The following is a 57671-nucleotide window of genomic DNA, read 5'->3' as shown; positions in this document are numbered from 1 at the left end:
ATTGATCCAAAAAGAGAATCCTATAATATTTTGGGAATTTTAAGAATTTTCCTCTTCAACAGTTCAATTCCATAGTGAGAATAAATAATATATTATATCCTCAATTTTTATCAGGAAAAATTTTCAAACCCAGAATTTTTCCGGGAGACGAACAGGAATTGACTGAGCAGGAAAAAGCTCTCACCGTAGCATGTATAGCTCTTGCAGTCATCATTATAATTTTTTCAGCACTTATTTTTCTTTGCGGTGAAATACCGGTTTTTGCACCGGACTCCCAGAACCCCGGCAACTATGAAATAACCGGAAATTTCAGCGCCAACCCGGGCATAGCATGCGATATCACAGGGTACACTAACGTGATAGAAGAACGATACAATACCTCACTTCCAATTCCCGGCTACATCACTGAAAAATACGGTGAAATCTACATCCCTTACGGTGTTACAACCTGTGACCTTGTTGAGTTCAAAGATTTCGGGCTTAAAGAGGACAACAGCACAGTCCTTCCTGTGCGGATTAAAGATAAAAAATACAGCGTTAATCTGATATTCAACGGCAATGAAATCAGAAATGAAACAAAAAGGAGTCTGGACTACTATTCCGGTTTAATTGACGACGACAGTTATCCCGGGGAAAAAATTCTGTCTTTAGGTTATTCCAGAGACCTTACAAATGAAAATTTTGATTATTTTATTTTTTCAGTTAACTTTCAGTCGGAATCAGCAAATAACTACGGGATATACATAAAGCCGGTTCAGTCAACAAAGGCCGCAAAAAATTCATCCGGCATTTTGTATGCAGTGTACTCATCTGATGACATCTACTATGACCCCATGCTCCCGGTACCGTGAAAATAAAACAGACGGCATGAAAAGCCGTCAGGATACCGGCAAACCGGCAGAATGAAGGATTGAAAATAAAATGAATTTCTTAGAATACCACAATACGTATGTTAAAGGATTTTTTGTCCGGAACAGAGATTAAATATTTTATATATTTGCCTTTTTAAGTCCTATGCGGGGAAAACAACAGCAAAATATATACTTCAGGCATGTGTGTTGCAACCAAAGCTGCTTTTTACCCTGTTTATATTTAATTATGGATAGAATACGGTCCTTTAACGTGAAATGGCATACCTCCGGAAAAATTAATTTATTTTGATCTTTTCTCCAGGAATTTCAGGACTGTGGGCAGAATCTCTGCTATTGGCCCGAAGTTCATCGAATCGGCAGTACCAAGGAATACACCCGGGTCAAGGTTTTCCTCAAGGTGCTTTATCCCTACCCTGTTCATGTAGGCGTTGACCTGCTCAAGCGACTCCTTTGCCATCATCTGGCTGAACCCTGCCGGTGCCCCGAGAATGTTCATGACAGCGTCACGATAGGCCAGAAGACCTGCATATGTTATTGCCGTAAGTGCGGCACACATGTCGCAGACCGGCCCGAGAAGTTCTGCAGGCAGCTTGAACGCATTGCCGCGGGCCTTCTTTCCAAGTTCGTACATCGTGTCAATAGCTTCTTTGGAGGCATAGCCTTCTGCAATATACACCTGACCCTTGTTCTCCGGAACAGAACCGGGATGATATGATGTTACTTCAACCTTGTCGGCAATACCAAGGTCTTCAAATATCTTGTAGAACAGAGTCGTCGGGATTGTGCATGCATGTGTAATTATAGCCCCCTGTTTGATATCCCCGGCAAACTTCTCGATGATTCCTTTTTGCATGTCCCCCTTCGGAAGCCAGGTGATTATGAGGTCAGCGTCCTTTACCGCCTCCCTGTCGTCCGTCGTTACCTTCAGGCCGAGCTCTTCAGGGTGTACGAAATGGATTGCACCTTTCGGAGGTTTCGGAACGGTTTTTGCAAGTTCGTTGACCTTTTCCCTTATCTTCGGCATTATCTTTTCGGGATCGTCCTTGTGCGCCTTTATCACTTCATTATAGTCAAAGTCTTTGACTACAGTGAATTCCCCCCCAAATGAAGGATCAGAGATAACTATGTTGTCTATTCCGGCCAGATACTTAAGCTCGGCGCCCATAATCACCGTGGAGTGCGCCATTGCTATCTCCGGCTTTCCGACCTTTTCTGCAACTTCACAGGCTCTTGCAAAGTTGGTTATACCTGTTGCCGCGTGCGTCCTGTAGCAGCCGGCACCTAAAATCGCAACTTTCTTAATACTCATCTTATGCACCTATATCTATCATAGTCTGTAAAAAATTTAATTTCTTTACATTCTATGATATTTCTTTTTATTATTTAAGTAAGTAGTAATATTTTTTTATACAATTTACTTAAACAATATGAAAAAATTGGCTTTATTTATTATAAACTTTATTATTTGATCCTATAGAAAAACAAATGAAAAAAACTTAAAAAAACGTATTCTAATCAGATTTTTTCATGATTTTTGCAAAAAAAGTATATTTGCCATTATTTCCTGCATATCCTGAATATAATACGTAAATAAACAGCGGGACAAACTTCCTGAAAAAGATTATTTTCAGGGAAATAAGGTTCCGCTTAAACCAGCTTTATGGAATTTTTCAGACCGCATGAAATTTTTTCCGAAAGGAAAGGTATCGTAGAGCAGATTATCGTACTGTCGCTTTGATCATATGCGGCTTTGTCATCCGAGTATGCGCGGCATACTTCTGATTTCAGCCCGCAACTGAGATTGTCGACAGTCACCTGCTCCACCCATGAGTCGGCATCGCTTATCCTTATCCGGTCAACCCTGCCGTCAAGCTCCTTTGCAATAACCCAGGAGACAAACCGTCCCCCGAGAAGAGCCACACTTTCTCCTATAATACCCTCATCAGCCATTTTGACAATATCAGAAACAGTGTTTTTGACGGAAACCCTTTCATATAAAGGCGTTGAAGGAAGAGACACCCAGTGAGCATCTCCGACATAAGTATATCCTATCTTTTCAGGGTAAACGTTCGACTGACCCGCGGCTTTCACAGCACGTGCAAGAGATTCCAGTTCTCCTTTCCCTATAGGTGCATGCGTCAGGCCCTCCTTAACCTCTTCACGTATAATCTGCATAACTCTCGGAAGTCCGAACCTGCCCCTTTTCGCCGTTCCGGGTGAATAGCCGCACATATAACCGTGATGGTTCTTCGGAAATCCGGTAATTATACCGTTCAGACCGGAACGAAGACCAATACGGCATTCATCCTCGTAGGCACCGTTTGTAACCACTATTTTTCCGGGTGCAAGAATCCTTGCCACAGCAACCGCCCTTGAAAAGGCGTCGAGACGGTTTTCTGCACGGTTAAAAGGGCCTCCCTCTATTACAAATATGTCCGCACCAATATCAAGAGCCGAAGAAAAGCCTTTGATGAGATCTTCATAACCGTCCCCGGCGAACATAATCGCTTCAACGGGTTTGCCATACTTTTTCGCGAGTCCTGCAACGTCCACGGCTTCTTTAAGCGGTGCAGCGTGCCCCTCCGCTCCCTGGACGCATGTAAGATTAACCGCAACCGACGATGAAACTTTTACCCATTCATCCCTGTCGCAGAGGTCCTCCTTTTCCTTATCGACAAGTCTTACATGAATCCTGTCCCGCGGGCAGCCTTCAAACGGAGGGCCCTGGTTATAGCACCACCCTGAACAACCAGTAATTTCTTTAGGAAACCTCATCGGTCCGTAGCTTCCGAAATGGTCCAAATCCAGCGGGACCTCGGTGTTCTCCCTTATTTCCTTAAAAAGATCTATTCCCTTCATCCCGTTCGCTTCGGCGATATCTGCAAATGCATAGGCGCATACGTGAACAGACGCACCAATGGAATCGGAAAGAAAAGAATTTCCCATTATATCGATTTTGTCCAGGTCCGAGGCGCAGGTCCCTACAAGGACCTCCGTTAAATCGCAACCTATAGGAAACCTCTTAAAATTCATCCCCAGTTTCATCGTTTCGTTTCTGTCAAGACGCGATACGCATTCGACAATCTCTGCCGGGTCTTTCTTTGTTTTTGAAAGCTCCCATGCGGCCATTGGGTCCGATACAGCTCTTCTGATTACATCTTCCATATGTCATCCTGCCAAAAGGCAATGTATGTTATTATTCTAAAATAATACTTATTAATTCATACTAATTTTATTAGATTTAATAAAAAGAGCCTACAGCCTAAAAGATGCCTATTATACAAAAGTTTTAAAATACGGATACGGACCTGATTACTGCAAAAACAGAAATTAAAAGGAATTGAATTTTAAAGACTCTCTCAAAATCAAAAGCCGGACAAAACTTCAGAAATAAAGGATTTCGCTTTTATCAGCTTTTATTTCTCCTTTCAAAACGTTTTCAAGGAGAAGGAGAGCCTTTTTCACACCATAATCCTCCCTTTTCATAATCTGGTGCACATCAGAAGACCTCAAATCCGCATACATACCTGAAGAGGCTACAACCTTTAAGTCATTGGTCAAAACGGCGATCGCACCTTTTCCGATGCCGGCCGTAGTGCCTATGCCTATATCCGCACCGGTCTTTGACCTGACGGCTTCGGCCATTTTTACCGCCATTAAATTATCCTTCTCCTGATCATACACCTTTATGTCGTCTATCGTTTCCTCAGGTTTAAGGGGTTCAAAACCAAGAATACTCCTGACACCTGTAAGCGTCGGAATGAACAGGGACGCCACAAGCGACAACCTGTACACCTCAGGGTCAAGGTCAATAACGTAATCATTAAAGTACCCGCGTGAAAAAGCGTGGATTTCCATACCTATTCTGCCGTGGGTGAAACACTCGGCGGTAGCTATTTTTATCATTTTTTCACTTTCTGCGGTTTAGAATTTTCAGTATTTCAGAACTTATCCTGCACGCCACCCTGTCAAGGACCCATGGAGTCACCGGCTCCCAGTCACGTATCAGTTTTCCGGTGCCTACCATCACGTGGTTCTTTGTAATTCCATAACTCTGAAGACCGGTAATTATCGGATTGTCGGGACTGCCTTCGCTTATGTCAATGACCTTCACCTCCTCGTCACCAACTCCACCTACACCCATCGTGCTTATTGTTGAGCCGCCGTAGCTTTTGACATGCCTGATTATTTCAGCCGTTAAGGGGAGAGTGTCCCCTCCTGCAACTTCAATGCATACAACATCGCCTTTAATAAAATCAAGGTTGTTTTCACAGGCATTTTCAGGGATTCCGGTTACTTTTTTCGTGCCGGTGTCACCGAGAATCCTTTCAATGAAACGGACCTTGAAATCACCATTCTTTGCTCCGAGCAGTTTAAACGGCTGATCGTCGGAAGAAATTTTCTGACCGTCAATAAGAGTAAGCCTTTCAGGGCCGCCGCCATGGACACCGTAAAGGTTGATGGCTGTGCGCAGTCCAAGCCTTCCTGCACCCACAAGGGTAACTTCTCCAAAAGGGACTTTCTTTTTTTCCAAATCTTCGATGGACATTATATCACTACATAATCCGGTTCCAAACGGATTGTCAGGCAGAACATCAATCCGCTTTGTCTGGTTTTTGGTTATTATTACTAAAATAATTTTCTTTATGAATAAATATTAAAGATCCGTGTTGGAGGATCAGATATTGAAATCATATATCTGCAAAAAAAGACTTTGGAAAATACAAAAAGGCGCCGAAAAGATAAAAAATTTAGATCCTAAAATATTAAAAAAGATATATTCCGGTTATATCAGTGGATGACTGTCCACGGAATTTTTGTATCGATTACATTGGCTTTTACGCCGAGTCCTTCTATCACTCTGCCAAGTTTGTACAGGCCGGGAAGTTCGGTTGCATAATGTGATGCGTCCAAAAGAACAAAGCCGGAATTTTTTGCGGCAACTGCGCATGAATGAACCAGATCACCTGAAAGGAAAAGGTCTGCTCCTTTTTGCTGTGCTTTTTCTATGAGACCCGGATTTTTGAGACCAAAACCGGACACCAGGCTGATTCTTTCAATCATCACGTCACCCCGGTAGTTTACCGTTCTGATAAAGTTTATACCAAGTTTTTCCATTACATCTCTGCAGAATTCAGAGAGTGGAACCGGCCCGCATTTTAAAGTCCCGATTCTCCCAAGCCCGGTATTCTCATCAAGAACTTCCTCGGAAATGACATTAAGGCAGTCGGCAAGTGCGTCGCAGGCTCCGCCTCTGACGATATCCCAGTTGGAATGAATAACGTATGCAGGAAGAGGAGGTTTTTCCGCCGGGGGATGATGAAGGATTAGAAGGTCATAACTGTCGTAGTCTGTAAAGTCCCCGGCCCCGGGAGATAGGTAGTCCATAAGGACCAAAACTTTTTCCACTTCAAAATCGCAATCACCCGTCCTGTCTGTAAGACCGATTTTATCGTTGTCCAAAGCCAGATTTGGAGGTATTTTCTCTTCAATTCTTTTAAAAAGATAAGACGCCTTTATTTTTCCCACCCCCAAAATCAATGACCTCTGATTTTAGTCTTCCAAGGTTATTTGTGATAATATCGTTGCAGTCCACAGAGTTTACGGATGAAACAGTAAAGGCATTTTTCTTCAGGCTTTTCACAAATTTTTCCGGGTTCTTTTCTTTGAAAAGAATCCGTTCGTAAAATTCCATCGATGCCGCAGCATATAATACCCCGTCCATTGAGAGTGCATCCTCCATAGACCTGCGCAGAATTTCGATTGCAATGGTCATTGTACCTGAAGTTTTTGAATTCAGACCACCGGAATGCAAAAGTCCACCCGCTGGTGCGTTCATTGTTTCAAGCAGTTTTCTGCTGTGATTGATTTTTTTCAAAGCATCTCCGCTGCCATCAGAACACGGGTTTTCAACAATAAAAACATCCGGAGTCCGTAACTTCAGAAGACTTTTTGGGTCCGTTCCTCCGAAACCCGTCGTATCAACAATCATGTCCCATCTCTCATCCGAAACCTCTTCAATGCAGCCTGCAACCCTAACCCGGTCACCGAGAAGAAAATGCGTCTGGGGGTTGATATCGACAACCGTCACACGGGACTTTTCAGACAGGCAGTCTGCAAGCTTTGCACCCGTAAGATATGAACCCATAATAAGACATTTCCCGGGAGAGATGCGTTTTTTCATCATCCATTCAAGTACTGAGAGGACTTTTACTCCTGCAACAGCGTCAATAAGGTCGTATACTGTACAGTCCGAAAAAAAAGTCATAACAGTTGGAGTGATTCCCGTTTCGCAGGTTATGCTATCCGTCATATTAATCGTCTCATGAAATTATTCCGTCAACAAACCCGATTCTTTCCAGAGCAGTTTTAATTTCGTCTTTTACGGCTTCATAGACTGTTTTTCCGTGGGCATGATGCGGGGGGGAAATTGCTGCCGAAAGAATTCTTCCCCTGCAGTCCATTATTATAAGCATTGACCCTGAGCCAGGAACTCCAAGCCTTCCCCTTGCAATCACGAGGTCGGCCCCTGTAATGTCGAGTGCAAGACAGGCTTTTTCCACGGCCGGCATCCTTGAGGCATCGCAGCAGTTTGTATATACATTAAGATGAGAGGCCAAAGAAAGCCCGAACTTTTTTAATACTTCGTTTATAGCCTCCACTTTCTGGTCATTGCAGTTCGGGACGACAATTTTCTTTGAATCTTTGATATATTCCCTTATCATTTCGGTTTCACCGGGAGTGTCCCCCCTCCTTTCACCGTTCATCGACTCCAGAAAAGCGTTTTTGATTATATCTTCGAAACTCATGTCTTCTTCCTGAAAATCAAAAAATTCTACTCATGCCGTATTACCTGACCGACAGGAACTATTCTTCTCTGCGACTTTTTGGAAAACCGGATCTGCGGACTTAATTCCATTTCTTCTACGACTTTCAGGACGCCGTCAAGCGTTCCGCAGACAGGAGAGCCGACACCTTTCACTTCAAGAGGATAATTTACAGGGATTACTGTGGCAAGATTATCAGCACCGGCCATCAGGGAATACCTGACGTTTTCAGGCCCTATGGTAGGTGTCGGGACGGTAATCCTGATTTCAGGGAACAATATCCTGGTTACCGCTATTGTAAGCATCTGCTCCCTTAACGGACACGGAGGGCAGTTTTCCATAGGTGTACCCCTGTAAGGATTGAAGCCCATTATAGGAATTTCTCCGAGACCTGAAAATTCCCCCAGGAAATTCAGGTGATTGAAACGGTCTTCATAAGATTCGCCTATTCCTATAAGAAGTCCTGACGAGAGCTCTATGCCGCTGTCGCATATCTTTCTGCACACATCTATCCGGCCTCTAAGTGACTCACCCGGCTTTAAGTAACTGAATATCGCTTCATTTGTCGTCTCAAGATTGCAGCATACCGTATCCGTTCCGTAGCCGGCCAGTTCTTCAAGAGAGTTTTTGTCCAGGTCAAACCCTACATTGACTAAAAGTTCAAGAGATGTATTTTCCTTTACGATAGAAGCGGCCTTAACTGCCTGCTTCCCCCCGAACCCGTGACCCCCGGAACAGCTGACCCTCGGGATGCCCGACTCCTCAATCTTTACCGAGGCCCGGAGTATTTCTTCGTCGGTCTTAAAAAACGGCTTATAGTACCCGTCAGGAGATGTCCCTGCGGCAAAACCGCAGTACTTGCATTTAGGTGTGATACTGCACTCGTTTGTAATATGAATTGTAGATGTCAGTTTTACGGTTTTGCTGTATTGCTTTTTAATTCCAAAGGCAGTATCAATTATTTTTGAGAATTCATCATCATTTTTCGGCTGGAAGAGGCGCAAAACATCACTTTTGCCAGGTCTTATCCCACACTCCGCCATTTTCAGGATATCTTCAATCATTGTTTCATCACATATATGGTTCAGGTTATGCAATATTAAATTTTCATATTAAACCTATTTTTAATATTACTAAATCACTAAATATTTATTATTTTTAATACCAAAGAGATCAGACTGCAACAGGTATACTAAACGAAAAAAGAGGTATTGCAATTGTATCCCGAGATTGTAATCGCAGGCTGCGGAAATCCGTTATTTGCCGATGACGGGTTCGGTCCGGCTGTAATTGAAGAGCTTAAAAGAACCGTGCTTCCCGGAAACGTAAAAACCATCGATGCCGGGCTTGGCGGGCCTGAACTTCTCTTTAGCCTGCTTGATCCTAAAACCACAAAAAAACTGATTGTAATTGACATCGTCGATTTTTGCTCCGTGCCTGGCGACATTACGAAATTCAACCTTAATGAGGAATTTGAAAGAAAACTGAAGGACGCAGAGCCCGGGGGTATCTCATCATCTCTGGAAATGCTTAAAAATAAGATGGACGTCCATGTAATCGGGTGCCAGCCGCAAAAAAAAGGGGGACTGTTTATGGAAATCGGTCTCTCAAAAGAAGTCCGAAAAGCTGTACCACGTGCAGTCGGGATGGTATTCATACTTGTGGGAATTGATTTTCGCAGCAGCTGCGCTTTTAACAGGTGTACTGAGGTGTCTGAAGATTAATAAAAATAAAAGACCGGAGTACATAAAAATTAAAAATAATCCTTTTACAGCTTTTTATTAATCAGGACCTGTTTTTTAGCTGTTAGATCATATGTTTTTAATTAATAACCATATATGGTAATGCTTATAAGGTAAAATTATTAGATTTAGTATTACATCAATACAATTTTTTAGAATTATTTGCTAAACTTTATATGTTTTATTCTTAAACATTTATTGCCCCTTTCAGAGTTTTGATATTTTAATTTTAAGAATCTGACAAAATTCAAAAGATTTCTTTCTCTTAAAAGGACTCTGAACAAAGGTTAAAAGGATGAACTGATATGGTAGCATATTCAGATACAATCGATCTGTATTCAGACGACGGCAAACTTCTCAAAAGTGATGTTAACCTCGGGCAAATAAGTCCGATGATTAACCCCGCTGCGAATAAGATCATCGATCTGACTAAAAGAACGATTAACGTCAATCTTGGAGGTATAGAAAATGCCCTCAGGACAGGAAGGATTGGTAAAGGCAAAAGCAGAATCAAAGGAAGGGAACTCGATATTCCGATTCTTGAAAACAAGGACAGTCTCGTTGAAAAGATTAGGAGCATGATCCAAATCGAAGAAGATGATGACACCAACATTCTTGAATTCAACGGCGGAAATCTGCTTCTTGTCCAGGTCCCTTCAAAAAGACTGCAGAACGCGGCGACATACGATGCGGCAATAAGCTCTGTCGCATCGGCTGTGACATATTCGATAATCGACCAGTTCAAAGTCGATGCCTTTGACGCTTCAATGGTTAAAGCCGCATGCTGGGGTTCCTACCCGCAGACTATGGACATGCAGGGCGCCCTTGTCACATCTATTCTTTCAATACCGCAGAACAACGAGGGAATCGGATTTGCGCTCAGAAATATACCTGTAAACCATTTCGTCATGATGACAGGAAGAAACTCGCTTCAGGGCGTTGCACTTGCTTCAACCCTGGAAATGGCCGGACAGTACGAGATGGGGGCCGCAATCGGGCCTTTCGAAAGAAACCTTCTGCTCTCCTACGGACACCAGGGCCTCAACGCCGACAACATGGTTTACGACATCGTAAAGGACAACGGACAGTCGGGAACAGTCGGCACTGTCGTCCAGTCACTTGTCGAACGGGCTCTTGAGGACAGGGTAATTTCCCCGGGCAAAAAAGGCGAATACTTCAGATTTTACGATACCAAAGACCCGATGATGTGGAATGCATATGTCGCGGCAGGACAGCTTGCCGCAACAATCGTAAACTGCGGTGCAGGAAGATTTGCGCAGGCGGCTTCGGCGACGCTTCTTTACTTCAACGACCTGATTGAGCACGAAACAGGCCTTCCGTCCTGCGATTTCGGGCGTATGATGGGTACAGCCGTAGGATTTTCATTCTTCAGCCATTCCATTTACGGAGGCGGAGGACCCGGAATTTTCAACGGAAACCACGTCGTGACAAGGCATGCAAACGGTGTGGCGATTCCGTGTGCCGTTGCGGCCTGTGCTCTTGATGCAGGGACGCAGATGTTCTCGCCTGAGAGTACATCAAAGATAATGGGCGAAACTTACGGCCAGATAGACGTCTTCAGAAAACCGTTGCACCAGATAGCGAAGGGTGCAGGGGAAGTCGCCTGATCAGCCTGCTGTTTTGAGAACAGAATTTTTCAGAAAATGTTTAGGACAAATATTTTTTGACGGGATTTTAGTGATAATATGTATAAACCCCAATATGGTCCGGGAACATCAAACGTTGCGCAAAACCGGCGTAACCAGATGAACCCCGAATATGAACTGCAAAAAATCAGATCTGTAACAGACGAGGACATTATCATGATCCTCGGGCACCGTGCTCCAGGGCAGGCATACCCGTCCGCCCACCCCCCGCTCTCCGAACAGCAGGAGCCCGAAGACCCGATGAGAGAACTGGTCAAACCGACGGAAGGGGCAAAGGCCGGTGACCGTGTCCGCTATATCCAGTTTGCAGACTCGATGTTCAATGCGCCCAGCCAGCCCTACCAGAGGACATACATGGAGATGTACCGCTTCCGGGCAATAGACCCGGGGACTCTTTCAGGCCGCCAGATTGTAGAATGTCGTGAACGTGACCTCGAAAAATACGCCAAAATACTTATCGAGACAGAAGTCTTCGATCCTGCCACAGTCTCGTGCAGGGGGGCAACCGTTCACGGGCATTCACTGCGCCTTGCAGAGGACGGCCTTATGTTCGATGCTATTCAGCGCTGCATACTTGCAGAAGACGGCAATGTCTGCTATGTAAAAGACCAGGTGGGAGTCCCGCTCGACAGACCTGTTGTTGTAGGAAAGCCTATGGACGACGAATGGCTCCGCGAAAAAAGCACCATATTCCACTCTCTTGTAGGAACGGCACTGCGCAGGGACAGCGAATATATCGAATACATCCAGCGTATCCACTCGCTGAGAACTAAATACGGCTTCATGCCTTCCGAGGAGTGAAACCATGAGTAAAATCGAAAAATCACAGAAACTTTTTCTGAATGCTCTTAAAGAAAAATTCAGGGGACAGGATATAGAATCCGAAAGGACCACATTCTACAACTTCAACGGCGTCAGGCAGTCCCCGCGTAAGCGGGAGTTCATGGCTGAAACCGCAGAAATCGAAAAAAAACGCGGCATATCGATGTATGACCCCGAACGCTGCCATCTCGGCGGAATTCCTATGGGCCAGCGCCAGCTTATGACATACGAGGTCTCCGGAACCGATGTCTTCGTAGAAGGCGACGACCTGCACTTCGTCAACAACGCCGCAATGCAGCAGATGTGGGACGAAATCAGAAGAACCGTCATTGTAGGAATGGATATGGCTCATGCCACCCTGCAAAAGCGGCTCGGAAAAGAGGTAACTCCGGAGACAATCAACGAGTACCTTCACACCCTCAACCACGCAATGCCCGGCGGTGCCGTCGTACAGGAGCATATGGTCGAAACACACCCGAGCCTTACCGACGACTGCTATGTCAAGATATTCACAGGCGACGACGAACTTGCTGACGATATAGACCCGCAGTACCTGATAAACATAGACAAACTGTTCCCTAATAATCAGGCCGCAGAACTAAAGGAAGAAGTCGGAAAATCCATATTCCAGGCGATTCACATCCCGACCATCGTCTCAAGGACATGCGACGGGGGTACAACCTCAAGATGGTCCGCAATGCAGATTGGAATGTCCTTTATCGCCGCTTACAGGATGTGTGCCGGTGAAGCGGCTGTAGCAGACCTTTCTTTTGCCGCAAAGCACGCAGGTGTCATCCAGATGGGGACTATTCTCCCCGCCCGCCGTGCGAGAGGCCCAAACGAGCCAGGAGGCATCAAATTCGGCTATTTCGGCGACATGATACAGGCAAACCGCAAATACCCAAACGACCCGGCAAAAGCCTCTCTTGAAGTCGTGGGTGCAGGGTGTATGCTCTTCGACCAGATCTGGCTGGGTTCATACATGTCAGGCGGTGTCGGCTTCACCCAGTACGCAACTGCCGCATACACCGACAACATCCTTGACGACTTTACGTACTACGGCATGGACTACATAAACCGGAAATACAATGTCGACTGGAAGAACCCTTCACCTTCGGACAAAGTAAGGCCCACACAGGAGATAGTAAACGATATTGCAACCGAGGTCTGCCTCAATGCAATGGAGCAGTACGAGCAGTTCCCGACAATGATGGAAGACCATTTCGGCGGTTCGCAGCGTGCCGGTGTAATGGCCGCTGCATGCGGTCTTTCGACGTCAATTGCAACCGGAAACTCGAATGCAGGGCTTAATGCATGGTACCTGTGCATGCTTATGCACAAAGACGGGTGGAGCAGGCTCGGGTTCTTCGGCTACGACCTTCAGGACCAGTGCGGTTCTGCAAACTCCCTTTCTGTCGAACCTGACAGGGGCCTTGTAGGGGAGTTCAGGGGGCCTAATTACCCCAACTACGCTATGAACGTCGGCCACCAGGGAGAATACGCGGCTATCGTGTCCGGAGCCCATTACGGAAGAGGAGACGCTTTCTGCCTAGAACCCCTGATTAAAATAACGTTTGCCGATCCTTCTCTTAGGTTTGATTTTACCGAACCGAGACGTGAATTCGCAAGAGGAGCTGTACGTGAATTTATGCCGGCAGGAGAACGCTCCCTTATAATCCCCGCAAGATAAAAACAGAGAAAAAGGAATATAAAAATAAAACTGCTATTTTTTCCTACACCATGGCAGAGAAATAACCTTCAAACTTTTTTATCAGGATTTTTTATATTATCCTTTCAGGTTTTACCGTTTCGTAAAAGGTAACGGCACTTCCACAGTAGAAGTCGTCACTTGTCAGGACGTTTTCATGCTTTTTTACGCCTGAAAATCCCCTTTCTTCAAGAACGGGCCGAAGGCCGGAAAACTCATAGTAATTCATCCAGAAGCGGTATGTCCTGTACTCGTCAGGTTCTGAAAAGACTATAGTCTGGTTTAAAAATACGTTATTCTCCGGGTAATGAAACGACTCCGAAAGTGCCATATGCGGTGAATCTTTCCAGAATCCCGTCTCTGAGACTTCCCAGTTTCTTTCACCGTCTTTCATAATCCCGGTTGTTTCTCCGTTCATCGTATCAAATATAAACATACCTCCGGGTTTTAAGGCTTTAAAAACAATATCCAGGAGCCTGTCCCTTTCAACCGGAACCAGAACGTCAATGTCGCAGAATATCATTACAATAAGGTCGAACTTCTCTTCAAAACTGATATTCAGGTAATTTTCGTTGATATAACTGATATCAAGGTGTTTTTCAAGGGCTTTTTCTCTCGCGTATTCGATTGAACGTTTTGAAATGTCCACACCGGTCACCCTGTGACCGCTCCCGGCGAAAATTTCACAATAAAGACCGGGCCCGCACCCTAAATCAAGAATGTCGGCGTTCTCCTTTCCAAGCCTTTCCAGGATCCAGCCGGTCGTTTTTTCAATTGCAGGCTTTTTCCTGCTTGCGAGGTCCGTATCCTGGCTTAAATGAATTTCAAGGAGTTTTTTTGAGATATATTCGTCATCCCACATGAAAGCGTCCCCCTTCTCGTATATTTCCGGTTTTTCCGATATTTCGCAGAGTTTTTTAAGATTCATATATTTTTTTCTCCCGATAATGGGTTTTTTTATTTTATATTCCTATTAAGCGTTCTTCAGGTGCCTGCTATAAGACCAGCCGTATTTTACACCTTCAGACCCGCACAAATCCGACCTGCCGGCAATGACCAAAGTCATGTTCCTTCTGCCTCCAAAATAAAATAGTAACCGGTCTCTAAGGGCTTTAATCCAGTGAACAAAGTACTGCTCCCGCTTAACGTGTAGAGGTTTGTAGTGTAAAAAGAAAATATCATAATGAATTAATGACTCTCCAGAAGACCAAATTACCTTTTTTAAGAAACATATTGTAAAGAATTATTATGATTTTCCCAACCTGATCAGGGTATTTTCCGAAACTTAAATTATTGCCTTACTTTCATTAAATCACCGAAAACATGCATTTCACAAAATTTACCGGACTAAATCTTCCCTGAGTTAAAATTAGAATTTTCTCTCCCTTGGAAGTGTTTTTACAAGACCGGCAATTTTAAAAAAAATTAACATAATAATATCTGTATATACTGGGGCCTGACAGACTCAGATGATTTATACTAAAGTTCTTATGATTATGAAGATAAATTACAATTTAGGTTATACATATTATATTGCCTGAAATTATCCCGAGATTCCAATGAAAAACGACATAAAAAGTATATTCGACAAGAAAATAAACTATTCCCAACTTGTGTTGTGTACTTCACTACTGTTTCTGCTTTTTATTTGCGGATATCTGCTTGGTGGCGGGTATATTGCATTAATATTTCCGGTTTTGTGGCTGCTTTGCTTAATCATCTTTTTTAAAAATAATAAAGAACGCTTTAAATTAGTTAAAACTGTTAAATCTATTTTAAAAGGAATCGTTTTAGCTGTACTTGTCCTGTTGCTTATTGAGGTGACAGATGTTGCCGTACTCCGTATTGTGGAAATATGGAGTTAACTTTTTAGAATTTCTGAATTTTCTTTTTAACTCAAGTAATGGTATGATTCTTATTTTAAATTTGACATTCAAATACAGATACTCCCAGACTAACAGGTACCATTTTGATATAGTGCAAAAACAACATTTTACTGAAAAGAAAAGATTACTATGGAGCCTGCGATAAAAACATTAGGTCTTTCAAAAGACTACGGCAGCCTGAGAGCTGTTGACTCGGTCAGCATTTCCGTTGAAAAAGGAGCCTTGTTCGGGCTTCTGGGACCTAACGGGTCAGGAAAGACCACTATTATAAAGATGCTTACAGGGCAGATTAAATCATCATCAGGCTCCGCTGAAATTCTTGGGGAAAACCCTTTCAAAAACGGGATTAAAGTGCGTGAACTCGTCGGAATAATCCCCGAACAGGAGACTCCGCCAAGCTTTCTTACGGCTTCGGAATACCTTTTCTTCGTCTCAAAAATAAGAAAACTCGGGGACACTTCGGAAAAAATAGACCTCTGGTTCGATTACCTTGACTTTTCTGATAAAAAGGACGTATTATGCAAGGACTTGTCCCGCGGGACCAGACAGAAGCTCATGTTTGCACAGGCTTTTTTGCACGAACCGAAACTTGCCCTTATAGACGAGCCTTTGATAAACCTTGACCCGGTAATGCAGAGAAAAGTCAAAAACTTCCTGAAGGACTACGTATCAAAGGGGAATACGATATTTCTTTCGACGCACATCCTTGAGACCGCAGAGGAGATCTGTTCCGATTTTGCAATACTGCACAAGGGAAAGCTCCTGCACGCAGGAAACGTTTCCGGCCTGAAGGAAAAAAACGTCAGGCTGGAAGACTTTTTCATGGAGCTTGTCGAAAAGAGGGAAAAGGATGTTTGACCTTTTTCTCGCGATGTTTAAGGAGGAGTGGAGGATGCACTCCACCCTTTTCGGAAGCCTCAATTTCGCATTGTTTCCCATACTTATTTTTGCAATCGCCTTTATGGGCTCGTTTCTGATTCCTATCATAACAAGTGTAATCGACACAATGGTCCTCGGGCTCGTGATTCATGCGCAGTTCGCACTTCTAGGGATTATGGTGGGGTCATTCGGGATTTTGGGAAAGGAGGTCATGAACAGAAGGCTCGGGCAGGCAAGCCTTGTTGCATATTCGGCAAGAAGTCTTCCGGTACCTGAAAAGGTCCTGTTTCTAAACTTCGTGGTAAAAGACATTCTATACTATTTTCTGCTCTGGATATTCCCGTTTGGGGCCGGATTTCTGGTCGCATCGCCGGTTCTCGGAATAAGCATATACTGGCCCCTGCTTCTGCTCCTTACGTCTTCGGTTTCATTTCTTGCAGGACTCTGCACAGTGTTTCTTCTGTCGGCAGTCTACGTGAGGAGCAAAAAAGCCGCCGCCATAATTGTTGCTGCGGCGGTTTTGGCAGTCATAATCTCTGCGTTTCTCTGTTCCCCTGAAACTGTTATAAAAGGTGTTTTTTTGCCGTTGACACTTTTCCCGTCGTTTTCATATTCAGGACTTGCGATAACCCTCATTATAATAGCCGTGATGTTTCTGCTTTCAATCGAATTCTTCACGCCATATGACAACGGCTCCGAAAAACATCACAAAAACCTTCTCGACAGGCTGACGAAGAAATATGAATTTTTCAGCGATAATATAATCGTTGCAAAGGATTTCGTCGACCTTTACAGGAGCGGTATCGGACTGGGACAGACTGTTTTCTCGTTTCTACTCCCGCTATGCCTGATATGGCTGTTTTTATCATTTTTAGGCGGATTAATTAGCCAGGGAATCATTCTCTTCACGCTTGCGGTCGTTGCAGGAGTCATCTCGTCGACCATGTACACGTGGCTTACGGAATTCGACTCGATTTCGGCATATTACTTCCTCCCGCTTAAAATTTCATCAGTCATAGAGGCTAAGGCAAAGACTTTCACGTTTCTTCAGGTTATCCCTGTTCTTTTTCTCTCTGCTGCGGGACTAATTTCAGGTTCCGCCGGTTATGTCCCGAACGCCGTTGTACTCTGCCTTTCTATTTCTTTTTTTGAACTTGGACTCACAATAAGGCTGTGCGGACTTGAGCCGGGGAATATGATATACAACGTCAGGGTTTTTCTCAAGTACATGCTGACAACAGGTCCCCTGATACTCGTCCTCCTCGCACTGACGTCCGCAAATCCTCTCCTTGCCTACGCCTCGGTCATAGTCCTTATCCCGGCATGGCTTCTTCTGAAAAGCGGGTTCAAAAAATGGGACGAAGAAGACTTTACAGGGCTGTAACCTTTTTCAGTAAAAACCCGCCTGATTCACAGTGGTTAACGCTAAAAATGGAGAAATGTGTGTTATAAAATTATTATTAAACTGCCGGCCAACTACCCGCTTGTCCGCGCAACAGAGAGAGAATTGTCAAAGGAATTCGTAAATTCCAAATTGAGAGCACTTTAGAGAGGAGTGCATTTTTTCTTATGAATAAATGAGTAACAATATTAACATCAAGAGGCATTTTCTGAAAACGTGTAGAGGACTGGGACGGAAAACCGCTTATACTACAACTTTTATAAGTCTCAACCGGGAGAGACAATAGAAGGGGGATGTTCACTCTTTTTTTTATCGATCCTGTAAAATTATAAGTCAGTCGAAAAATAAGAAACCGGAAAAAAAGAAAGAACCAATTTACCTGAATCACTTTCATTCTTTTTCCGGGTGTTTATCAGCCGGCTGGTATATTCCGGCATGTAAGTGTAACCGCATTATTGCAGATTAAAGTTTGCATGCCGGATTTTCAAAAAAACAAAACAGAGGTAAAAAATGAAAACCGGAAAAGGCATGTGGGCTTTAAGCCTGCTTTTGATTGCGGCACTCATCGGAATGGTCTTTGTTCCGACGGTCAGTGCAGAAGAAAAAATACAAATATATCCAGCATTACTGAAAAATTGACAATTATAAAAATTGGCGATGGTATTTCTGAGGCAATGCCGGAAACAACTGAAAAGTCTTCTCTGGATATCCCAGATTCTATTGAAAAATATGATCTTTTTACTTTGGACATCCAAAAAATGCGTGACCTATTGATAAGTGATAAAAAAATCCCTGTAACTATTGATGGAGTTTCATACTCAATGAACCTCAGTGAGATGGAAGTAAATGCACCTGACGTTAAGTCTCAAACATACTCATATGTTGGAAACCTTGAAGATACCAAAGACAGCGAGGTCGTTCTTACTATAAGTGAAAGAGTGTTAATTGCAAGAATAAATGTTAACGGTATTGACTACGTTATAGAAAGTACGCCTGATAAATCAAAATCTGGAAGAATTATTCATTACTCTCATAGATCTACCGACGTCAAGGATGACGGAAGTTCCTTAAATACAGAAGAAGATTACCTTGCCCATAAATATTATTCAGATGAAGAGCTCAAACAGAGAGATGATGAAGCTAAAATCGAAGAAGAGAGAATTAACTCCAAAAGTTCAACGAAGAGTTTAACCCCAGTCAGAATAAGGGTTTTTACAGATAACCAATGGATTTCAGATGAACCTGACTGGCTGGCTAAAGCTCAGGATATAATTGCAGAGCTAAACAACCAATTTCAAAGGTCTGACATATTTATAAGATTTTATGCACATTACGATACATCTAAGGCCTCAGCTTTGTCATCGGACAGTCAACACATAACATCACCATGTGATTCAATTATTCGTCAGGTACCAATAGAATATCTGAACAGTAACCATGAAGACATTGCTCTCTATCTTGGTGGTTACGATAGTTCTTACATAGGTATTGCAGCGACGTATGGTTATGATTGTCCAAATCCACTTCAAAGAAGATATGCATGGGTTCAGATGAAAGATGACCCTTCCTCATATGATGGAGTTCATGAAGACAGAGCAAAAGCTACAATTCATGAAATCGGTCATATATTTGATGCAGATCACCAGCAGGGAGAACAAAGTTCGGGACAGGGGGAATCATATAATCGTGCATATCAGTGGACAGAAAATCTGATTTTCACAAAACAAACTGTTATGTGGACACCTATTCTGAAAAGCAACACATTTGAAGTCTCTTCAAATGACTACCACGGCGACTACTACTGCAACAATGCACTGAGAATTTATGAAACAAAAAATATAGTTGCATCATATGCAAACTGAAGGATTAAAAGAAGGTTGATGAATGAATAGAAATAAAATTTTAAAATTTTTTGCAATAGTTCTGGTGCTGGTATTGGTTTCGCTCTTCCTGGTAATGTCACACATGATAACGATTCCAGGTGTAAACGAAGAAAAAATTGCAACGAGTTTTCTGAGTCTTTTTAATATAAGTGCCGGAGATGAAAAGTATACCTTTGGTGAAAACGCTACAAGAGAGAATATCATAAATAAAGGCTATGAAATTATGGAAATAAATGACACTTTCATTGAAGAGACACCGGCTCTGAAACGTGCATTTGAAGACGGCCATATTGCAATGATATATTCCGAAGACCGAAACAGTACTGCTGTCCTGAACGGGAAAGTGCTTGAGTACAACGGCTCTCTATATTACACTTTAATAGGCTGTGCATAAATATTTTACAGGGATATAAATGCCTTTTTTATTTGCGGCATAAACCAATGCGTAATATGAATGTCCAATAAGAAGTTTATATTAAAACCATGCTTATTTTAAGCAGGATGAGTGTTTAAGTGATGTTCAAACGTAATTACAGGGTTTTTAATGCCGGAACCATTCCCTTTCACACGGGATTTCGTAAGAATTCAAAGGGGGCAGGATTCAGGTGAAAACCAAAAACGGTGAACTGGTTATAAGTCTGCTTTTTATTGTTTTACTTATAGCAGGTGCAGTGCTGGTTTCTGTTACAGGTCCAAAGGATGATATATTCAGAGGCATTTCCGATAAAACGACAGAACTCTCAATTATAAACATTGAAGGTATTTCGGAAAAAATCACGGAACCAGTCAATGAATCCGGACTAAAAATACCTCATACTATTGAAAGATACGAATTATCAACACTTGACACGCAAAAAATGCGTGAGATGCTCAAAAACGGCGAAAAAATACCGGTCGTAATTGATGGAGCTTCATACACGATGAACCTCGGGAGAATGAGGGTCAATGCACCAGACGTAGTGTCGCAGACCTTTTCTTTCACCGGAAACCTGGACAACGCAAAAAAGAGTGAAATCGTCCTTACCATAAGTGAAAATACGCTTATTGCAAGAATCAATGTAAACGGCATAAACTATATCATAGAAAGTACTCCTGAAAAATCAGAATCAGGGAGGGTCATTCACTTTTCCTACAGGTCTGTTGACGTTATAGATGAGGGGAAATCCTTTTTGGAGAACAGAATCGACCGGATTAAATACTCTGTCCTGAGGATGATATCAAACTGAAATGCTAAAAAACGTGTAGAGAAATGTGCAATAAATGGTCTATATTAAAACTGTGATATATTCCGTGGGAGAAATCAACTTAAGAAAAAGGCAAGGGACTTATGAAATGTACTGATAAAACGGCAACAGTGATTGTTTTTATCGCGGTCTTCTTTCTGGGAATAATTGCAGGATACACCGTCTCAGATTTGAAAAACTCCGTTTACGAAAATAATACTTCAATGAGCATTCCGGACAAATGCCCGCAGAATGTCACAAACACTATGGAACTTACGGACGCACAGGCTCTTAAAATTGCAATAAATGACCCTAAAGTGATGGATTTGCTTGGAAACTACAGTATAAAATCGATATCATTTTCAAAATCAAATCTCTCAAACTACAACTGCAACGAGTACTCTGAGACATGCAAAATGAATTATACCATGATTACATTCGACCCTTATGACCCTGATCCAAAAGACTGCCTTCTGCCAACGAGGATATATGCTCAGATAAATGACTCATGCGAAGTTTCAACAGCCTACCACACATATCCGGTCTATATCGCAAACTGCGGCGACTAAAAACGTGCAAATCCATAAAAAAAGTCCTGATAACACCAAAACCGCAACAAAAATAAGGAGAAATCTGAATGAAAAACGAAAAAACATACAGGACATACGGGATACTTCTCGGTATTCTGTTCTATTTTGTGTATATTTCAGTCATTTATGTGGCAGGAATGTTTTTGCCGGCAGAAATTTTAACCATTAAAAGTCCTTTTGGAAACTGGCTGACTCTCGGAGCAATCCCCGTATTTGTATCTGCAGGGATATACTATTTCGAAAAAACGGATTTTTGGGAAATATCAGGCCTGATTACGGGATTCATTATCTGGCTTTTCATTGTGGCTTTACTGCAGATAACTCAGGTTAACGCTTATTTAAGCGACGGTTACGTCACGACACCTGCCGGATTTGTTTTCATGATAATCTTGTATTTTGCCTTTAAAATGAAACACGGGCAGAACACCGGAAAATAAAATTTTGTTTTTACACATTCAGATTTATAACGGAAATCTATAATTACCATTGATAAAAATTATATAAAATATGGACAGGTATAACTGGATCATTTTTATTATTGCCATAATTGCCGTTCTTTACGGGGCAGTGACAGGCCAGTGGGCAATAATGCTTCTCTTTGCAGTTCTTGGAGTTTTAGCAGTGGCAGTTTTGGGAATCCTCGAAAAGAACCACAAAATATGTTGAAAAACGAAAATGCAGGCCCAACCAAAAACTTTCATAAGATATACTTAAAGGTCAGATACTTTTCAGAATGAGCCTGAGAGTTTTTTACGGGACTATATATTCAATTGTCCTGACGGCTTCATTCATATATTTCAGGCTGAAGCTCAGGAGAACATGCCTGTAATTTACTGCCGGTTTCCCGGATCCCAAAAAAACAGGAAGCAATAAAAACAGCAGCACTGTAAAACAACTGACATTTACATTGGACAGTAAATAACAAAAAATATATTATAGAGGATATCATGACAAATAAAGGGAGACATCCGGGAAGATGGAAAAGATATATAAAACCCTGTTAATCGTCCTGTTTTTTGCAGCAGTCATAATATCCGGAATATTTCTTATAATGTACATCTCCTCAATGGACCTCGGGGGAACGCTTTATCTCAGTGAAATCGATGCCGCCAATGCATCGAAGATGCAGGTCGTAAACTTAACGGATGACGACTTCAGTAGATATCCGCAGTTAAGAAAACTTTTTGAAAATGCCGACCCGGACAAAAGCGGGTTCATAAGTACCGCCGGCGTTTCCGGAAGAGTAATATATGAACTAAAATCCCGTTATTCCGTTGAAGCCGACAAAAACAACAGCTCGAAGTATATACACAAAGCCCTGTACTGGAACAACAGCTATTACAAAATTCTCGTCTCAATGTCCTGAAAAAATTTCATAAAACGCAATATACCAAAAGACCGGTTATGAAAATACCTTAGAAAAGACATGGTCTGACTTTTCAGGCTGTCAAAAAAATATACTCAGGATGGATTAACCATCCCGCTGATTCTAAAGATAAACTGATTAAAGAGTCTCTGCGCCGTTCATATAAGGCCTTAAGACCTCGGGTATGACAACCGTTCCGTCCTCTTCCTGGTAGTTTTCAAGAATTGCACGAAGTGTCCTTGTAGTCGCCACGGCAGTACTGTTCAGTGTGTGCACAAAGTACTTGTTCTCGAAGTCGTGCGGGTCCCTTGCCCTTATGTTAAGCCTTACGGACTGGTACGCAGTGCAGTTTGAGCACGAAACGACCTCGCGGTATGCATTTTCACGCGGCATCCACACCTCGATGTCATACTTTTTCGCCGCAACCGTTCCGATATCACCTGTGCATATGTTTACGACATGATAGGGGAGCTTAAGCGCCTGGAAAAAGTCTTCGGCGTTTTTCAAAAGTTCGGCGTGCATATTCCACGAGTCCTCGGGCTTGCAGTATATGAACTGCTCAACCTTGTTGAACTGGTGGACCCTGAAAAGCCCTCTCGTATCAAGGCCGTGCGAACCGATCTCGCGCCTGAAGCACGGGCTTATCCCGGCAAGCTTTATCGGCAGGTCTTTCTCCTCGAAAATTTCGTCCATGTACATTGCAGCCATGGGGTGCTCGCTTGTCGCAATAAGAAATTCGTCCTCGCCGTCTATCTTGTACATCACGTTCTCGAAATCGGCAAGGTCGGTAACACCCTCGTAGGCTTTGCGGTTCATCATATACGGGGGTATGACAGGAGTATAGCCGCGTTTTACAAGCATATCTACCGCAAGGCGCTGAAGAGACATGTCCATTATCGCAAGGTTTCCCTTGAGCATGTAAAATCCGGCGCCGGCAATCTTTGCAGCCCTCTCAAACTCGGCAAGGCCTTTTTCGACGACAAGTTCACCGTGGTTTTTCAGTTCAAATGAAAACTCCTTCGGCTTTCCCCATTTTTTGACCTCGACATTTTCGGTGTCGTCCTTTCCCACGGGTACGCTCTCGTGAAGGATATTGGGGATTCTCATGCGGTAGTACTTAATCTTCCCGTTTATCTCCGAAAGCTGCTCCTCGTCTGCCTTGATTTTTGCAGGCAGTGTCTTTGCCTCATCAAGAAGACCGGAAATGTCCTTCTTCTCCTTTCTGGCTTCCTTGATATCCCGGCTTATGACATTGCGGCGGTTGCGCATCGCATTGATTCCGGTCTGCATCTCGCGCGACTTTTTGTCCTTCTCCAAAAGGTCGTCAATCCACGAAAGCTTCTCCAGATCACCCCTTTTCCTAAGATCAGCTTTTACGACGTCAGGATTATTGCGAATGAATTTAAGTTCAAGCATAACTTCCTTTAATTTTGTATATCATACGGGATTATATTTGCGTGAAGCACATTTCAAAAAGGCTTAAATGCGGGAAACGATTATTCACCTGCTGGGTCTTATTACTTGTAATGCCCGAAAATCCTTCAACAAAACCAGACAGGACTTCAAAGGACACCGGCATACTTTTTGATTCGGTCATAAAACTTCTGAACAAAGCCGCATCAATAGAAAAAGAGCCGGTCGACATAGGCGGCGTATATCTCCATGCATCTGAGGTGCACCTTATAGATATCTTCGGCAGGTTCCCTGATGAAGGGATGTCAGATGCTGCAAAAAGGCTTGGGATTACAAAAGGTGCAGTGTCCCAGACGGCATTAAAACTTGAAAAAAAAGGCTGCATTAAAAGAGTGAAAGCCGGCGAGGATGGTAAAAAAATCAATGCCGTTCTTACTGAATCCGGGGAAAAAGCCTGTTTGTGGCACAAAAACTACCATGATATGATGAACAAAAAAATTTCTGAATTTGCAGACAAAATGGATGACGAAAGCTTCGGAAATCTCATCGAAACATTATCCGAATTCGAAAACCTTTTTGATTCATGTCTCATCATGAGAAAAAAATCCCTGGCATTAACCGAAAATAAGAAAATATAAACTATTTCCTCAGGATTCTTTTGCTAAAAAACAGATTAAGAAATATCAATGGCATGGGAGCCATAAGCCCACAGGCACATTTAGTTTAGTAACTAAACTATAGATTAGTAGATAACACATCATATTAATGAGAGAAATGGACGGGTTAAACTATGGAAAAATCTGCGAAGACGACAGGAACGGAATAATTGACATTTTCAACTGGTATATAGAGAACAGTTTCGCTGCATACCCGGAAAATAAAGTTTCATATGAATTTTTTGACAACTTTCTTGAAATATCGCAAAAATACCCTTCGGTTTCTGTAAAGGACGAAAAAGGGAATATTCTCGGATTCGGAATGCTTCGCCCGCATAGTCCGGTCCGGTCATTTTCTCATACAGCCAAGATCACATATTTCATAAAACCCGGATATACAGGCAGAGGAATCGGAAAAGAGATGCTGAACTCCCTTCAGAGTGAAGGAAAAGATTTTGGAATCAAAGTTGTAATCGCCGGCATATCCTCAAAAAATACCGGCAGCATACATTTCCACGAAAAAAACGGATTTTTGAAATGCGGCATTTTTCCCGGTGTCATGAAAAAAAACGTCGAATACATCGATGAAGTATGGATGTACAAACAGATCTGAATTAACGGATGAATTAATGCTATACCGGAAGAAAAATCCTTCTCCGGGATTTGACTAAAGAAAATAACCGGTTTAAACATCACTTGAAAACGGCTTAACCTGTTGGAATTATAATGACAAGAACAGAAAATTAAAAAAAGGACACCTTTTGAGTATTTTTTCAGCTCTTGAGCAAAGGTGTCCTTCTTTTTTTGGGGGGGTTTTTTGATTAACAAATTGGTTTTTGGTGATTGTAGTGGTTTTTATGCTGGATTTTTCTGGTTTGCCTTAACTGGTTTCATTCAGGAGGTTTTTTGGTTTTTATCTGGTTTTCAGTGCCAGATGAAATAAACAGAACAACTCAGGAACTCTGCTGGTCTTTTTTCATGTCCCTCTTTTCTGCTCCTTCCCTGACACTCTGAATAATACTCTGCATGATATCTATATATATGAATAAAATACCTGGATTCAAAGAATTGAACAATCTGGTTAAAAGGTTGTAAAAACGGGTTTTTTTAACATGAACGGGAAACATCCAGACTTAAGCCGTCCCGCATAAGACTATAGTTACCGGACTCACAAAATAGCCGCCTGATTATCTATTCATTTTTTTACCGGATTATATATTCCATATAAAAGAGAGTGCAAATATACCATATTAATTTCATGCATCAGGATTTTCCAGTCAAAACAGGATTTATTAAAAATACAGATGCTATAAAAAATGATTTTTTTACGGCACCCCTGCATTTTATCTTCACAAAGGCGCCTTTTTTTGATTTGGGGGTTTTTTGATTCACAAATTGGTTTTTGGTGATTCTTGTGGTTTTTTTATGCTGGATTTTCTGGTTTGCCTTAACTGGTTTCTAATTCAGGAGGTTGTTTTCTGGTTACCAGTGCCACTGAAAAGAACAAGAAAACGAAACGTGACTTAAAAAATTTCTTTTTCAGGTCTTTTCGTTTTATTTATTCTTTCCCTGACACTCTGAATAATAATCTGCATGATGCCTATATATATGAATAAAATGCAAGACTTCCATGAATTGAACAATCTGGTTAAAAGGTTGTATAAACCGGTATAATCTGCTTTTAAAATCCCGCTGAAAATTTAAAAAAATTATGGTATTGTCGTAACAATCTTTTCGCGGCTCAAAAAACCGGTTAAATATCGGACTATTCCCATAAGGATTACACCCGCAGCAGCCATTTCTATCACAAGCAAAAACGAGACCGTTATAGCATTATCGGCTATCATAGACTCGAAAAACGAGATGGCGACAATAAATCCGAATATCATGACGAAATTGACAATCTGGTTTTCTCTCATCCCTAAAAGGAGCTGGACAAAACCAAGAAGACCTGTTGCGCACCCGATATATACGGGAACCACAATCAGAAGGTACAATATCATCGCCGGTGAAGGCAGAACCAGGTAACCAGAACCGAAGTTCGCCGCTGCAACAAGTATCACGGCAATTACCAGGGATACAATATACGCGGGGACTGTTACGCCGATGACCTTTCCGAGCCAGACCTCTCTTAAGGACAGAGGCGAGCACAGTATCGTCTCTATAGTCCCGTCTGTCTTCTCTCTCAAAAAAGCCTGAGACGAGAAGAAATAACCCGTAAATATTCCCATAACAAGAATCAGGTAGACTATCAGGGAATCAAGAGATGACGTAATAACACCTGAACTGCCCTCCGCAGCAGACATCACGGCACCCATAGAAGTAATCCCTCCGAATATTCCCATAAAAAAGATAACCCCGATTATAAGCGACTTGTTTTTTAATATCTGCTTTATCTCCTTTCTGGCTACAACAAAAAGCGGATCCATTTTAATCAGGCCTCCTCTTTCATAATTTCAATATAGATATCTTCAAGAGAACGTTTGTCAGTCAAAACCTCCTCAATACCTACTCCGGCGCTGCAAAGACTGCATATAAGAGGCGAGGCTGAGCCTGAGTGCAGGTTAACCGAAAAACCCCCGCCGGTTTCCTGAAAACCCGTATATTCAGGATTTCCCGCGATTAATGAAAAGGCTTTATCCGTTTTTGAGACGTCAGAAAGTTTTATCCTCACTCTTCTGCCCTCACTGCCTCTTCTCAGATTTTCTACAGAATCAAGCGCCTTTATCTCTCCGCCGTGAAGTATCGCGACCCTGCTGCATATTTTCTGCACCTCGTCGAGATTATGCGAACTCAGAAAAACAGTCATGGACTCGTCATTTGCAAGATGCTGAATTAAATCCCGTACCATCTTCTGCGCCTGCGGGTCAAGGGCAGAGGTGGGCTCGTCGAGAAAAAGGACCTCGGGACTGTGTAATATTGCTCTTGCTATTCCAAGCTTTCTTTTCATACCTGTTGAAAAACTTCCTACCTTAGCGTTTGCTTCCGCCTCAAGGTCTGTCAGCTCAAGAAGGTATTCTATTCTTTTTCCTGCATCAGGAACACCGTATATTCCGGCGTAGTACTCAAGATTTTCAAGCGGAGTAAAATTCTCGAAAAGCCCGTTGTTTTCCATCAGGACTCCCACACGCGAACGTGAACTGTCTGAAACACCGAGGTCTTCACCGAATACAAAAGCTTTCCCGGAATCAGGCTTTAAAAGTCCAAGAAGGATTCTCATAGTTGTAGTCTTTCCGGCTCCGTTTGGCCCAAGAAAACCAAAAACCTCTCCTCTGTTCACATCAAAGGAAATTCCTGACAGAACCGGCTTTTTGCCGAAGGTTTTTTTCAGGCCGGAAACAAGGATAATCTGCTCCATATTAAGTCTTCTTTAATAGACTCGACCTGATGGTATATATTACTGGATGACAACACCGTTCCCGCATCTGATAAACATACAGACAAAAAAATTCTGCCCGGAACATTTTACATAATTAAATTAAAAAGAGAACACCGGAACAATAGTCTGAATCCGTTATTTTTTCGGCAAAAATTATTTTTGTTTCCCATTATCCCTTTTATCAGGGAAACGGGCATCATATTGGTGAAACTATATCTTAATTTCAGTGATTAGTGATATAACTAAAGCATACAGGATAATCCGAAATGAGTTCATGCAAACATATTTTCCCGGATTAAATTATGGCGAATATTATTGAGTTATGCCTTTTCCTCGCCGGCGTGGATCTTTTTAAGAAGCCATGCCATATTTTCAGCGAGGTTCTTTATACCTTTAAGACCTTCCTCGTCCTTTTCAACATCACCAATTTCCTCACCAAGTGCTACATTCCAGTCTGAAGAGCCTACGGTTATCATGTTGGACATTCCAAAGAAATGGTTGATAGTATCATACGCATGAATATATCCGCCTCTTCTCGCAGTGACAACAGCCGCACCGACCTTCTTGGAGAACATTCCGTCGTTTGCAATACCAACAAGACCTGCCCTGTCGATAAGAGCCTTAGTATCTGATGAAACGTCTGCAAAGTATGTCGGGGAACCTATAATTATTCCGTCAGCCTCTACCATCTTTTCAATTGCATCATTGACAAAGTCGCTGTTCAGAATACATCTCTTATCTTTTCTGTCAAAACACTTGTTGCAGGCTATGCAGTCTATAACCTTCTTTCCGCCTATATGGACAATCTCAACGTCAATATCCTGGTTCCTGAGTTCTGACTGGATCATCTTAAGGAGCATGTAGGTGTTACCATGCTTTTTCGGACTTCCGTTAAATGCTACTACTTTCATAATTTACCTCGCTGTCAAATCTTGTCCCCAAACGGCCGGCAGGATTCAAATTTACTGTGTACCCTGGTAAAGCAGCAAACCTTCACCGCACATAAATCCTGCAGCTTATCCGGAGATCTGTAAAGGTATAATCTCTTTTGGATTTTACGGAAAATTCTGTTCTTTGAAGACCTTTTTTACATACTCCTCTGAACAGGGATCATTCTGGTATATTACTGGAGATTATATCCTTTCTACAGTGGGATTTAATCTTCAAGAAAGCTTTCGTTGGTACCAAATATAAATGGATTTATATTATATGCCACAAATCTGGTTGTTTACAATTTTTTTATTAAAAAAGTACAATAAGGAAAAAGTTTTCTTTCAGGTATGCTTTCCAAGAAAATAAACTCCAATACATATGACACCTATGGAGACTGCCATTGCAAGCATGTCCATCGACGTTGTAAGCTCCATCGAAAGCACTCTCTGGAAAAAACTTACTATTAAAACCATAATTATGACTTTTATAATTTTGTTTTTCAGGTCGTCAAGATTTCTTACTTCAAGTATATTTCCGAATTCGCCCTGCACTCTTGCAATATCAAGCTTTGATATGAAAAGCTCATAGATTCCGAAGCTGAATATTAAAAGGACAAGCCCTATAAGATAAAAGTCGACTGCGCCGATTATCCCGATAAGAATATCCTCGTGGGTCATTGAAAGCTCGGTTGAAACAAGGTAATCCTTCAGGACCTCAAAAATCTCAAGAGAACCTGCAACAAAAAGGACAAGTGCACTCAGTGCACCGAAAATGACTCCGAGAAGGACTACAAACCTCATATTCCAGAGTGCATGTTCAAATGACCTCTCCAAAAACTTCTGTTCACGCATATTAATCCTGTATCCTGATATTCATTCTGTCCGTCACAATAACGGGACTGTTTATGTGGTGTATATAATTCCTGCTGACAGGCATATAATATAGTTGCATACTGTTAGCCGGAACATAAAATTACAAATTAGAGGCATAATTGTAAAACATATATGTAATATTACAAAATAATGAGGCAGAATAATGGAAGTCTGCCGGATTATTCCCCTCTTCACTCTTCTTTATGGAAAATATAGAAAGTATATCCGTATTCTGAAAAATGACCGTTGTAAAAGGATATCTCTTCCAATATCGCATCGGCAAGATTTTGCGCATCTGGGTTGTCTTTGTATTCATTTCTGAAGGCTTTTACCCTCTTTGGGACCGGGGCGTAATACTCATCTGTCCACGCAGAAACAGGAAGTCTGAAGGATGTTACAAGAGAATACCCTGCATCATATGCATCATTTATCCTCTCCTTTTCAGGCACGACATCGCACCCGATATCAAGAATTTTGGGGTTTTCAGGGAGGTTTTTCAGGTATGAAAAAGCCTTTTTTGTGCACCCGTCGTTTCCGGGTCCCTGCCTGTTAAGGCCTTCAAAGAGTTTGAATATATAGTTCTCCGCCATTTATACAAATAGATAGACTTTCTATGTGCCACATACTTTTTGGTTGAAAAAGCGGCAAAATAACGTTTTTACGGATTACTCCACGGGGACTTTCGCGACAGCTCCAAAAAAGGACAGGCATTCTGAAATTTTTCAAAATATTCCTGTAAGTGCCGTCAGGACAGTCCTGAAATAAGTTCACCGGAAAAATAAATCAAAAAAAGTTCGGGACAAAAAACAATAATTCCAATAGCGTCCAACATCAAATAATAATCAGCAAAACCTGCTATTCCTTTCCGGGTGCATAAAATATGAAATTTGGAACGCTTGATGATATAGAAACCGCCAGAAAAACCGTCATTTTACGTGTTGACTTCAATTCTCCCATAGACCCTGCGTCAAACACGATTCTTGACGACAAAAGATTCCGTGAGCATACTCCTACGGTCCAGAACCTTCAGGACTCGAAAGTGGTAATCGTAACTCACCAGAGCCGCCCGCAGAAAAAGGACTTCACGACTCTTAAAGCCCACGCCGAAAGACTTGAACACCTTCTGGGAAGACCTGTTGAATACATCGACGACATTTTTGGGCGCTGTGCACGCGATGCGGTAAAAAAGATGGACTGCGGGGACATCCTTATGCTTGAAAACGTGAGGTTCAATGCAGAAGAAAACATCAAAATGACTCCTGAAGAGGCTGCGTCCACCCATCTTGTACGCGGCCTTTCAAAGCTCGGCGACATATACGTAAACGATGCTTTCGGGACTGCACACCGTTCGCAGCCGACAATGGTAGGCCTTCCGTACGTTATGAAGTCCGTTGCGGGGACACTTATGGAAAAAGAGGTGTCCTGCCTTTCAAAGGTGTTTTCCGATTCACCGAAGCCCGTCACCTTTGTCCTCGGGGGGACGAAGGTAGACGACTCCATGAATGTTGCGAGAAACGTCCTTGAATGCGGCATCGCCGACAGGGTTGTTGTGGTCGGAGTCGTTGCAAACGTCTTTCTCCTGGCAGAGGGAGTTGACATAGGATGCCCGTCATCAGACCTGATAAAAAAACTCGGTTACTACGGGGAAATTAAAAAAGCCGCAGAAATTCTTTCAAAGTTTAAAGACAAGGTGATTCTCCCGGAATATGTCGCGGTTAGAAATGAAGACGGGACAAGAGGCGAGTTTTCCGTAGATAAAATACCTGATAAATATCCTGTCCTCGACCTCGGCCTTGATTCCCTTGTCCCGTTCACCGATATACTCAGGAACTCGGGGACAGTCGTATTCAACGGCCCTGCAGGGCTTTTTGAAGAGGACCTTTTTTCAACAGGAACCTTCGAACTTTTAAAGGCTGCATCAGAGTCGGAGTTTTCGGTTGTCGGCGGAGGGCACACCGCAGTCGTCGCCGAATCACTTGGTATAAACGACAGGTTCAGCCACATATCAACGGGCGGAGGTGCCTGCATAGAATTTCTGACAGGAAAAAAGCTTCCTGCAATCTCGGCCCTTGAAAAGAGCCGGGAGATGTTCGGAAAAAAATAATCCGGAAACCCGGATGAAATAAAAAAAAACAAATTTGTTATATGCTTTTTTCAAACCTTTCCATTATATCTGACGGTGAAAGCGGGATATTTTTTGCATCCGAATTTCCGGGTTTTATGATTACATGGACAAACTGAGGTATCTTCCCGGATGAAAGAACCCTTTTCAGATCGTCTCCTGTCCGGGCCATTGCAGTATCTTTTATCCCGGCGGCAACAGCCATAAGCTCAAGGCTGCACACGTTCCATGAATGCGTAATCTGCATTCCCGTGCTGCCGAAAGCCCCGTTGTCAAGCGCAAATATCGTCAGGTTTTTTGGGTTTTCAGCCGCGACGACCGGCAAAACGGCAGTCCCGAGGAGACTCCCGTCGCCGTCTATCACATACACGTGCTTCTTCTGCCCGAGGGCAAGACCAAGACCTATCGGCGTCGCCTGGGTGTAGCTCCCAAGCATATAGAAGTTCTGTTGCCTGTCATTTTCGGCGTATAGCTCTTTGCAGGGAACACCTATATTGCATACGGCCGGTTCACCGGACAGGTATTCAGAGATTATTTTTATTGCGTCACGTCTTGTAAGAACAGGCTCTTTTATCTCTCTTTCAAAAGACAGGCTTATATCACGGCTGCGCCCGGGAAATTTGGATTCGCACGTGCAGGGTTCTCCCTCCCATACTTTAGGGGATATAAGGATTACATGAATTTCAGAATTTTTGAAGCATTCATCTATTATCCGGTACGCCTTCTTAAGTCCTGAAGAGTCTTCGATTATCGTGTATTTTATTCCAAGTGCATCCAGAACACCGGGGATTTTGCTGTTGAAAGGGATTTGTGCAGGAATTTTTTCCTTATAATACCCCCTCAGGCTTGCAACAACGGGAAGCGGCAGACCGTAGAGATAATTAAGAGACATCATTGCGTTAAGCGAGTTTCCGAGACCTGAACTCTGCATGTGAAGGACAAACCTCCTCTTCGAAAGGGCAAGCCCTGCACATATGCCGACACCGTCCTCCTCGCGGTTAATGTTCACGTAATGAAAGTTTCTCTCCATCAAAGAGCACAGGTCTTTTGTCCGGTCGCACGGAAGCGACACCACAAACTCTATGCCAAGCCTCTTCAGTCCGCCCGCAAAATCATCTTCATACATAACGCTTCACCCATTTTGCGACATCAGAAGAAATTTTCGATATATCGTCGCCTGCACTTGCTTCAAATGACGGATTTACTTTTATTATATCAAAATCCTCTCTGGCACGCCTGTACCCGCCGCCTGTGATGTTGAGCATGACCGTGTCTTCAGGCTTAAAAGTCCCTTTTTCAGAAACATCGAGAAGTGAGGCGAGACACACGGCCGCTGCCGGGTCAAGGTCGGGGCCTTCAACCTCCTCAAACAGCTTTCCCGCACTCTCGGCCTTATCCCGGGGGACTGGGACTGTGATACCATCGGTTGCAGTCAGGGCGTCGAAAAGACCGCCGAAGACCGAATAAGGAGGAGTCCTGTTCGTAAGGACCGGAGAATAGGCCTTCATCGCGGAATTCTTTGCATCCGGCATATCCTTATCAGGAATAATCTCACGCCTCCTCTCCTTCCACGCGTTTACAATGGGTGCAAAAACATCGTTTTGCGAGAGGTAAAGCCTCGGAAGCTTTCCGCCGTATCTGCCGTCTTCAATGAGGCGTTCCGACATCTCAAAAGCAGCAATGGCTCCTGTACCGCTCCCTACAGCCTGGAAGTACCAGTCAGGAATTCTTCCGGCCGCAACTGCGCAGTCAAGAAGGGTTGTACCCATTCCATCCCGTCGTGCAGGATTTTTTGCTCCCCCTTCCGCAACGACTCCGTTTATTGAGCAGAGCCTGTTTCCAAACTCTATCGCGTCGGTATAGTCCCCGTCGACCGTTATCATGAGAACGTCACCGGCAGGGACTGTCGTCCAGATATTGTCCTTCGCATACTTAGGAACGACGGCAATTACAGGCATACCTGTAGCGGCTGAGACTTCGCAGAACGCACGTGCAGTGTTTCCAGCAGAAGACACCTGTATGATTCCGGAACCTTTCTCCTTCATCCGGAGCATTGTAGGAACAGCCTCAAGCTCCTTGAAGGAGCAGGACTTAACGGCCGCGTTTATATCCGGGTTGTAGCCGTTGAAACAGATATAGAGGTTTTTGATCCCGAGCTCCCTTGAAAGCTCCCTGCTCTTGTAGGTTACAGGTTTTGTCCCGACATTGCGGCAGTCTTCGACCGGCAGCCAGTCATGATAACGAAACATTCCCGGAAGGTCGCGTATCCTCAGCTTTTTTTGTTTATATTCGGCCTTAATCAGCGAGCTGCAGCCGTCAGGACAACTGTTGGTGTATTTGTCCTCAAACACCGAGCCGCATTTTGGGCACTTTAAACTATATTCTCCCATAAGTCATCTTTTTTCTAAAGGAGTGTGAATTCTTTTCTTTCAATCATATCTTTAAGGATTTCAGTAATCTCAACCGCCTTACTCCTGTCGGACTGCCTGAGGACAACAGGTGCACAACTCTCACCGAAGGTTACCGAGCCCATGTCCATGCTGTACACTTCACCCGGACATGTACGGATGCATGTCCCACAGGAAACACACCTTGACTGTATAATTCCACCGCCGGGCATTATCGCCCTTGTCGGGCAGGCAAGGTTTGCGGGGCACTCTCCGCAGAAAAGGCAGTTTAAGGGGTTGACGGACACTTTGAGGTCAGTCCCCTGCCAGATTCTGCCGTAGTCCGATGTCCCGACGTCATCTCTTTTTACGACGTCAACAACAGGAAGAGGTATATCGCAGTCAAGAACTGAGAGGTCTTCAAGGCATTTTTCATCGGTTACCGGTATCGCCGCTGCAATGGTAGTTATGCACTCAGGGCCTTTCGAAGTGACGAAACCGCCCATAAACTCAGGCATCATGTCCTTCATATCAGCATATGCGGAAAGGTTGGGCTTTTTGTCCGAACTCCTCGTACCTTCACCTATGACTCTTCCCTGCGCACCGTCCAGGAGTACCTTTGCACCTGATTTGAGAAACCGCAGAGTTGGATCGTTCTGGACAGGGTTTATTTCCCCGCACCCGCTCACTGTCGCTTCCGAGGCACCTCCTCCAAGAGGAAGGACTGAAAATATAGTATTGAACGGACTTTTACCGCAGTTCAAAAATGCGGAATAGTTTTTAAAGGCGCTTCTGGACGTTATGATGCGTGCAGACATTATGTCATCGGAAAATATTTCGTTCTCGTATACCCTGCCCTCAGACTCGGCGACGACTTTTATCTCCTTTCCTTCGACTATGTCCCTGAAAAGGTTTCCTCCACCGTATTTTTCAGAAGCGTGCGTTGTCCCGAATACAACGATGTCTGCCGTCCCAAGACCTTCGTTCGGGCACGGTCCGGGGAAGCACGGGACACCGTTCAGGCTTATTTTTTCACAGCGGCGGAAAGTTCCGGGCTGCGCCACAGGAACTGTCATGACGGCAAAAGTCCCGGACATGACACCGCACGTCCCGCAGGTGACTATATCAACATCTGAAAGGGAAGGCGCCTTACCCTCACGCACACTCTCCTTGAATTCCCCCGCAGTCATAACGACTGCCTCACCGTTCATTATTTTCTCGTTTATTTCATAAACCGACTTCATATTATCCGTATATCCTCCACCCGGACATGCACTCCGGACTTATCTTCGGCAACAAAGTTTACGACACCCGTATGACCGAGATTCATCATGCAGAACCCTGGAAGAAACCTCTGCCTCCTCCCGAACACGGGTTCTGCCATTACCGTCTGTGCCAGTCCTTCAAAGCCTATGATATGGTATGCCCTGATCTCTTTTACCGCATCAGGGTTCTTTCTTGCTTCAAGGGGACTTATGACGTGCGAAGAAATAAGTCCTGTCAAGATGTCGGCGTCAATTACCCTGAGCACATGCTGAACGGGACATCCGGCACCCTGCGGTCTTCCAAGGACAATATCGCCCTTTTCAATCTTCATCTTTTCCGTGATGCCGGGCCTGAACGGAAGAATAATCTTTCTTGCCGAAGGCTCTCCGGGAAAAGGGTGAATCACGAAATCATACGGCTTTTTCAGGATATCATACCCGGTATAGTCCGCACCTGACGGGAAAACCCCGCTTTGTTCACATCCGTCTTTTTCTCCTGCACTGACTTCAAAAAAAGGGCAGTCGGAATAGTTTTTTTCACCAGATAACACTTTTTCCTCAAAACCGGCACATGTGGGAATTCCGCATGCACCGCAGTCTCTCCCCGTATTCTTCCAGGACCGCGTTTTCTGCATTTTTTAGTCACCCCTGAAGAAAAAATCACACGATGAAAGCTTTCTTATGACACCGAAATGGTTCTCCCAGCCTATCTGCTTCTTCCCGGCGCACACCGTGCATACCCCGAGAGGAGGGTTTCCCCTAAGCGTTACAGAAGAAGGGTCTTTTATATCAGGCTGCTCCTCTATTGCTCTCAAAAGATACCTCATACCCGTCCCGAAGACCGCATTAGTCTCTACTATGTCAAGGTCACCTCTGACCTCCTTTATCTTCTCCCTGAACACCTCCTTTTCAGCCTGGGAGACGAGGTCAACTCTTGTAACCACGGCGATGTCGGAGAGAGCAAGCATTGCAGACATCTTCAGAGGTGAATTCGTGCCTGAAACGGCACTTAAAACGGATATCCCAAGCGACTGGGTGGTATACGGTGAACAGCGGAGGCAAAGCCCGGCACTTTCAACGATAAGAATATCGGATTTGTTCGAGTCTGCCCAGTCTATTGCGTCCTTCATCACGAGAATTCCGACGTGGTCTGGGCAGACGTCACCCGAATATACCTTTCTTGCAGGGATATTGAACTCTTTTTTAAGCTCTTCGTCCTCAAAAGCCCGCACAACGTCGATTTTAAGATAGGAGCACTTCAGACGCGGGTTGAAATGCGAGATTATCTGTCTTGAGACGGCAGTTTTTCCGGCTGAAGGAGGCCCTGCTATAACTATAAGCTTCATGGAAGGGGCACGCTTTTTATAAGCTCCCCGCAGCGTATCCTTTCACGGAGGGCAGACATTGCAGAGTCCATTTTCAATACCTCATAAAGCGCCTCTTTTTCCGAGTCGCCGGGGCAGATAACATCCGAAACGGCACCGTTTTTCATTACAATTCTCCTCTTCGACAAAAGTGAAATCAGAGGGTCGTGGGTCACAAACAAAAACGCTTTTTTATAGAGTTTCAGGCACTCCATCACTTTTTCCTTGAATATCCCGGCGTTTTCCACCTCATCAAGAAGGATTACAGGGGTGTCGGATATCACGACTGCATCTGCTATCATAAGAGACCTGGTCTGGCCCCCGGAAAGAGACGTCATCCTTGACACCGGCCTTATTTCTTCACCTGTGAACTCGTTTGCAAGGGCGATTGTCTTTTCAATTATGTTTTCACCGTCTATTTTTCTGGACCTTGCATGCATCAAAATAAAATCTCTGACCGTTAAGTCGGCAAGGCATTTCGTATTCTGCGTTATCATTGCAACAGGCTTTTTCGAAGGGTCACGGACAAAATCCTCGGGCGGAACGTCCCCGTTTACAAGGACCCTCCTTCCCGTGACCGTGTCGTTCTGCGCAAATATTTCGATATCATTTATGAAGGCGCTTTTACCCGAACCGGTAGGCCCTACAATTGAGATGGTATCTCCGGGGCGTATTTTGATCTCCTTAAAATTTTCATCCGCTCCGGCACGGTTCTTTCCGGGCAGGACGGTAATCTCTTCTATCACGACCTGGTGCATACTTAATAGTAAAGTCCCCTTTTTTATATAATATTTCCTTAAAGGATGCTAACTTTTCCTTATGGGATCAATATTGTAGATATTAATGGCGTATAGTGAAATAATGTCCGGGATGAACAATTGATTTTATGGCAACAATGCAGGCAAAATACCGTTTTTTGGCTGCTTACTGCCCGGCCCCGGTTTTTTCGGGTTAATCCGAACCGTTTAACCGGGAGGTTAGTCAGTATAATCAGGGCGGGTTTAATCATTTATAGCCCATTTTGCCGTAGTATTCCTGTACAGTGCGGTAGTCAGACAAATTACCCTGAAGCCGGAAAGTTTCGGGTCCGTTACCTGACCCGGACACAAAAGAAAAAAACGGAAAATATGGAAAAATGACCCTGACAGCATGCGAATACGGGATAAAAGATGAGGTTGTTAACATGAGAGACGGAACTGTTTGCGGGTATATACTCCCATACATTGAAAAAAGCGAAAAATACAGCAATGCAGACTCCGGGCAAAGCAAAAAGGACGACCTTTTATTACCCGACCGTATGCAGTGCTCATACACATATCGCGATATCACAATTGCCCCTGAAGACGAACTTGCGCTGATGAATGACTACTGCATAAAAGCGGCATCTGAAGGATTAGACACATCAGAGATTATGCAGGCATACATTAACGCCGAAGCGGAATTTGAGGCAGGATCATCCAAAGCATTCTGCGACGTGGCAGACAGGTTTTATGCACTTTACGATGAGATCTGCTGCGGAGAGGGAGGACATCTTTTTGTAAGCGGCGATTATCTTTCGTTTTCTCCCGAAAAAGTGAAGGTAAAACTTTACTGCCCCTACATTTAATTTTTTTACAAAAAGGAAAATTATTAACTCCTTATTTGTACAATAGTTGATAGATAATTTATGTTCTCAAAAAGGATTTTTGAGGCAGGGTTTAAAGCAGCGCTTGAAGAGGAGCTTTCAAGAAAAGGCGTCAGCATAAAAGAGCTTGCAGAACTGGCTGACGTCCCTTCGGCAACCATATATAAGATTACCTCAGGTGAAAGGGACCCGAGATTTTCGACGGTGCAGGCCATAGTCAATGCCCTTGAACCCAGGGAGTCGGGATTTGTTGCGGTAATCGCCGCAAAATTTGTGCTTGAGGAAGTAGAACTGCAGAAATTTGAAAAATGCGGAAAAAACATTAAAATCCGCGGTTATCCTGCATATACCATGGAAGAATGCATTGTATCGGCCGTGCACGCCGAAAAGGACGGTGCACTCGGTATCGTCTGCGCCCCGATTCTTTCATCGATTATAGAGAAAATAGTTGACGTCCCTGTGGCAATAATGAAGCCCGATACCAATACAATCTTCAGCGCACTGAAAACCCTTCAGAACAGAACTGACTAGTAAATGCAAAAAACACCGGAATAATTCCGGGCCTTTTTAATCATTTTTAAAAAAATTATTTTTTTGCCGGGTTCTCATTCATAAGAGCCGGAGGTGTGTAGTTTTTCAGGAGGAGAGAGAGCGTCACGACAGTGACCGAGCTTAAGACCATTGCAGCGCCTGCATACTCGGGCCTGAACACAAAGCCGAAGAAGGGGTACAAGATGCCCGCCGCAAGAGGAATAAGGGCAGCGTTGTACGCAAATGCCCAGAACAGGTTTAACTTTATCCTGCCCATGACCTTCTTTGAAAGCTGTATCGATGCCAGGACATCAAGGAGGTTGTCTCTCATAAGGATTATATCGGCGCTTTCAAGTGCCACGTCGGTCCCGCTCCCGACGGCTATCCCGACGTCTGCTTTGGCAAGAGCGGGAGCGTCGTTTATGCCGTCGCCGACAAAAGCGACTTCACCTGACTTCTCACGAATCCTTCCTACCTCCTCGGACTTGTCCTTCGGAAGGACGTTTGCATAAACGTCCTTTATGCCTGCTTCGTCCGCTATTGAAAACGCCGTTATGGCATTGTCGCCTGTTACCATCGCAACAGAAAGTCCCTCATTCTTTATCCCCTCTATTGCAGAAACGGCGCTTTTTTTAAGCATATCCGATACCGAGATTATGCCTGCGACATTTCTGTTGACCGCTACTATTACAGCAGTTTTTCCGGACTTCTGGTTTTCACCAAGCTCCCTTTCAACTTCATCCGGGATTGTCCCGCCGTTTCCGGTTATGAAATCGGAATTCCCGATTAGAACTTCCTTTCCGTCATAATTCGCGGAAACTCCTCCCCCCGCAAATGACATGAAGTCTTCGGTTTTCACTGGTTTTAATCCGTCTTCACCCGCACGGTTTACGACAGCTTTTGCAATAGGGTGCTCTGAGGACATTTCAGCCCCGGCGGCTATCTCGAGAAGCTCTTTTTCACCCATGCCATATGTTTTTACGGAGGTTACGACCGGTTTTCCTACAGTAAGGGTCCCGGTCTTATCAAAGACGACACATTTCAGTTTTTCAGCAGTCTCAAGGGCTTCACCGTTTTTTATAAGAATTCCGAGCTCTGCACCCCGTCCTATTCCAACGGTGACGGCGGTAGGCGTTGCAAGTCCAAGTGCACACGGGCATGCGACAACTATAACCGATACGAAAACCGTGACCGCATAAAGTGTAGTGCTGTGGAGAAGGAAGTACCAGACAAGAGACGCTACCATTGCTATTGTAAGAATTGTAGGAATGAAGTATGTGACCGCAACGTCGGCAAGCCTCTGTACAGGAGGCTTCTGCCTCTGTGTCTCCTCAACGAGTCTGATTATCTGGAAAAGAACCGTGTCGCGGCCCACCTTTGTTGATCGGAACACAACCGAGCCGCTTGTATTAAGCGTACCCCCCACGACAGCGTCCCCGGCTGCTTTTTTTACCGGAAGAGACTCGCCTGTTATAACGGACTCGTCAATATAGGCTTCTCCTGATATGACGACACCGTCGACGGGGATTCTCCCGCCGGGTTTTACCATAATCTCGTCCCCGGGGACAAGCTCCTCCGCCGAAACCTCTGCAAAACCGTCGTCTTTTTTGACAAATGCAGTCTTTGGCCTTAACTCGATGAGCTTTTTCACGGCGTCGTTCGTCTTTCCCTTGGCGTTGGCCTCAAGGTAGCGGCCGAGGGTCAGAAAGGCGGTAAGCATAACGGAAGTCTCATAGAACATGAAGTCACGGGTCAGAAATATCTCAAAAGTCCCCAGAACTGATGCCACATACGCAACGCCGATTCCAAGTGCGTACATAACGTCCATGTTAAGTGTGAAATTCCTGAGACCTGCAAAAGCCGCCTTAAATATCGGGTAGCCAAGGTATATGAACGCAGGCGTGGTTATGACAAACATGAGATACGATACAGGAAACGGGAGGCTTATCCCCGAAAACATAATCGCAATAAGAAGAATCGAGACTCCGAATCCTATTATTATCCTGTTTACCCGGTCTTTCTGCTCCTTTTCAAAGAGCTCCGCTTCGACGTCTGCTGTGACCTCTTCGTCGGTCCCCAGGTACTCGTAGCCCGCACTTTCTATCGCCTTTTTAAATTCATAAAGTCCGGCTTTTCCGGGAACGTATGTTATGTCTGCGGAGTTGTCAATAAGGTTTATTTCTGCTCCCAGGACCCCTTCGGTCTTTAAAAGAGAGTCCTTTACAGCTCCGGCACACGATGCACAATGCATACCGCCGATTTTGACACGTTTTGTCCCCTTTAAAACCCCGTACCCTGCATCTTCGACAATTTTTTCAATGTCTGATATGCTTGTTTTTTTGGGATCAAACATAATATCCGCATTTTCCGATGAAATATCAACCGAAGCCGATTCGATTCCTTCAGCTTTCTTTAACGCCGACTCCACGTTTGCGGCACACGACGCACAGTGCATGCCGGTAATCTTCAGATCAGTTTTTTTGCTCTTCCCGTTCCCGGTATCTTCATCATTATCCGTTTACAGGCCTCCTTTAAACAGTTCTGTTTAATTTATAGAAGCATAGCTTTCATATTATTTTTGCCATAAACTTTGAAAAAGAATTCATAAATATCTCAAAACAAACGATAAGTCTGTTTTTTCCTTAAACGCTGATTCAAACCGGGCATTACCTCCACACGGGGGTCATGATAAAGATGCTATACGTGACCAGAACCTGGAATAAATCTTCATTCTTATGGCAATTTATCCGTTTGACTTTAGGGGAACACCAATATTCCCCTAAACATGTTAGAGAGACAAAAAACTCATGAATATACAAAAAGATATAAGCTTAAATATAAATACAGGGTATTCTTGCAAATTTCAGGAATAACTTTTCAGAAACCGGCAGTTTACTTTTTAGGTTTTTTCGCTGAAAGCTAATATTTTTCTACTATCATCTGATATAATAAGATTATCTTTCGGGCAGTGCTGCCGGCAAAAATCAGGAGATTTTACAGATGACTCTTCCCTTAAACAGAGAGCTTAGAAAGATAGTCACCCCGGAGTATATCACAGGAGACAATTCGAGGATTTTTGCAGGAAGATATGCCCACAGCTTTTATTCAAAGAGAGTTCTTCTGGCAACAGACGAAAGACTTTTAGATATGGACTGGATGAACGGAATAACAGACAGCCTCTCTGAAGGCGGGGCTGAATATGAATTATTTACAGGCATTTCCGAGAATCCACGGGATTATGACGTAATCAAAGGCGCGGAGGTTTACAGGGCCGAGGAGTGCACGGGAATCGTAGCTGTGGGCGGGGGAAGTATTATGGACTGTTCAAAAGGCATAGGGATAATCTCCGCAAACGGAGGAAAGATCTCGGACTATATAGGAGTTGACAGGGTGAAAAATCCGATGCCTCCTCTTATATGCATACCAACAACAGGAGGAAGCTCTGCCGACGTTTCACAGTACGCTGTAATCACCTGCCCCGAAAAAAGGGAAAAGAACCTTATTATCTCCAAATCCCTCGTCCCGGACGTCTCACTCCTTGACCCCGTCCCTCTTGCAACGCAGCCGGACGAAATTACTGTATATTCGGCCATAGACGCACTGTCGCATGCCATTGAAGCCTATGTCTCAAACGGCTCATCATATATAAGCGACATTCTGGCCCTTGAAGCTGTAAGGATTTTAGGGGAGGTGCTGCCATATGATCCGGCGCAGAGGGAAAATACGGATTTCAGGTTTAAAACTCTCATTGCAAGTCTGTGTGCGGGGATTTCATTTTCAAATGCCGGACTTGGCCTTATACATTCCCTGTCGCATGCTTTCGGCGGAATGTATGACATGCCACACGGGCTTTCAAGTGCCATAGTTATGCCATTTGTGGTACGCTACAATTTCAGTTCAGCTCCCGGCAGGTACAGGAAAATAGCCGAAGCCATTATGCCTGAGAACAAAGGAATCCCTGACGAGAAAATTCCGGACGCACTTATAGAAAAGGTTCTGTCAATGTACGGGGAATATCAAAAATACCCTGACATCAAATCGTTCGGCGCATCATACGGGGATATTCCTGATCTCGTAAAAAGAGCCGTCGTCGATCCCTGCATAGCCACGAACCCAAGACTTCCGCCTTCAGAAGACATCAAAAAACTTATTATAAAAATTTTTGACAGCGTATAAATTTTCCGTCACAGTTTTATTTCCCTGAAAATAATATACAATTACAGCGCCACTTTTCGGACAGTCAGAAAAACATTAGAAACAGCTGCTGGTGGATACAGGGATGACAGAAGATGACAAAATACCATTCAAAGATAGCCTTGAAGAGATCAGGAGAAGAATCATAGGTTTTGGCGAGGACACACTGAAAAAAAGTTATTACCCGATGCTGCAGTATAAAGAGGACGAACTGAAGCGTTTCAGGACCGCTCTTGACAGCACAAGTGACCTGGTATTTATTCTTGATTATCCGTCCTTTAACATTATAGATGCAAACGGACGTGCAGAAAGGGCTCTCGGCTACACAAAAAGCGAATTTCTTAATAAAAATATCGGTCATCTCACAGGTGAGAAAACCGCGAAATATATCTCAAATATGCTTTTGAACTTTAAAAAACAGTCGGGTTTTCTTAATGCCGATATATTCAAAAAAAACGGAGAATGCATAAAAACTGAAATAAACATAAGTCTTGCCGGACTTGGAGAAGACACATTTGCAGCGGCCGTATGCCGTGACCTTACCGAGAGAAAAATTCTTGAAGACGCAGTAAAAGAGTCGGAACTTCAGTACAGGATGACGATAAACAGCCTTAATGACATAATTATCGTTGCTGATGAAAACCTTGACATTGTGATATTCAATGAGGCCTTTGATACTTTTTGCAGAAAAACTGAAACAGGATCAGCGGAAAACGCAAAAAACCTGAAAAATATCAGGAAATACTTTTTTTACGAAGGATATGTTGACCTGGAAAACGCATCTGCATATACAGAATTTTTTGAAATTAATCTAAAATACAAGCACGGGGGTGATGTCGCGATATACAGCGCAAGAAACCTCCCGATATTTGAAAGCGGCAAATTCAGACAGTCCGTATTATATCTCCGCGATATGACAGAATACCATTTGATGGACAAGATAAAAAAGGATGCTTTCATGCAGATAGATAAAAACATGGAGCAGTTCGCTATTTTAAACGATCATATAAGAAACCCGCTGCAGGTAATCCTTGGAATCGTAGACCTTGAATGCCCTGAAGTTGCAGGCAAAATTCTTCCACATATAAAAGAGATAGACAGCATAATAAACAGGCTCGACAACGGGTGGGTCGAATCTGAAAAAGTCAGAAAAATGATAGCAAAGCATTACAAAGTCTCAATAATAGACCGCTCCGATATAGGGGAGGCTGTAAACTACCTGATAAAAAACCCTGAACAAAAGTGCCGTTAAAACAAAAAAACAATTAATTATTAATTTAAGATGTTGTTCAGACTATAAATGCGGCAGCCTCTTTTCCGCTCATTCCTTTCTTTATCCCGAGTTTTTCGGCAGAAGAATTTGCAGCCGCAATTTCTCCAGACAAAAGATCGTTAATGTCCTTTACGGAATTTCCTGCAGGTTTTACCTTCGCCGCCGGGTACCCGAACTTTTCAAGAGCTCCGACATCAAAAGCTCCGCATCCAATCATTCCTTTTTCAGTCTTCATGAATACAAGGCTGACTTTTCCTATGGGAATCACAAAACCTTCTGCTTCCTTTTCGTTGATACAAACTCTGATGCTTTCCATTGTTCTCATAATTTACAGAAAGAATGCATATAACAGGAGCGGATGAAATGAGTTAAACGCTTTAACTCCCACGGAGATTCCTCTCTGTTTTTCTTTACGTATCATCTTCTGTTAACGCCCGTATCGGCAACAGGAACTCTCTGTGCAAGGGAGTCCCCGCATATAACTGATATAGAATCCGGAAACATGCCGTTTAATTTGGGGTCTCCGGTATCTATGAAGAGCTCTTTTGTAACCCTGAGCTTGGCCCCGGTTGCAACGACAAATATACTCCCGACACCCGCCTTTTTTATCACTTCCGGTGAAAACTGCTGGTTCCCGCGCCCGAGGACGAAACCCTGTGCCCCAATAGGGCTCAATATGATAATGACTTTTTCATACTTCAGAAGAAGGGAGAGTATCTCTTTTTCTCCCAGGTCTTTTCCGATTATCTTTTTGTTGTACAACGCGTCAACGCCGAGAATCGTATAATCCCTGATGTTCATCGAGTCAAGAAAAGCTTTTGCTGTCGAGCCTGCCCCGACAAGGTAAAGTATGTCGTCTCCCACGATTTCCGCAAGAAAATCCCCTATTTCTTTGCGGTTTCTCTCGTCGCTTCCTGAAGAGACCCACTTTCCGCCCTGTCTTTTATGGGGAATAAAGGGGACCTTTGCGATACCGTAAATTTCTGACCTGAGGTTCCCCTTCCTGTATTCCTCCTCGTCTATATCCATTATTTCGGTATCGGTTACCGGTATGTCCGGAAAAGCCCGGACTATCTCTGCACCCGCCTGCGGGGTAACCGCAAATACTCCTGAAAACATCTTGACCCCGGACGGTATGCCAAGCACGGGAACTTTTGTCCCTACGGCGGATACAACGTCCCTTGCTGTCCCGTCTCCGCCGCAAAAAACGATTAAGGAGACGTTTTCAGAAAGCATCTTTCTGCATGCATCCTTTGTATCATCAGCACATGAAGGGTACAGGGGGTCTGATATTACCTTATAGCCTGTAATTCCGGAAGCCTTCAGCGAGTCCTCACCCATCTCACCTGCCGGCACAAAAAACTGCGTATCAGCCGTATTTTCTTCCAAAAAAGACACCAGAAAAGAGAAGGCTTTTTTCCCGGAAACCCTCTCTGCACCAAGTTTTTCTGCAAGAGAGGCTTTTCCGTCAGTCCCCTTCAGTGCCACTCTGCCGCCCATCCCGGATACGGGATTTAAAAGGAATCCGATTTTTTTCATAACTTTTTTTAATATACCTTTATTTTACCACTATTTCACGCCCGCACCTGCGGGAGTTTTTTCAGGGACGCTTTGATAAGGTCTGCGGGATATTCGTAGTCAGGCAGGTTTCCTTCGAAATATGCCTCGTATGCAGTCATATCAAAGTTCGCATGCCCGCTCAGGTTGAACACAATCGTTTTGGACTCATCCTTTTTCCTGCACTCCTCTGCAACGTCAAAGACAGCCTTTATTGCATGTGCCGACTCAGGTGCAGGTATTATCCCTTCAGCACCTGCAAATGCAACGCCCGCCTTAAAGACCTCGTTCTGGTGATATGCAACCGCATCTACCAGCCCGTCGGCATGCAGCCTTGAAACAAGCGGCGACATCCCGTGATACCTCAACCCTCCTGAATGAATTGAAGGAGGTATGAAGTCATGACCAAGGGTGTACATCTGCATAATTGGGGTAAGACCTGCGACATCGCCGTAGTCATACGCATAAAGCCCTTTTGTAAGCGACGGACACGCGGTCGGCTCTGTTGCAATAACCCTAAGATCAGGGTTTTTCCCATCTATTTTGTCCTTTATGAACGGGAAAGCAATTCCCGCAAAGTTGGAGCCCCCGCCTGCGCAGCCTATAACGACGTCGGCAGTCTTATCATCGTATTCAAGCTGTTTTTTGGTTTCAAGACCTATGATGCTCTGGTGTATGCACACGTGGTTAAGCACCGAACCCAGGGCATAATTGGTGTTCTCGTGCGTGACCGCGTCCTCTACAGCTTCCGATATTGCAATCCCGAGACTTCCTGAGGTGTCAGGTTCACGCTCAAGGATTGCCCTGCCGGACTTTGTCAGGCTGGTCGGACTCGGGTAGCACTTCGCACCCCATGTATGCATCATCATCTTGCGGTAGGGCTTCTGCTCATAGCTCCCCCTCACCATGTAGACCGTACATTCCATTCCAAAGTGCTTCGTCGCAAAGGCAAGGGACGAACCCCACTGGCCTGCACCGGTCTCGGTTGAAAGCCTTTCTATTCCGTCCTTTTTATTATAGTAAGCCTGTGCAACGGCCGTATTGAGCTTATGCGACCCGGCAGGACTTACGCCTTCGTATTTGTAGTATATTTTTGCAGGCGTCTTTAATAGTTTTTCAAGCCTTTCCGCGTGATAAAGGGGAGAAGGCCTCCACAGTGTGTAGATATCCCTGACCTCTCCGGGGATATCGATGTAGCGTTTTGTGCTGACCTCCTGCTTTATCAGCTCTTTTGCAAATATCGGTGCAAGGTCTTCAGGTTTTACGGGCTCCTTTGTAATCGGGTTATAGGAAGGGCCCAGGGGATTGGGCATATCCGCCTGGATGTTGTACCATTTATCGGGTATCTCGTTTTCATCCAGGATTATCTTTGTTGGCATAGAATATCTGTTTATCTTTGTATATATTTATACATTGTTGTCTATTTAATTTGCTGCAGTCACAGTTTCCAGAAGAGATAACATCAGCCTGAACCAAAATAATACAGCAGAGTTATGCCCGAAGTTTCGTCTGTTTCAGAGCTGCACGAGTACCTGAAAAGCTGTAAAGACCCTGATTTCCACGGATCGGAGGAATGCGGTTGTGTGCTTAAAACCGTAGTGTCGGAATCAAAAGGCATAAAGTCTTTTACAAACAGCTTCTGGACAAAAAAACAAAGACAGGCTTCATCGATTCATGAAATATCATACAGGGCGTGTTTTAAGCCCCAGTTACCGCGTTTTTTTATTGAGCTTCTAACGGACGAAAACGATATCGTGTACGACCCTTTCACCGGCAGGGGCACAACAGCAATCGAGGCGGGCCTACTCGGAAGAGAAGTGGTTTCAAACGACATAAATCCTTTAAGCGGAATACTGTGCAGACCCAGGCTTCTTGTCCCGGAATACGGTGACATTGAAAGAAGACTTTCCTGCATAGAAAGCGAAAGGGCTGACATAAAAACACACACGCTTTCAATGTTCTATCACCCTGACACCGAGGCTGAGATTGTGTCGCTCAGGAATTACCTCGAAAGAAGAAGAGCATCCGGAACAGAAGATATCTGCGACAAATGGATAAGAATGGTCGCAACAAACCGCCTTACAGGGCATTCACCCGGATTTTTTTCGGTCTACACTCTCCCTCCCAACCAGGCCGTATCAAAGGAGAGGCAGGTAAAAATCAATGCACAGAGAAAGCAGACGCCTGAATACAGGAATACCACAGAGCTCATCCTGAAAAAAACAAGAAGGCTTCTGAAAAACGTAAACGAAAATGAACTGAAAAAACTGAGAAAAAGTGGCGAAAACGCCGTTTTTCTTACGAATAATGCAACAAAAACGTCTGGAATTCCTGATTCTTCAGTATCCCTTACTGTGACGTCTCCTCCTTTTCTTGATATAGTACGCTATGATAATGACAACTGGCTTAGGTGCTGGTTCAACTCGCTTGACGCAGAGGAGATCAGAAAAAGCATAACCATGTCACCGACCCTTAAAGGGTGGTGCAAAGTCATGGGAGAAGTATTCAATGAACTTTACAGGATTACAAAACCAGGCGGCTGGGTTGCGTTTGAAGTGGGAGAAATAAGAAAAGGAAGCTTAAACCTTGACGAACATGTTTTTCCCCTGGGGATAAACGCAGGTTTTGAATGCGCAGGCACTCTTATCAATGAACAGAATTTTACAAAGACTTCCAATATCTGGGGGATTTCAAACAAAAAACGCGGGACAAACACAAACAGGGTTGTAATATTTCAGAAGAACTGATTGTGAACTAAAGGAAAAAGGCCGGGAATATCAGGACTTTGCAGATCTGACTTTTGAAGCTGAGCTGAAATTAAAAAAAAGAGGCTGTCAAAAAGACATTTCATGTGACAGCAGAACTACGCCGGATGCAAATGAAAATAATACGTACAGATAATGTCTGGATAATAAAGGACAATAACTTTCTTTTACTTTTTTTCTCTGTTTTAATGGGTATTCAGGTGCATCTTTTTACCTGAATGATATCTTTGAATTAAACCATTGAAAGTCTAAGGTAAACCAACCGGGTCTTCATGATGGTATACATATTTATACAAGTATCTCTATTTTACCTCATTACACAAAGAGGTGTCAGAAATGAATACCGAAGAACTGTTTGAAAAATCACTCGATGAAGTAAATAAACTCGTAAAAGCCGGCTCCACACTTGGAGAGCCTGTTGAGATAGGAGATCACGTAATAATACCCGTCGCATCGGCAGGATTCGGATTTGGGGCAGGATTTGGGAGCAAAAAAGAGAACGGGGACTGCGGCGGAACAGGGGGAGGCGGCGGAGTCTCTGCTGTCGCAGTCGTAATAATAGACAAAAAAGGACACGGCCCGGACGCAGTAAAAGTTGTCCCCGTAAGAAAGCCCGGACCTGTAAGTGAGGCAATATCTGCAATAGGAAGCGACCTCCTCCCAAAAGTCGCGAAAGTCATAAAAGCAAAAGAAGAACCAAAGGAAGCAAAAAAAGAGGAAAAGAAAGAATAAGACAAGATTGAGATGGACATTCTCAGCATAATATTTTTTGCGGTCTCTGCCGTATTCTTAATTGTCCTGCTTCACATTTTTGCAATACCGGTAAAAATATCCGCAGGGACAAAACCTTGTGCCGGAAACTACGCGGAATTTCATGTTATATGGGGCTTTCTGAGAATAAAGGCCGACATTACAAAAGACAAAATTCTTAAGGTGTGGTTCTGCGGCCTGAAAATTACGGAAAAAGACCTGCTTAATAAAGACGAAAAAAAGAAGGAAAATGCAGGGTTATCTTTGGATATGCTTTTGCCGTTAAAGGACGCAAAAAACGATTTTTTAAAGATTATATATGCATTTGAAATAGAAAAACTGTACCTGAAACTAAAATTCGGCCTTGGTGACGCAGCTGAAACGGCAGTCATGTACGGCTATATAATGGCAATTAAGGGAATCCTGACTCCTGAAGAAAGAGTCTGCATAGAAGCCTTTCCGGACTTTGAAGAATCCGGGTTTGAACCTGAATTCAGGTGCGATATAATTGCGAAAAAGCCATACAAGTTATTTTCACCTGCAATAGCAGTATACAGAAAAGTTTTGGCAGCCAAAAAATGTTCAAAGATTAAAGGAGGAACCGTAAATGCTGCATAAATCAGGGATAATGGCAGGAAAAGAAAGGTCGGCAGGAAATTTCACGGTTATTCCTATAGTCAGTACGGATGCCGTAATGGCAGGAAAATGCGGATTTTTTAGTACAGACCCGCAGGGCCTTATAATAATTTCAGGTGAAAATTACTACAAGTTCTCTTTTAAAAAAGATGATTCATGGATTGAAGAGTTCCTTAAAACTCTTTAAAACCATTTATTCATGTCTCAGGGCTTCTATCGGGTTCAGGTTTGAGGCTTTCCATGCCGGGTACAGACCAGACAAAAGACTCGTTACAATTCCGAAAGCCATTCCGAATGGAATATAAATAAGCGTTGAAGGCTCAAGCACATACGACGCATCCTGGAGAACCAGGTACACCGCAAGATACCCGCCGATAAAACTGAATATAGCGCCTATCAGAGACCCCAGGAAACCAAGTACCAGCGCTTCATAGAGAAACATTCTCATTACTTCGGCTTTCTGGGCCCCGATACTCCTCATAATTCCTATCTCCTTGATTCTTTCCGTAACAGACATCATCTGGACATTGAATATCGATACTCCGGCAACGATTAGTGATATTCCCCCGATTGCCGTTGTAAACATGGATATCTGGTCAAAGGTGGTCAGAAGCGTATCAAGAATCGCCTTTGTGTCAAATGCAGTAATCACATCGTGACGCCTGTTCATCTTCTTTTCAATGGCGTCAATTGTTGCATCTATAGTGTTTATATCAGCCACCTTGACTATGACCTGGTCATAATTGTCTTTGTCATACGTCGACGTGATGTATTTATCAGTGACGAAAATCGCATTGTCAGGACTTATATCAAACCCCATGCCCCTTTCTTCAAGGATACCTACCACCCTGAGATTATGTCCGCCAAGTTTTATCCTGCTCCCGGGTTTCAGTGAATAGTCTTCGGCGATTTTTGATCCTACCATGCATCCGGACGAGCTTTTAAGCCACTGCCCGTCGGACAGGCCCAGAAGAGCCGGCATATCTCCGGTATCAAGCCCGTAAACAGTTGCAAGACCATCTTTACCTCCTGCCTTTATCTCGTCATAATCAGAGTAAAGAGGAATCACCTTGTTTCCTCCTCCGCCTGCCGCGTTCGTTATATCCTTGACCTGTCTTTTGGATATATTGTCATATGTCCCCCCGTAAGGATATATTACAATTGAGTCACCTACATCGGAAAGCTGGTCTGAAACCGCCATTACAAGACTGTTTCCAAGCATTCCCATGGCAGCTATTGCAGCAACACCTATCACTATCCCGATAACGGCAAGAATGGATCTCAGCCAGTTGAGCCTTACATTTCTCTTTGCAAATTCAAAGAAAAGCATTTTTTTCACTGGATTTCACCGTCCCTGATGACTATTGTCCTGTCGGCAAATTCGGCTGTGCCCGGGTCATGCGTAACCATGATAACCGTCTTTCCCTGGCTGTTGAGTTCGGACAAAATATCCATCACCTGAAGACCGGTTTTTGTATCAAGATTTCCCGTAGGCTCGTCGCACAAAAGAATAACCGGACTGTTTACAAGTGCACGTGCTATAGCGACTCTCTGCTGCTGCCCACCTGAAAGCTCAGCCGGCTTGTGGTGCATCATGCTCTCGGTCAGACCAACCTTTAAAATAAGCTCCCTGCACCTTCCTTCGTTGTCTTCATGCCTGTATTTCATTATATACGGATATTCAACATTCTCTTTTACGGAAAGAAGGGGAATAAGGTTGAACTGCTGGAAAATAAATCCTATAGTATCCCGCCTCAGGTCGGTAAGCTCAAAATCGGTGAGCTCCCTGACGTTGACTCCATTTATCAGAAGTTCTCCGGATGTCGGAACGTCAAGGGACCCTATAAGGTTCAACATAGTCGATTTGCCAGACCCTGAAGGCCCCATAATTGCGACGAACTCCCCCTTCATTATATCAAGAGACACGTTTTTGAGGGCCTTAACATCACCGAATGGCAGCGGATATGTCTTACTTACGTTTTTAAGGCTTATAACTGGCATATCTCCGGTCAAAAAACAAACACCTCCAAAAAAATAAATTGATTTTTCAGATTTCAGAATACATCCGGCCAAAAATTTACTTCTTCCACGACCTGTATACAGCAGCGCCGGCAACAAGAGCGGCCAGTACCACAACTACTATAACAATAACATCTGTGCCAAAACCGCTGCCTGCACTGCTCTGCGTTTTATCTCCCTTTAAAGGCAGGCTGTCTCGTATTTTAACAGATATGGTCTTTGTGTAGTCATTTCCGTCCTCATCTTTGTAGCTTACAACAACCGGGACTTCGAGGACATCGTCAGGCACGGTAAAATCAATATAAAAAGTCGAAAAATCATCAGACTCAAGCCCTCCTATTACATAAACTTTGTTGGGCTCCGTAGGCTCCGCCGGGCTTTTTGTAGTAACTATAATCGATTTTGCATCCTTAAGTCCTGCATTGGTGATATCTCCGGATATCTTATATCCTTTTCCTGATGTGGTCACCTCTATATTGTTCACAACCGGATTGGCATTTTTCTTGTCTTCACCAAGCTCCACGGGAACAGTTATACTACTTTCATGCCGGTTTACTCCGTTTCTGTACTCCGCTATAAATTCAATTTCACCATTGTCTTCAGGTGTTGCGTCGAACATTACCTCAGCATTCTGGTTAGGCTTCAACTCTCCGATGAACACACTGGACTGCGTAAAGGATGAAACATTGCTGACGGGTTTTACGAAAACACCGTTTACAGTGTTTTCTCTTGGATTTCCAACAACTACCTTTATCGTTTCCTTTACATCCTTCTGGAATACGTCAGGTTTTTCGACAACCGAAAGCTCAATTGGTGTAGCCTCAACTTTTACTGCAAGAGGGTAACTCATACTTCCCCCGTTTACAAAGTCAAGGTAAAATTTCGGGTAAAATATCCCGCTTCCGGAGGACTTAACCGTAAATGAGAACTCCTTTGTAACTCCAGGGCCTATAGCGCCTACGGTTGAATAAGCGCTTTCGCTTTTAAGAGAGAGGTCTTTTGTAATAAGTGTCGCTCTTTTTATGTTTACACTCTCAGTGCCGGTATTTTGAACAGATACCTTCACCAGAGCCGTGTCACCGGGCATAAGGACACCTGGATCAGTTTCATACGACAAAACCGCAAGATGGGACGAGGCAGAATCCGATATGTCATCTGCCGATACGTGAACACCAATCAGCAGAACAACTGCCAATGCGAAAAATATAATTTTTTTTATCATTTCAACATTCCGTGCAAAAATTTTATTCAGGGTTTTTCAGACAACTGACGTTAAAACAAATACAAGGTCAACAAGGATAGGAATGCCAACTGCTATCGCTGCACCCTTAAACTCCATTCTTCTGCATTTTATAAACCCAAATATCCAGACATTTGCACTCCACAACAGAAATATCACCGACACGACCGCAGACGCCGTCATAAGAGGACCAGTTGACATAAGTTGCGTAGCGGCCTCTACTTCCGCCGATGTTGAAACAGGGGAAAGAGACAGCGACGACACATGGGCATATGTGAGAACCGTTGCAATAACAGTGCCGAATATCTGGGGTACAATACCGTATCCTGTAATTTCAAGAGTACGGGAAAAAGACCCTTTTCCTTTGAGGGGAATCGAGATTATATGCATAACTGCCGCCCATATAACCCACATTACAAACGATCCGATTAAACCCACAAAAAAACCTATGAACGGGAGGACACCACTCATAAACGAAGCTTCAGGCGGGAGGATGTCTGAGGATGCTCCTGCAAGAAGGGCAGCTGAGATTCCTGTGATAATACCTGTAACAAGGACTATTAACGCCGGGTATTTCAGGCTTTCAGGCTTATTTACAAGCTCATCAAAAAATTCCTTTGGGGACAACAGAATTTCCCGAAACATATTCATACACAGTAATCATTTATCAATTATATATATTGAGAGGATCCCGCAGATACCTTTGCAGAGAATTTAAGAGTTATTTGTCGCTGAAATCATAATGCTTTTTTAAAAATTCGCGAATTTTTGCAGACTGAAGCCATCCTCTGTCAAGTCTTGTGATTATGTCGTTTATTTCTTTGACCTGGCTAAGAATCTTATCAGAGATTTCGTCATTACATATTTCTGCATAGCCGGAAATGACAGCCAGCGGATTTCTTATTGCATCGTTTAATATTGCACTTGTGGCAAGGTTGTCCTCTATATCCTTCAGTGCTTCTGCCTCTCTTCTACGGCTCTCCTTTTCCCTGGAGATATCACGTATCAGGCACAGCCCGTAGACAGTATCTCTGATCTCAATAAGCCCGGCCTTGATGTAAACCGGAAATACTGTGCTGTCCTTCTTTTTCATTTTTTCCTCGAAGGAATACCTGCTCTCTTCGCCGGGAGTTGCAAAATAATCAATATAGTCCTCTCCGGGAGGCACTACATAGAGGTCGTCAATATTTTTTTTTAGAAACTCTTCATACGAATATCCAAAATTTTTGCATGCCGTTTCGTTTACCTCAAGAATCCTGCCCGGCATTTTATTGGGTTTGACCTCATAAAACAGGACAGCCTCCATGATGCTGTTATAAAGTATATGAAATTTATTTTCGCTTTCCTTCAGGGCATTCTGGGATTTCAGAAGGTCTGCATTCTTTTTTTCAAGCTCTTCGATCTTTGTTTCAAGCTGAGAAAGGACTCTTTTTGTGTATTTCTTAAGATATTCCTCTTCCGACTCGCTAGTACTGGATTTTTTCATGGGTGCAATTATATCCGGGTTTTTAAGCATGCCGTCAATTATTTTCAGGAATTCGTCAGGGTCTACGGGTTTTATTATATATCTGTCAGCGCCGAGGTCAAGGCCGAATTTCTGGTCTTCTGGTGAAGTATATGCCGCGGTATAAAAGACAAAGGGGATGTCCTTAAGATTTTCATCGCTTTTCACCTCCCGGCAAAGCTGAAATCCGTCCATTTTCGGCATCAGAATGTCACTTATTATCAGGTCAGGCTTTGATTTATTAAGAGAATTCAGCGCGTCCTCTCCGTTTGCAGCAGTTATAACCTCATATCCTCGACTTTTCAGCACAGACTCAAGCAGGTACCTGTTCTCATTTAAATCATCCACAACAAGTACTTTCATATTGACATCATTTCCCCTAATCCAGAAACTTCATTATCTGGCTGACAATTTTATCCGGGTCTATCGGCTTTTCTATGTATCCCGTACAACCAAGCCTGAGACTCTTTTCACGATCACCTGTCATCGCATATGAGGTTACTGCAATTATAGGAATTTCGGACAGGGCCTTATTCTCCCTTATTCTGCGTGTCGCTTCATATCCGTCAATTCCCGGGAGCTGAATGTCCATAAGTATAAGTGAAGGCTTCTCCCCGGAAGCCATAACAACACCTTCCTCTCCTGTTTTTGCCCAGATTACCTCAAATCCGTTCTTTTGTAAAATAAACTGAATCAGATAAAAATTGTTGGGATTATCCTCCACAATAAGAATTTTAATCATCATCCCCCTCCTTCAACGGCAAAATCAGGATAAATTCACTCCCTTTGCCAGGGGTGCTGCTTGCAACAATTCTGCCTTTAAGCGCCAGAGCCAGCTTATTCGAAAGATACAGGCCAAGACCGGTACCTTCTGTCAGACGTCCTTCCGTCGAAATTCTAGAAAATGCTTTGAAAAGATTTTTCATCTGGTCCTCGGGAATTCCTATACCAGTATCCTTTACTGAGATGTAGCAGCCTTCAGCTGATATCCCCGCCTTCACCATGATTTTTCCGGCGTCGGTAAACTTCAGGGCATTGCTCACGAAATTTATCAGGATCTGCCTAACTCTTCTTTCGTCTCCTGATATCACGAGAGTTTCAGGCAAATCAGACTTCATTTCAATGTTCTGGTCTTCTGCAGCCTCACGGAATGACAATATGACATCATTGATAAGCGGGACCAGATCGAATGAAGTTATTGAAAGCTGAATCTTGTCGGCCTCGATTTTGCTTATGTCTATGACATCATTTATGAGGCTTAAAAGATGACGGGAACTGTTTTCAATGATTTTCAGCTGTTTTTTCTGTTCGTCGTTTATTTCTCCGCTCCACCCTTTAAGGAGAACCACGGTAAACCCGATTATGGAGTTTAAAGGTGTCCTCAACTCATGGCTCATTGAGGCTATAAACATTGACTTAAGACTGTCGAGATTTTTCAGGTTCTCGTTTGCTTCTGCAAGTTCACGTGTCCTTTCCGTGACTTTCTCCTCAAGTTCGGCGTGAGCTTTTTTAAGATCTGATTTTGCCTTTTTTTCATACTTTACAGCAATATTCAGTTTTTCTTCTTCCAGTTTTATCCTCCCGACCATTTTTCTGAAGGCATCTGCCAGGACAAAAATTTCACCTGTTCCTCCGACCGGGATGTCCTGATTCAAATCACCAGTCTCTGCAATATTTCTGCTGATCTTTGTAAGTCTGGAGAGTGGTCTTATTATCTCATTGTTCAGGACCAGAATAGACAATACACCAAGAATAACAAGAGATAATATAAGGGAGACAAGAACAGTAAACACCACATCATTGGTCTCTTTCTGTATTTCTACAGAAGGGATTATGACTCCTATCTTCCACCCCGAACCCGGCGACGTGCGGTATATCAGGTAATTTCCGTCAGATAAAATGACACCACTGTCGTTATCAAGGAATTCGGGGGATTTTTCTTTTAAAATACTGTCAATATTGCCAAAACTTCCTGAAATATTCTCTTCTGAAAGGATTGTGCCATTACTGTCAGTAATTACTATTTTCCCGTTTTTTATGGGTTCAAAACCGGTGAGATAATTTCCCATTTCGGCAAGGGTTATACCGGCACCTACAACGCCGTAAACACTGCCTTTTTCGTCAGTCAGCGCCTTTGCAACAACCAAATTCAGATCAGACGATGTCAAAGAAAGGTAAGGCTCCGTTATAACGACAGATTCAGGATTTTCCTCTGCGAGGGTGTACCATGGTCTCTCCCTTGGATCGTATCCCGCAGTGCTTCCGGAAAGGTCAGGTGACCTTATGAAATCTCCGCTGTCAGTTCCAAAATAGACATAAT

58 protein-coding genes (1 of these 58 running past the window's edge) are annotated in these 57671 nt (G+C 43.6%); 26 read left to right on the top strand and 32 right to left on the bottom strand.

Annotated features, from left to right (window positions below; translation table 11 throughout):
• Positions 1–158: 158 nt before the first annotated feature.
• The gene (locus J2128_RS07580) at positions 159–851 is read left to right on the top strand and encodes a hypothetical protein (RefSeq protein ID WP_209690534.1); all 693 of its coding nucleotides are present in this window, start codon (positions 159–161) and stop codon (positions 849–851) included.
• A gap of 301 nt (positions 852–1152) precedes the next feature.
• On the opposite strand, the gene hmd is transcribed toward J2128_RS07580, so the two are convergent.
• The 8 genes from hmd to hmdB form a co-directional block, all read right to left on the bottom strand.
• On the bottom strand, positions 1153–2181 hold the full coding sequence (hmd, locus tag J2128_RS07575) for a 5,10-methenyltetrahydromethanopterin hydrogenase (protein WP_209690533.1): 1029 nt from the start codon (positions 2179–2181) through the stop codon (positions 1153–1155).
• Positions 2182–2519: 338 nt separating this feature from the next.
• The gene (gene hmdC / locus J2128_RS07570) at positions 2520–4037 is read right to left on the bottom strand and encodes a 5,10-methenyltetrahydromethanopterin hydrogenase cofactor biosynthesis protein HmdC (protein WP_209690532.1); all 1518 of its coding nucleotides are present in this window, start codon (positions 4035–4037) and stop codon (positions 2520–2522) included.
• A 219-nt stretch (positions 4038–4256) separates the two neighbouring features.
• The gene (locus J2128_RS07565; RefSeq protein WP_209690531.1) at positions 4257–4778 is read right to left on the bottom strand and encodes a UPF0254 family protein; all 522 of its coding nucleotides are present in this window, start codon (positions 4776–4778) and stop codon (positions 4257–4259) included.
• Between the two features lie 4 nt (positions 4779–4782).
• Positions 4783–5421, bottom strand: coding sequence for a hypothetical protein (locus J2128_RS07560; protein WP_209690530.1), 639 nt, complete (start codon positions 5419–5421; stop codon positions 4783–4785).
• Positions 5422–5663: 242 nt separating this feature from the next.
• Complete coding sequence (locus J2128_RS07555; RefSeq protein WP_209690529.1) at positions 5664–6401, bottom strand: Nif3-like dinuclear metal center hexameric protein; 738 nt, start codon at positions 6399–6401, stop codon at positions 5664–5666.
• Positions 6370–7185: an SAM-dependent methyltransferase HcgC family protein gene (locus J2128_RS07550; RefSeq protein WP_209690528.1), complete on the bottom strand. Its 816-nt coding sequence runs from the start codon at positions 7183–7185 to the stop codon at positions 6370–6372. Before J2128_RS07550 ends, J2128_RS07555 begins: the two co-directional genes overlap by 32 nt.
• Before the next feature lie 10 nt (positions 7186–7195).
• On the bottom strand, positions 7196–7681 hold the full coding sequence (locus tag J2128_RS07545; RefSeq protein ID WP_209690527.1) for a DUF3236 domain-containing protein: 486 nt from the start codon (positions 7679–7681) through the stop codon (positions 7196–7198).
• Between the two features lie 26 nt (positions 7682–7707).
• The gene (gene hmdB / locus J2128_RS07540; RefSeq protein ID WP_209690526.1) at positions 7708–8763 is read right to left on the bottom strand and encodes a 5,10-methenyltetrahydromethanopterin hydrogenase cofactor biosynthesis protein HmdB; all 1056 of its coding nucleotides are present in this window, start codon (positions 8761–8763) and stop codon (positions 7708–7710) included.
• A gap of 153 nt (positions 8764–8916) precedes the next feature.
• Between hmdB and frhD the strand changes: the two genes are divergently transcribed.
• The 4 genes from frhD to mcrA all read left to right on the top strand — a co-directional run bounded on the left by frhD (position 8917) and on the right by mcrA (position 13620).
• The gene (frhD, locus tag J2128_RS07535) at positions 8917–9423 is read left to right on the top strand and encodes a coenzyme F420-reducing hydrogenase, FrhD protein (RefSeq protein WP_209690525.1); all 507 of its coding nucleotides are present in this window, start codon (positions 8917–8919) and stop codon (positions 9421–9423) included.
• 323 nt (positions 9424–9746) lie between these two features.
• Complete coding sequence (gene mcrB / locus J2128_RS07530) at positions 9747–11069, top strand: coenzyme-B sulfoethylthiotransferase subunit beta (protein ID WP_209690524.1); 1323 nt, start codon at positions 9747–9749, stop codon at positions 11067–11069.
• A gap of 78 nt (positions 11070–11147) precedes the next feature.
• Entirely contained in the window at positions 11148–11909 is a 762-nt protein-coding gene (mcrG, locus tag J2128_RS07525; RefSeq protein WP_209690523.1) for a coenzyme-B sulfoethylthiotransferase subunit gamma, read from the top strand.
• A gap of 4 nt (positions 11910–11913) precedes the next feature.
• Entirely contained in the window at positions 11914–13620 is a 1707-nt protein-coding gene (mcrA, locus tag J2128_RS07520; RefSeq protein ID WP_209690522.1) for a coenzyme-B sulfoethylthiotransferase subunit alpha, read from the top strand.
• Positions 13621–13711: 91 nt separating this feature from the next.
• Here mcrA and J2128_RS07515 read toward each other — a convergent pair whose 3' ends face one another.
• Complete coding sequence (locus J2128_RS07515) at positions 13712–14566, bottom strand: bifunctional 2-polyprenyl-6-hydroxyphenol methylase/3-demethylubiquinol 3-O-methyltransferase UbiG (protein ID WP_209690521.1); 855 nt, start codon at positions 14564–14566, stop codon at positions 13712–13714.
• Between the two features lie 631 nt (positions 14567–15197).
• On the opposite strand from J2128_RS07515, the gene J2128_RS07510 reads away from it, so the two are divergent.
• The 10 genes from J2128_RS07510 to J2128_RS07465 all read left to right on the top strand — a co-directional run bounded on the left by J2128_RS07510 (position 15198) and on the right by J2128_RS07465 (position 22867).
• Complete coding sequence (locus tag J2128_RS07510) at positions 15198–15503, top strand: hypothetical protein (protein ID WP_209690520.1); 306 nt, start codon at positions 15198–15200, stop codon at positions 15501–15503.
• 150 nt (positions 15504–15653) lie between these two features.
• Positions 15654–16382: an ABC transporter ATP-binding protein gene (locus J2128_RS07505; RefSeq protein ID WP_209690519.1), complete on the top strand. Its 729-nt coding sequence runs from the start codon at positions 15654–15656 to the stop codon at positions 16380–16382.
• Positions 16375–17787, top strand: coding sequence for a hypothetical protein (locus J2128_RS07500; RefSeq protein ID WP_209690518.1), 1413 nt, complete (start codon positions 16375–16377; stop codon positions 17785–17787). Before J2128_RS07505 ends, J2128_RS07500 begins: the two co-directional genes overlap by 8 nt.
• A 473-nt stretch (positions 17788–18260) precedes the next feature.
• A complete protein-coding gene (locus tag J2128_RS07495) occupies positions 18261–19667 on the top strand; it encodes a zinc-dependent metalloprotease (protein WP_245323468.1) in 1407 nt (468 codons plus the stop codon).
• A 22-nt stretch (positions 19668–19689) separates the two neighbouring features.
• Positions 19690–20082 carry a hypothetical protein gene (locus tag J2128_RS07490; protein WP_209690517.1) on the top strand — a complete coding sequence of 131 codons (393 nt, stop codon included), beginning with the start codon at positions 19690–19692 and terminating at the stop codon, positions 20080–20082.
• A 211-nt stretch (positions 20083–20293) separates the two neighbouring features.
• Positions 20294–20914 (top strand): hypothetical protein, encoded by a 621-nt coding sequence (locus J2128_RS07485; RefSeq protein WP_209690516.1) that lies wholly within the window; start codon positions 20294–20296, stop codon positions 20912–20914.
• 101 nt (positions 20915–21015) lie between these two features.
• Entirely contained in the window at positions 21016–21480 is a 465-nt protein-coding gene (locus tag J2128_RS07480) for a hypothetical protein (RefSeq protein ID WP_209690515.1), read from the top strand.
• 68 nt (positions 21481–21548) lie between these two features.
• Positions 21549–21938: a hypothetical protein gene (locus J2128_RS07475; RefSeq protein WP_209690514.1), complete on the top strand. Its 390-nt coding sequence runs from the start codon at positions 21549–21551 to the stop codon at positions 21936–21938.
• Between the two features lie 70 nt (positions 21939–22008).
• Positions 22009–22167 carry a hypothetical protein gene (locus J2128_RS07470; RefSeq protein WP_209690513.1) on the top strand — a complete coding sequence of 53 codons (159 nt, stop codon included), beginning with the start codon at positions 22009–22011 and terminating at the stop codon, positions 22165–22167.
• Positions 22168–22477: 310 nt separating this feature from the next.
• Positions 22478–22867, top strand: coding sequence for a hypothetical protein (locus J2128_RS07465; RefSeq protein WP_209690512.1), 390 nt, complete (start codon positions 22478–22480; stop codon positions 22865–22867).
• A gap of 138 nt (positions 22868–23005) precedes the next feature.
• Here the strand turns inward: J2128_RS07465 and serS are convergent, their stop codons facing one another.
• Positions 23006–24283, bottom strand: a complete 1278-nt coding sequence (serS, locus tag J2128_RS07460; protein ID WP_209690511.1) for a serine--tRNA ligase — start codon at positions 24281–24283, stop codon at positions 23006–23008.
• Between the two features lie 41 nt (positions 24284–24324).
• Between serS and J2128_RS07455 the strand changes: the two genes are divergently transcribed.
• Together J2128_RS07455 and J2128_RS07450 are read left to right on the top strand one after the other, a co-directional pair.
• A complete protein-coding gene (locus tag J2128_RS07455) occupies positions 24325–24918 on the top strand; it encodes a MarR family transcriptional regulator (protein ID WP_348632378.1) in 594 nt (197 codons plus the stop codon).
• A 127-nt stretch (positions 24919–25045) separates the two neighbouring features.
• Entirely contained in the window at positions 25046–25549 is a 504-nt protein-coding gene (locus J2128_RS07450) for a GNAT family N-acetyltransferase (RefSeq protein ID WP_209690510.1), read from the top strand.
• 1096 nt (positions 25550–26645) lie between these two features.
• Here J2128_RS07450 and J2128_RS07445 read toward each other — a convergent pair.
• From J2128_RS07445 to J2128_RS07425, 5 genes are all read right to left on the bottom strand, one after another.
• Entirely contained in the window at positions 26646–27365 is a 720-nt protein-coding gene (locus J2128_RS07445) for an ABC transporter permease (RefSeq protein ID WP_209690509.1), read from the bottom strand.
• Between the two features lie 5 nt (positions 27366–27370).
• Entirely contained in the window at positions 27371–28294 is a 924-nt protein-coding gene (locus J2128_RS07440; RefSeq protein WP_209690508.1) for an ABC transporter ATP-binding protein, read from the bottom strand.
• 341 nt (positions 28295–28635) lie between these two features.
• A complete protein-coding gene (locus J2128_RS07435) occupies positions 28636–29226 on the bottom strand; it encodes a flavodoxin family protein (protein WP_209690507.1) in 591 nt (196 codons plus the stop codon).
• Between the two features lie 363 nt (positions 29227–29589).
• Positions 29590–30099, bottom strand: coding sequence for a YqhA family protein (locus J2128_RS07430; protein WP_209690506.1), 510 nt, complete (start codon positions 30097–30099; stop codon positions 29590–29592).
• Positions 30100–30311: 212 nt separating this feature from the next.
• Positions 30312–30710 (bottom strand): hypothetical protein, encoded by a 399-nt coding sequence (locus tag J2128_RS07425; protein WP_209690505.1) that lies wholly within the window; start codon positions 30708–30710, stop codon positions 30312–30314.
• Positions 30711–31000: 290 nt separating this feature from the next.
• On the opposite strand from J2128_RS07425, the gene J2128_RS07420 reads away from it, so the two are divergent.
• Positions 31001–32224, top strand: a complete 1224-nt coding sequence (locus J2128_RS07420; protein WP_209690504.1) for a phosphoglycerate kinase — start codon at positions 31001–31003, stop codon at positions 32222–32224.
• 37 nt (positions 32225–32261) lie between these two features.
• Here J2128_RS07420 and comD read toward each other — a convergent pair whose 3' ends face one another.
• The 6 genes from comD to J2128_RS07390 are packed head-to-tail and all read right to left on the bottom strand — an operon-like array spanning position 32262 to position 38016.
• Positions 32262–33368 (bottom strand): sulfopyruvate decarboxylase subunit alpha, encoded by a 1107-nt coding sequence (comD, locus tag J2128_RS07415; protein ID WP_209690503.1) that lies wholly within the window; start codon positions 33366–33368, stop codon positions 32262–32264.
• Positions 33361–34632: a cysteate synthase gene (locus J2128_RS07410; protein ID WP_209690502.1), complete on the bottom strand. Its 1272-nt coding sequence runs from the start codon at positions 34630–34632 to the stop codon at positions 33361–33363. Before J2128_RS07410 ends, comD begins: the two co-directional genes overlap by 8 nt.
• 14 nt (positions 34633–34646) lie before the next feature.
• A complete protein-coding gene (locus J2128_RS07405; protein WP_209690501.1) occupies positions 34647–35873 on the bottom strand; it encodes a methanogenesis marker 16 metalloprotein in 1227 nt (408 codons plus the stop codon).
• On the bottom strand, positions 35870–36529 hold the full coding sequence (locus tag J2128_RS07400) for a (Fe-S)-binding protein (protein WP_209690500.1): 660 nt from the start codon (positions 36527–36529) through the stop codon (positions 35870–35872). The genes J2128_RS07405 and J2128_RS07400 overlap by 4 nt, the downstream gene beginning before the upstream one ends.
• A 3-nt stretch (positions 36530–36532) precedes the next feature.
• Complete coding sequence (locus J2128_RS07395; RefSeq protein WP_209690499.1) at positions 36533–37240, bottom strand: GTP-binding protein; 708 nt, start codon at positions 37238–37240, stop codon at positions 36533–36535.
• Entirely contained in the window at positions 37237–38016 is a 780-nt protein-coding gene (locus tag J2128_RS07390) for an ATP-binding cassette domain-containing protein (protein ID WP_209690498.1), read from the bottom strand. Before J2128_RS07390 ends, J2128_RS07395 begins: the two co-directional genes overlap by 4 nt.
• Before the next feature lie 377 nt (positions 38017–38393).
• Between J2128_RS07390 and J2128_RS07385 the strand changes: the two genes are divergently transcribed.
• Entirely contained in the window at positions 38394–38864 is a 471-nt protein-coding gene (locus J2128_RS07385; RefSeq protein WP_209690497.1) for a hypothetical protein, read from the top strand.
• Between the two features lie 60 nt (positions 38865–38924).
• Positions 38925–39413: a helix-turn-helix domain-containing protein gene (locus tag J2128_RS07380; RefSeq protein ID WP_209690496.1), complete on the top strand. Its 489-nt coding sequence runs from the start codon at positions 38925–38927 to the stop codon at positions 39411–39413.
• Positions 39414–39468: 55 nt separating this feature from the next.
• Here the strand turns inward: J2128_RS07380 and J2128_RS07375 are convergent, their stop codons facing one another.
• A complete protein-coding gene (locus J2128_RS07375) occupies positions 39469–41883 on the bottom strand; it encodes a heavy metal translocating P-type ATPase (protein ID WP_348632388.1) in 2415 nt (804 codons plus the stop codon).
• Between the two features lie 530 nt (positions 41884–42413).
• Between J2128_RS07375 and J2128_RS07370 the strand changes: the two genes are divergently transcribed.
• Both J2128_RS07370 and J2128_RS07365 read left to right on the top strand, forming a co-directional pair.
• Positions 42414–43589: an iron-containing alcohol dehydrogenase gene (locus J2128_RS07370; RefSeq protein ID WP_209690494.1), complete on the top strand. Its 1176-nt coding sequence runs from the start codon at positions 42414–42416 to the stop codon at positions 43587–43589.
• Between the two features lie 103 nt (positions 43590–43692).
• Positions 43693–44859 (top strand): PAS domain-containing protein, encoded by a 1167-nt coding sequence (locus J2128_RS07365; RefSeq protein WP_209690493.1) that lies wholly within the window; start codon positions 43693–43695, stop codon positions 44857–44859.
• Positions 44860–44896: 37 nt separating this feature from the next.
• Here J2128_RS07365 and J2128_RS07360 read toward each other — a convergent pair whose 3' ends face one another.
• The 3 genes from J2128_RS07360 to J2128_RS07350 form a co-directional block, all read right to left on the bottom strand.
• On the bottom strand, positions 44897–45205 hold the full coding sequence (locus J2128_RS07360) for a YunC family protein (protein ID WP_245323465.1): 309 nt from the start codon (positions 45203–45205) through the stop codon (positions 44897–44899).
• 92 nt (positions 45206–45297) lie between these two features.
• Entirely contained in the window at positions 45298–46419 is a 1122-nt protein-coding gene (locus tag J2128_RS07355; protein ID WP_209690492.1) for an ATP-NAD kinase family protein, read from the bottom strand.
• A 35-nt stretch (positions 46420–46454) separates the two neighbouring features.
• The gene (locus J2128_RS07350; protein WP_209690491.1) at positions 46455–47816 is read right to left on the bottom strand and encodes a TrpB-like pyridoxal phosphate-dependent enzyme; all 1362 of its coding nucleotides are present in this window, start codon (positions 47814–47816) and stop codon (positions 46455–46457) included.
• Between the two features lie 114 nt (positions 47817–47930).
• Here J2128_RS07350 and J2128_RS07345 point away from each other — a divergent pair, with 114 nt between their 5' ends.
• From J2128_RS07345 to J2128_RS07330, 4 genes are all read left to right on the top strand, one after another.
• Positions 47931–49184 carry a DNA methyltransferase gene (locus J2128_RS07345; RefSeq protein ID WP_209690490.1) on the top strand — a complete coding sequence of 418 codons (1254 nt, stop codon included), beginning with the start codon at positions 47931–47933 and terminating at the stop codon, positions 49182–49184.
• 354 nt (positions 49185–49538) lie between these two features.
• A complete protein-coding gene (locus J2128_RS07340; RefSeq protein WP_209690489.1) occupies positions 49539–49934 on the top strand; it encodes a spore germination protein GerW family protein in 396 nt (131 codons plus the stop codon).
• Between the two features lie 12 nt (positions 49935–49946).
• A complete protein-coding gene (locus J2128_RS07335; protein WP_209690488.1) occupies positions 49947–50570 on the top strand; it encodes a DUF2953 domain-containing protein in 624 nt (207 codons plus the stop codon).
• Positions 50560–50775, top strand: coding sequence for a hypothetical protein (locus J2128_RS07330; RefSeq protein WP_209690487.1), 216 nt, complete (start codon positions 50560–50562; stop codon positions 50773–50775). Before J2128_RS07335 ends, J2128_RS07330 begins: the two co-directional genes overlap by 11 nt.
• Positions 50776–50781: 6 nt before the next feature.
• Here J2128_RS07330 and J2128_RS07325 read toward each other — a convergent pair whose 3' ends face one another.
• The 7 genes from J2128_RS07325 to J2128_RS07295 all read right to left on the bottom strand — a co-directional run.
• Positions 50782–51918 carry an ABC transporter permease gene (locus tag J2128_RS07325; protein WP_209690867.1) on the bottom strand — a complete coding sequence of 379 codons (1137 nt, stop codon included), beginning with the start codon at positions 51916–51918 and terminating at the stop codon, positions 50782–50784.
• A 5-nt stretch (positions 51919–51923) separates the two neighbouring features.
• On the bottom strand, positions 51924–52589 hold the full coding sequence (locus J2128_RS07320; protein ID WP_209690866.1) for an ABC transporter ATP-binding protein: 666 nt from the start codon (positions 52587–52589) through the stop codon (positions 51924–51926).
• A gap of 76 nt (positions 52590–52665) precedes the next feature.
• A complete protein-coding gene (locus J2128_RS07315; RefSeq protein WP_209690486.1) occupies positions 52666–53802 on the bottom strand; it encodes a hypothetical protein in 1137 nt (378 codons plus the stop codon).
• A gap of 63 nt (positions 53803–53865) precedes the next feature.
• Positions 53866–54492 carry a YIP1 family protein gene (locus J2128_RS07310; RefSeq protein ID WP_209690485.1) on the bottom strand — a complete coding sequence of 209 codons (627 nt, stop codon included), beginning with the start codon at positions 54490–54492 and terminating at the stop codon, positions 53866–53868.
• Between the two features lie 76 nt (positions 54493–54568).
• Positions 54569–55714 carry a response regulator gene (locus J2128_RS07305; RefSeq protein WP_209690484.1) on the bottom strand — a complete coding sequence of 382 codons (1146 nt, stop codon included), beginning with the start codon at positions 55712–55714 and terminating at the stop codon, positions 54569–54571.
• Positions 55715–55730: 16 nt separating this feature from the next.
• Complete coding sequence (locus J2128_RS07300; RefSeq protein ID WP_245323462.1) at positions 55731–56096, bottom strand: response regulator; 366 nt, start codon at positions 56094–56096, stop codon at positions 55731–55733.
• Positions 56086–57671, bottom strand: partial view of a hybrid sensor histidine kinase/response regulator gene (locus J2128_RS07295; RefSeq protein ID WP_209690483.1) — the 3' portion only. 352 nt of this gene lie beyond the right edge of the window; only the last 1586 of its 1938 coding nucleotides appear in the window; the start codon falls outside the window, past its right edge — the gene reads right to left on this strand; the stop codon is at positions 56086–56088. The genes J2128_RS07300 and J2128_RS07295 overlap by 11 nt, the downstream gene beginning before the upstream one ends.

This window comes from Methanomicrobium sp. W14, assembly GCF_017875315.1.
Taxonomy (GTDB): domain Archaea; phylum Halobacteriota; class Methanomicrobia; order Methanomicrobiales; family Methanomicrobiaceae; genus Methanomicrobium.
Note: the sequence above shows the minus strand (reverse complement) of the source record. Positions and strands in the feature narration are given on the sequence as shown.

Bases quoted from the DNA above. Each gene is read 5' to 3' on its own strand.
- hmd (WP_209690533.1), bottom strand. From the start codon at position 2,181: ATGAGTATTAAGAAAGTTGCGATTTTAGGTGCCGGCTGCTACAGGACG.
- hmdC (WP_209690532.1), bottom strand. From the start codon at position 4,037: ATGGAAGATGTAATCAGAAGAGCTGTATCGGACCCAATGGCCGCATGG.
- J2128_RS07565 (WP_209690531.1), bottom strand. From the start codon at position 4,778: ATGATAAAAATAGCTACCGCCGAGTGTTTCACCCACGGCAGAATAGGT.
- J2128_RS07560 (WP_209690530.1), bottom strand. From the start codon at position 5,421: ATGTCCATCGAAGATTTGGAAAAAAAGAAAGTCCCTTTTGGAGAAGTT.
- J2128_RS07550 (WP_209690528.1), bottom strand. From the start codon at position 7,185: ATGACGGATAGCATAACCTGCGAAACGGGAATCACTCCAACTGTTATG.
- J2128_RS07545 (WP_209690527.1), bottom strand. From the start codon at position 7,681: ATGAGTTTCGAAGATATAATCAAAAACGCTTTTCTGGAGTCGATGAAC.
- hmdB (WP_209690526.1), bottom strand. From the start codon at position 8,763: ATGATTGAAGATATCCTGAAAATGGCGGAGTGTGGGATAAGACCTGGC.
- mcrB (WP_209690524.1), top strand. From the start codon at position 9,747: ATGGTAGCATATTCAGATACAATCGATCTGTATTCAGACGACGGCAAA.
- mcrG (WP_209690523.1), top strand. From the start codon at position 11,148: ATGTATAAACCCCAATATGGTCCGGGAACATCAAACGTTGCGCAAAAC.
- mcrA (WP_209690522.1), top strand. From the start codon at position 11,914: ATGAGTAAAATCGAAAAATCACAGAAACTTTTTCTGAATGCTCTTAAA.
- J2128_RS07515 (WP_209690521.1), bottom strand. From the start codon at position 14,566: ATGAATCTTAAAAAACTCTGCGAAATATCGGAAAAACCGGAAATATAC.
- J2128_RS07510 (WP_209690520.1), top strand. From the start codon at position 15,198: ATGAAAAACGACATAAAAAGTATATTCGACAAGAAAATAAACTATTCC.
- J2128_RS07505 (WP_209690519.1), top strand. From the start codon at position 15,654: ATGGAGCCTGCGATAAAAACATTAGGTCTTTCAAAAGACTACGGCAGC.
- J2128_RS07500 (WP_209690518.1), top strand. From the start codon at position 16,375: ATGTTTGACCTTTTTCTCGCGATGTTTAAGGAGGAGTGGAGGATGCAC.
- J2128_RS07490 (WP_209690517.1), top strand. From the start codon at position 19,690: ATGAATAGAAATAAAATTTTAAAATTTTTTGCAATAGTTCTGGTGCTG.
- J2128_RS07480 (WP_209690515.1), top strand. From the start codon at position 21,016: ATGAAATGTACTGATAAAACGGCAACAGTGATTGTTTTTATCGCGGTC.
- J2128_RS07475 (WP_209690514.1), top strand. From the start codon at position 21,549: ATGAAAAACGAAAAAACATACAGGACATACGGGATACTTCTCGGTATT.
- J2128_RS07470 (WP_209690513.1), top strand. From the start codon at position 22,009: ATGGACAGGTATAACTGGATCATTTTTATTATTGCCATAATTGCCGTT.
- J2128_RS07465 (WP_209690512.1), top strand. From the start codon at position 22,478: ATGGAAAAGATATATAAAACCCTGTTAATCGTCCTGTTTTTTGCAGCA.
- serS (WP_209690511.1), bottom strand. From the start codon at position 24,283: ATGCTTGAACTTAAATTCATTCGCAATAATCCTGACGTCGTAAAAGCT.
- J2128_RS07450 (WP_209690510.1), top strand. From the start codon at position 25,046: ATGAGAGAAATGGACGGGTTAAACTATGGAAAAATCTGCGAAGACGAC.
- J2128_RS07445 (WP_209690509.1), bottom strand. From the start codon at position 27,365: ATGGATCCGCTTTTTGTTGTAGCCAGAAAGGAGATAAAGCAGATATTA.
- J2128_RS07440 (WP_209690508.1), bottom strand. From the start codon at position 28,294: ATGGAGCAGATTATCCTTGTTTCCGGCCTGAAAAAAACCTTCGGCAAA.
- J2128_RS07435 (WP_209690507.1), bottom strand. From the start codon at position 29,226: ATGAAAGTAGTAGCATTTAACGGAAGTCCGAAAAAGCATGGTAACACC.
- J2128_RS07430 (WP_209690506.1), bottom strand. From the start codon at position 30,099: ATGCGTGAACAGAAGTTTTTGGAGAGGTCATTTGAACATGCACTCTGG.
- J2128_RS07425 (WP_209690505.1), bottom strand. From the start codon at position 30,710: ATGGCGGAGAACTATATATTCAAACTCTTTGAAGGCCTTAACAGGCAG.
- J2128_RS07420 (WP_209690504.1), top strand. From the start codon at position 31,001: ATGAAATTTGGAACGCTTGATGATATAGAAACCGCCAGAAAAACCGTC.
- comD (WP_209690503.1), bottom strand. From the start codon at position 33,368: ATGTATGAAGATGATTTTGCGGGCGGACTGAAGAGGCTTGGCATAGAG.
- J2128_RS07410 (WP_209690502.1), bottom strand. From the start codon at position 34,632: ATGGGAGAATATAGTTTAAAGTGCCCAAAATGCGGCTCGGTGTTTGAG.
- J2128_RS07405 (WP_209690501.1), bottom strand. From the start codon at position 35,873: ATGAAGTCGGTTTATGAAATAAACGAGAAAATAATGAACGGTGAGGCA.
- J2128_RS07400 (WP_209690500.1), bottom strand. From the start codon at position 36,529: ATGCAGAAAACGCGGTCCTGGAAGAATACGGGGAGAGACTGCGGTGCA.
- J2128_RS07395 (WP_209690499.1), bottom strand. From the start codon at position 37,240: ATGAAGCTTATAGTTATAGCAGGGCCTCCTTCAGCCGGAAAAACTGCC.
- J2128_RS07390 (WP_209690498.1), bottom strand. From the start codon at position 38,016: ATGCACCAGGTCGTGATAGAAGAGATTACCGTCCTGCCCGGAAAGAAC.
- J2128_RS07385 (WP_209690497.1), top strand. From the start codon at position 38,394: ATGACCCTGACAGCATGCGAATACGGGATAAAAGATGAGGTTGTTAAC.
- J2128_RS07380 (WP_209690496.1), top strand. From the start codon at position 38,925: ATGTTCTCAAAAAGGATTTTTGAGGCAGGGTTTAAAGCAGCGCTTGAA.
- J2128_RS07370 (WP_209690494.1), top strand. From the start codon at position 42,414: ATGACTCTTCCCTTAAACAGAGAGCTTAGAAAGATAGTCACCCCGGAG.
- J2128_RS07365 (WP_209690493.1), top strand. From the start codon at position 43,693: ATGACAGAAGATGACAAAATACCATTCAAAGATAGCCTTGAAGAGATC.
- J2128_RS07360 (WP_245323465.1), bottom strand. From the start codon at position 45,205: ATGAGAACAATGGAAAGCATCAGAGTTTGTATCAACGAAAAGGAAGCA.
- J2128_RS07355 (WP_209690492.1), bottom strand. From the start codon at position 46,419: ATGAAAAAAATCGGATTCCTTTTAAATCCCGTATCCGGGATGGGCGGC.
- J2128_RS07350 (WP_209690491.1), bottom strand. From the start codon at position 47,816: ATGCCAACAAAGATAATCCTGGATGAAAACGAGATACCCGATAAATGG.
- J2128_RS07345 (WP_209690490.1), top strand. From the start codon at position 47,931: ATGCCCGAAGTTTCGTCTGTTTCAGAGCTGCACGAGTACCTGAAAAGC.
- J2128_RS07340 (WP_209690489.1), top strand. From the start codon at position 49,539: ATGAATACCGAAGAACTGTTTGAAAAATCACTCGATGAAGTAAATAAA.
- J2128_RS07335 (WP_209690488.1), top strand. From the start codon at position 49,947: ATGGACATTCTCAGCATAATATTTTTTGCGGTCTCTGCCGTATTCTTA.
- J2128_RS07330 (WP_209690487.1), top strand. From the start codon at position 50,560: ATGCTGCATAAATCAGGGATAATGGCAGGAAAAGAAAGGTCGGCAGGA.
- J2128_RS07325 (WP_209690867.1), bottom strand. From the start codon at position 51,918: ATGCTTTTCTTTGAATTTGCAAAGAGAAATGTAAGGCTCAACTGGCTG.
- J2128_RS07320 (WP_209690866.1), bottom strand. From the start codon at position 52,589: ATGCCAGTTATAAGCCTTAAAAACGTAAGTAAGACATATCCGCTGCCA.
- J2128_RS07310 (WP_209690485.1), bottom strand. From the start codon at position 54,492: ATGTTTCGGGAAATTCTGTTGTCCCCAAAGGAATTTTTTGATGAGCTT.
- J2128_RS07305 (WP_209690484.1), bottom strand. From the start codon at position 55,714: ATGAAAGTACTTGTTGTGGATGATTTAAATGAGAACAGGTACCTGCTT.
- J2128_RS07300 (WP_245323462.1), bottom strand. From the start codon at position 56,096: ATGATGATTAAAATTCTTATTGTGGAGGATAATCCCAACAATTTTTAT.